The 57,671-nt window shown below is 52.4% G+C and carries 53 protein-coding genes (2 of these 53 cut by a window edge); 29 read left to right on the plus strand and 24 right to left on the minus strand.

Going from position 1 to position 57,671, the window contains the following annotated elements:
* The 12 genes in view from RHH53_RS07605 to RHH53_RS07660 are tightly spaced (at most 3 nt apart) and all read right to left on the minus strand, a layout consistent with a single transcriptional unit that may run on beyond the window.
* Positions 1-838, minus strand: partial view of an Rpn family recombination-promoting nuclease/putative transposase gene (locus tag RHH53_RS07605; protein ID WP_310743614.1) — the 5' portion only. 128 nt of this gene lie to the left of the window's left edge; the window shows 838 of its 966 coding nt (coding positions 1-838); the start codon lies at positions 836-838; the stop codon falls past the left edge of the window.
* A gap of 3 nt (positions 839-841) precedes the next feature.
* Complete coding sequence (locus RHH53_RS07610; RefSeq protein WP_310743615.1) at positions 842-1,795, minus strand: Rpn family recombination-promoting nuclease/putative transposase; 954 nt, start codon at positions 1,793-1,795, stop codon at positions 842-844.
* A gap of 3 nt (positions 1,796-1,798) precedes the next feature.
* On the minus strand, positions 1,799-2,716 hold the full coding sequence (locus RHH53_RS07615) for an Rpn family recombination-promoting nuclease/putative transposase (protein ID WP_310743616.1): 918 nt from the start codon (positions 2,714-2,716) through the stop codon (positions 1,799-1,801).
* A gap of 3 nt (positions 2,717-2,719) precedes the next feature.
* The gene (locus RHH53_RS07620; protein WP_302677960.1) at positions 2,720-3,601 is read right to left on the minus strand and encodes an Rpn family recombination-promoting nuclease/putative transposase; all 882 of its coding nucleotides are present in this window, start codon (positions 3,599-3,601) and stop codon (positions 2,720-2,722) included.
* A gap of 3 nt (positions 3,602-3,604) precedes the next feature.
* Complete coding sequence (locus RHH53_RS07625; protein ID WP_310743617.1) at positions 3,605-4,486, minus strand: Rpn family recombination-promoting nuclease/putative transposase; 882 nt, start codon at positions 4,484-4,486, stop codon at positions 3,605-3,607.
* Positions 4,487-4,489: 3 nt separating this feature from the next.
* The gene (locus RHH53_RS07630) at positions 4,490-5,395 is read right to left on the minus strand and encodes an Rpn family recombination-promoting nuclease/putative transposase (RefSeq protein WP_310743618.1); all 906 of its coding nucleotides are present in this window, start codon (positions 5,393-5,395) and stop codon (positions 4,490-4,492) included.
* Between the two features lie 3 nt (positions 5,396-5,398).
* Complete coding sequence (locus tag RHH53_RS07635; protein ID WP_310743619.1) at positions 5,399-5,995, minus strand: DUF2887 domain-containing protein; 597 nt, start codon at positions 5,993-5,995, stop codon at positions 5,399-5,401.
* Between the two features lie 3 nt (positions 5,996-5,998).
* Positions 5,999-6,916 carry an Rpn family recombination-promoting nuclease/putative transposase gene (locus tag RHH53_RS07640; protein ID WP_310743620.1) on the minus strand — a complete coding sequence of 306 codons (918 nt, stop codon included), beginning with the start codon at positions 6,914-6,916 and terminating at the stop codon, positions 5,999-6,001.
* Positions 6,917-6,919: 3 nt separating this feature from the next.
* Positions 6,920-7,873 carry an Rpn family recombination-promoting nuclease/putative transposase gene (locus RHH53_RS07645; RefSeq protein ID WP_310743621.1) on the minus strand — a complete coding sequence of 318 codons (954 nt, stop codon included), beginning with the start codon at positions 7,871-7,873 and terminating at the stop codon, positions 6,920-6,922.
* 3 nt (positions 7,874-7,876) lie between these two features.
* Positions 7,877-8,842: an Rpn family recombination-promoting nuclease/putative transposase gene (locus RHH53_RS07650; RefSeq protein ID WP_310743622.1), complete on the minus strand. Its 966-nt coding sequence runs from the start codon at positions 8,840-8,842 to the stop codon at positions 7,877-7,879.
* A 3-nt stretch (positions 8,843-8,845) separates the two neighbouring features.
* Positions 8,846-9,775: an Rpn family recombination-promoting nuclease/putative transposase gene (locus tag RHH53_RS07655; RefSeq protein ID WP_310743623.1), complete on the minus strand. Its 930-nt coding sequence runs from the start codon at positions 9,773-9,775 to the stop codon at positions 8,846-8,848.
* Between the two features lie 3 nt (positions 9,776-9,778).
* Complete coding sequence (locus RHH53_RS07660) at positions 9,779-10,189, minus strand: DUF4351 domain-containing protein (RefSeq protein ID WP_206199650.1); 411 nt, start codon at positions 10,187-10,189, stop codon at positions 9,779-9,781.
* Positions 10,190-10,448: 259 nt separating this feature from the next.
* Here RHH53_RS07660 and RHH53_RS07665 point away from each other — a divergent pair, with 259 nt between their 5' ends.
* From RHH53_RS07665 to cruF, 8 genes are all read left to right on the plus strand, one after another.
* The gene (locus RHH53_RS07665) at positions 10,449-11,282 is read left to right on the plus strand and encodes a DUF975 family protein (protein WP_310743624.1); all 834 of its coding nucleotides are present in this window, start codon (positions 10,449-10,451) and stop codon (positions 11,280-11,282) included.
* 4 nt (positions 11,283-11,286) lie between these two features.
* Entirely contained in the window at positions 11,287-12,612 is a 1,326-nt protein-coding gene (locus tag RHH53_RS07670) for an aspartate aminotransferase family protein (protein WP_302677969.1), read from the plus strand.
* A gap of 48 nt (positions 12,613-12,660) precedes the next feature.
* Positions 12,661-12,975 (plus strand): hypothetical protein, encoded by a 315-nt coding sequence (locus tag RHH53_RS07675; RefSeq protein ID WP_206199653.1) that lies wholly within the window; start codon positions 12,661-12,663, stop codon positions 12,973-12,975.
* 109 nt (positions 12,976-13,084) lie between these two features.
* A complete protein-coding gene (locus RHH53_RS07680) occupies positions 13,085-13,552 on the plus strand; it encodes a VOC family protein (RefSeq protein ID WP_310743625.1) in 468 nt (155 codons plus the stop codon).
* Positions 13,549-13,827, plus strand: a complete 279-nt coding sequence (locus RHH53_RS07685; RefSeq protein ID WP_206199655.1) for a glutaredoxin family protein — start codon at positions 13,549-13,551, stop codon at positions 13,825-13,827. Before RHH53_RS07680 ends, RHH53_RS07685 begins: the two co-directional genes overlap by 4 nt.
* Positions 13,828-13,966: 139 nt before the next feature.
* A complete protein-coding gene (locus tag RHH53_RS07690; protein WP_206199656.1) occupies positions 13,967-14,680 on the plus strand; it encodes a TrkA family potassium uptake protein in 714 nt (237 codons plus the stop codon).
* A 10-nt stretch (positions 14,681-14,690) separates the two neighbouring features.
* Entirely contained in the window at positions 14,691-15,377 is a 687-nt protein-coding gene (locus tag RHH53_RS07695; RefSeq protein ID WP_310438275.1) for an energy-coupling factor transporter transmembrane component T, read from the plus strand.
* A gap of 79 nt (positions 15,378-15,456) precedes the next feature.
* A complete protein-coding gene (gene cruF, locus RHH53_RS07700) occupies positions 15,457-16,371 on the plus strand; it encodes a gamma-carotene 1'-hydroxylase CruF (protein WP_206199658.1) in 915 nt (304 codons plus the stop codon).
* Here the strand turns inward: cruF and priA are convergent.
* On the minus strand, positions 16,327-18,753 hold the full coding sequence (gene priA, locus RHH53_RS07705) for a primosomal protein N' (protein ID WP_310743626.1): 2,427 nt from the start codon (positions 18,751-18,753) through the stop codon (positions 16,327-16,329). The two genes, cruF and priA, sit on opposite strands and share 45 nt — an antisense overlap.
* Before the next feature lie 134 nt (positions 18,754-18,887).
* Between priA and RHH53_RS07710 the strand changes: the two genes are divergently transcribed.
* From RHH53_RS07710 to RHH53_RS07720, 3 genes are all read left to right on the plus strand, one after another.
* Positions 18,888-19,067: a hypothetical protein gene (locus tag RHH53_RS07710; protein WP_206199660.1), complete on the plus strand. Its 180-nt coding sequence runs from the start codon at positions 18,888-18,890 to the stop codon at positions 19,065-19,067.
* 67 nt (positions 19,068-19,134) lie between these two features.
* Complete coding sequence (gene pruA, locus RHH53_RS07715) at positions 19,135-22,077, plus strand: L-glutamate gamma-semialdehyde dehydrogenase (protein ID WP_302677972.1); 2,943 nt, start codon at positions 19,135-19,137, stop codon at positions 22,075-22,077.
* Complete coding sequence (locus RHH53_RS07720; protein WP_310743627.1) at positions 22,077-23,231, plus strand: class I SAM-dependent methyltransferase; 1,155 nt, start codon at positions 22,077-22,079, stop codon at positions 23,229-23,231. Before pruA ends, RHH53_RS07720 begins: the two co-directional genes overlap by 1 nt.
* On the opposite strand, the gene RHH53_RS07725 is transcribed toward RHH53_RS07720, so the two are convergent.
* Entirely contained in the window at positions 23,223-28,295 is a 5,073-nt protein-coding gene (locus tag RHH53_RS07725) for a DEAD/DEAH box helicase (RefSeq protein ID WP_310743628.1), read from the minus strand. The genes RHH53_RS07720 and RHH53_RS07725 overlap by 9 nt on opposite strands.
* Positions 28,296-28,466: 171 nt before the next feature.
* Complete coding sequence (locus RHH53_RS07730) at positions 28,467-29,606, minus strand: glycosyltransferase family 1 protein (RefSeq protein WP_302677974.1); 1,140 nt, start codon at positions 29,604-29,606, stop codon at positions 28,467-28,469.
* Positions 29,607-29,711: 105 nt separating this feature from the next.
* Between RHH53_RS07730 and RHH53_RS07735 the strand changes: the two genes are divergently transcribed.
* From RHH53_RS07735 to RHH53_RS07745, 3 genes are all read left to right on the plus strand, one after another.
* Positions 29,712-30,293: a PAP/fibrillin family protein gene (locus RHH53_RS07735; protein ID WP_286649886.1), complete on the plus strand. Its 582-nt coding sequence runs from the start codon at positions 29,712-29,714 to the stop codon at positions 30,291-30,293.
* A 59-nt stretch (positions 30,294-30,352) separates the two neighbouring features.
* On the plus strand, positions 30,353-31,393 hold the full coding sequence (locus tag RHH53_RS07740) for a hypothetical protein (RefSeq protein WP_310743629.1): 1,041 nt from the start codon (positions 30,353-30,355) through the stop codon (positions 31,391-31,393).
* Positions 31,394-31,454: 61 nt separating this feature from the next.
* Complete coding sequence (locus tag RHH53_RS07745; protein ID WP_286626636.1) at positions 31,455-32,003, plus strand: NADPH-dependent FMN reductase; 549 nt, start codon at positions 31,455-31,457, stop codon at positions 32,001-32,003.
* On the opposite strand, the gene hemB is transcribed toward RHH53_RS07745, so the two are convergent.
* The 5 genes from hemB to RHH53_RS07770 all read right to left on the minus strand — a co-directional run bounded on the left by hemB (position 32,000) and on the right by RHH53_RS07770 (position 36,372).
* Positions 32,000-32,986: a porphobilinogen synthase gene (gene hemB, locus RHH53_RS07750; RefSeq protein WP_149818282.1), complete on the minus strand. Its 987-nt coding sequence runs from the start codon at positions 32,984-32,986 to the stop codon at positions 32,000-32,002. The two genes, RHH53_RS07745 and hemB, sit on opposite strands and share 4 nt — an antisense overlap.
* A 154-nt stretch (positions 32,987-33,140) precedes the next feature.
* On the minus strand, positions 33,141-33,689 hold the full coding sequence (locus RHH53_RS07755) for an NUDIX hydrolase (protein WP_149818284.1): 549 nt from the start codon (positions 33,687-33,689) through the stop codon (positions 33,141-33,143).
* Between the two features lie 5 nt (positions 33,690-33,694).
* Positions 33,695-34,519 (minus strand): type I methionyl aminopeptidase, encoded by an 825-nt coding sequence (map, locus tag RHH53_RS07760; RefSeq protein WP_206199667.1) that lies wholly within the window; start codon positions 34,517-34,519, stop codon positions 33,695-33,697.
* A gap of 72 nt (positions 34,520-34,591) precedes the next feature.
* A complete protein-coding gene (locus tag RHH53_RS07765) occupies positions 34,592-36,037 on the minus strand; it encodes a deoxyribodipyrimidine photo-lyase, 8-HDF type (RefSeq protein ID WP_315862885.1) in 1,446 nt (481 codons plus the stop codon).
* A 131-nt stretch (positions 36,038-36,168) separates the two neighbouring features.
* On the minus strand, positions 36,169-36,372 hold the full coding sequence (locus RHH53_RS07770) for a hypothetical protein (protein WP_302677977.1): 204 nt from the start codon (positions 36,370-36,372) through the stop codon (positions 36,169-36,171).
* A gap of 141 nt (positions 36,373-36,513) precedes the next feature.
* On the opposite strand from RHH53_RS07770, the gene RHH53_RS07775 reads away from it, so the two are divergent.
* The 12 genes from RHH53_RS07775 (at position 36,514) to RHH53_RS07830 (ending at position 48,818) form a co-directional block, all read left to right on the plus strand.
* Positions 36,514-36,924 carry an STAS domain-containing protein gene (locus tag RHH53_RS07775; protein ID WP_225901526.1) on the plus strand — a complete coding sequence of 137 codons (411 nt, stop codon included), beginning with the start codon at positions 36,514-36,516 and terminating at the stop codon, positions 36,922-36,924.
* 54 nt (positions 36,925-36,978) lie between these two features.
* Positions 36,979-37,434, plus strand: a complete 456-nt coding sequence (locus RHH53_RS07780) for a Mini-ribonuclease 3 (protein ID WP_206199670.1) — start codon at positions 36,979-36,981, stop codon at positions 37,432-37,434.
* Positions 37,435-37,497: 63 nt separating this feature from the next.
* Positions 37,498-37,920: an ATP synthase subunit I gene (locus RHH53_RS07785; protein WP_302676242.1), complete on the plus strand. Its 423-nt coding sequence runs from the start codon at positions 37,498-37,500 to the stop codon at positions 37,918-37,920.
* A 41-nt stretch (positions 37,921-37,961) separates the two neighbouring features.
* Positions 37,962-38,720, plus strand: a complete 759-nt coding sequence (gene atpB, locus RHH53_RS07790; RefSeq protein WP_149818298.1) for a F0F1 ATP synthase subunit A — start codon at positions 37,962-37,964, stop codon at positions 38,718-38,720.
* 73 nt (positions 38,721-38,793) lie between these two features.
* Positions 38,794-39,042, plus strand: a complete 249-nt coding sequence (gene atpE / locus RHH53_RS07795) for an ATP synthase F0 subunit C (RefSeq protein ID WP_009767951.1) — start codon at positions 38,794-38,796, stop codon at positions 39,040-39,042.
* 61 nt (positions 39,043-39,103) lie between these two features.
* Positions 39,104-39,520 (plus strand): F0F1 ATP synthase subunit B', encoded by a 417-nt coding sequence (locus RHH53_RS07800; protein WP_206199672.1) that lies wholly within the window; start codon positions 39,104-39,106, stop codon positions 39,518-39,520.
* A 2-nt stretch (positions 39,521-39,522) separates the two neighbouring features.
* Positions 39,523-40,077, plus strand: a complete 555-nt coding sequence (locus RHH53_RS07805) for a F0F1 ATP synthase subunit B (protein WP_315863512.1) — start codon at positions 39,523-39,525, stop codon at positions 40,075-40,077.
* Positions 40,074-40,631 (plus strand): ATP synthase F1 subunit delta, encoded by a 558-nt coding sequence (gene atpH, locus RHH53_RS07810; RefSeq protein WP_206199674.1) that lies wholly within the window; start codon positions 40,074-40,076, stop codon positions 40,629-40,631. The genes RHH53_RS07805 and atpH overlap by 4 nt, the downstream gene beginning before the upstream one ends.
* Positions 40,632-40,672: 41 nt before the next feature.
* Positions 40,673-42,184, plus strand: a complete 1,512-nt coding sequence (atpA, locus tag RHH53_RS07815) for a F0F1 ATP synthase subunit alpha (protein ID WP_310743631.1) — start codon at positions 40,673-40,675, stop codon at positions 42,182-42,184.
* A 175-nt stretch (positions 42,185-42,359) separates the two neighbouring features.
* Entirely contained in the window at positions 42,360-44,891 is a 2,532-nt protein-coding gene (locus RHH53_RS07820) for a mannose-1-phosphate guanyltransferase (protein ID WP_310743632.1), read from the plus strand.
* A gap of 46 nt (positions 44,892-44,937) precedes the next feature.
* A complete protein-coding gene (gene nblS, locus RHH53_RS07825; RefSeq protein ID WP_310453390.1) occupies positions 44,938-46,896 on the plus strand; it encodes a two-component system sensor histidine kinase NblS in 1,959 nt (652 codons plus the stop codon).
* Between the two features lie 197 nt (positions 46,897-47,093).
* Complete coding sequence (locus tag RHH53_RS07830) at positions 47,094-48,818, plus strand: ShlB/FhaC/HecB family hemolysin secretion/activation protein (RefSeq protein ID WP_310438270.1); 1,725 nt, start codon at positions 47,094-47,096, stop codon at positions 48,816-48,818.
* Here the strand turns inward: RHH53_RS07830 and trpA are convergent.
* Entirely contained in the window at positions 48,815-49,609 is a 795-nt protein-coding gene (trpA, locus tag RHH53_RS07835) for a tryptophan synthase subunit alpha (protein WP_315863532.1), read from the minus strand. The two genes, RHH53_RS07830 and trpA, sit on opposite strands and share 4 nt — an antisense overlap.
* A 93-nt stretch (positions 49,610-49,702) precedes the next feature.
* On the opposite strand from trpA, the gene RHH53_RS07840 reads away from it, so the two are divergent.
* Entirely contained in the window at positions 49,703-50,983 is a 1,281-nt protein-coding gene (locus RHH53_RS07840) for an FtsW/RodA/SpoVE family cell cycle protein (RefSeq protein WP_302676235.1), read from the plus strand.
* Here the strand turns inward: RHH53_RS07840 and RHH53_RS07845 are convergent.
* The 3 genes from RHH53_RS07845 to RHH53_RS07855 form a co-directional block, all read right to left on the minus strand.
* Complete coding sequence (locus RHH53_RS07845) at positions 50,980-52,866, minus strand: PhoX family phosphatase (protein WP_310743633.1); 1,887 nt, start codon at positions 52,864-52,866, stop codon at positions 50,980-50,982. The genes RHH53_RS07840 and RHH53_RS07845 overlap by 4 nt on opposite strands.
* A gap of 107 nt (positions 52,867-52,973) precedes the next feature.
* Positions 52,974-54,566 (minus strand): ABC transporter ATP-binding protein, encoded by a 1,593-nt coding sequence (locus RHH53_RS07850; RefSeq protein ID WP_310743634.1) that lies wholly within the window; start codon positions 54,564-54,566, stop codon positions 52,974-52,976.
* A 13-nt stretch (positions 54,567-54,579) separates the two neighbouring features.
* A complete protein-coding gene (locus RHH53_RS07855) occupies positions 54,580-55,398 on the minus strand; it encodes a photosystem II manganese-stabilizing polypeptide (RefSeq protein ID WP_206199681.1) in 819 nt (272 codons plus the stop codon).
* Positions 55,399-55,643: 245 nt separating this feature from the next.
* Here RHH53_RS07855 and RHH53_RS07860 point away from each other — a divergent pair, with 245 nt between their 5' ends.
* Positions 55,644-56,162, plus strand: coding sequence for a hypothetical protein (locus RHH53_RS07860; protein WP_302676232.1), 519 nt, complete (start codon positions 55,644-55,646; stop codon positions 56,160-56,162).
* A gap of 167 nt (positions 56,163-56,329) precedes the next feature.
* Positions 56,330-57,671 carry the 5' portion of a serine/threonine-protein kinase gene (locus tag RHH53_RS07865; RefSeq protein ID WP_206199683.1) on the plus strand. It continues 206 nt past the right edge of the window, so 1,342 of the gene's 1,548 nt are visible here — the first part of the coding sequence; its start codon is at positions 56,330-56,332; its stop codon lies off the right edge, out of view.

Raw genomic sequence — 57,671 nt, forward strand, 5'->3', positions numbered from 1 at the left:
CGCCAAACCGCCGCCTTAACTGCCGCAACACAACGAGGGTCTCTCCCTGCTGCAACCCTTCCTTCCGCCCTTCCTGTCGACCTTCCTGTCGACCTTCCTGTCGACCTTCCTGTCGACCTTCCTGTCGCCCTTCTTCCCGTGCCTCAGCATAGACCTCTTCCCGTACCTCAGCATAGACCTCTTCCCGTACCTCAGCATAGACGTCCCGATAAAACCGCGTCCGCTTCAGTTCCTCAGTAGTAAACCCCAGCATGTGCAGCACCTCCTCGCGACTCAGCTCCGTAAACTTGTACAACACAATGGTGGTGATTAACTCTATTATGGCTTCTGGCCTTGGAACCGCCTCTGTGCGAGTCCGCTCTGCCAGCAACCGTGCTGCTGTCGGCATCTCTGCTTCGGGTAACACTGTGAGCTGCATCAGCGCTAGGCTCAATGGCAACGCCTCAAGCGACCCGAGTTCATTCAGATAGACCCGATGCAGGCGATGACTATTCACCAACACCTCATAGGGTTCAAAGGACACTTGTTCCACTTGACGATGGGGATAAATAACCACCGCTTGCCAGTCAGAGAAGGTCTGGCGATACAGACGCAAGTAGAGAAAGATTTCTGCAAAGAAGCGTTCGTAGAAGCTGTTATCGCGCTGAAACTGCACCTCACAGAAATAGACCGTTCCTGAGGGGTCAGGGGGGAGAAAGACGCCATCCATGCGAAAGGCCGTTTGCTTCAGCTCCACGGAGTCAAAGCGATACCCCTGCGGTGTGTCTCTGCCCAAGAGGTCGAAGAGGGTCTGGGGCAGCTGGGCAAAGAGTTGATAAAAAAGGGAGTCACGGCGCATGGGCTAGGGGGAGCGCTCTAGCCATGCAAACACTTCCTCTAGGGCAGTGAAGTCCAAGAGAGCCTCTGCCAAGGCTTCAATCTCATGGGCAGGGAGCTGGCGAATGCGCTCCTCAAGGCCAGCTGGTAACTCGCCAAACCGCCGCCTTAACTGCCGCAACACAACGAGGGTCTCTCCCTGTTGCAACCCTTCCTGCCGCCCTTCCTGTCGCCCTTCCTGTCGACCTTCTTCCCGTGCCTCAGCATAGACCTCTTCCCGTACCTCAGCATAGACCTCTTCCCGTACCTCAGCATAGACCTCTTCCCGTACCTCAGCATAGACGTCCCGATAAAACCGCGTCCGCTTCAACTCTTCCGTCGTAAACCCCAGCATGCGCAGCACCTCCTCGCGACTCAGCTCCGTAAACTTGTACAGCACAATGGTGGTGATTAACTCTATTATGGCTTCTGGCCTTGGAACCGCCTCTGTGCGAGTCCGCTCTGCCAGCAACCGTGCTGCTGTCGGCATCTCTGCTTCGGGTAACACTGTGAGCTGCATCAGCGCTAGGCTCAATGGCAACGCCTCAAGCGACCCCAATTCATTCAGATAGACCCGATGCAGGCGATGACTATTCACCAACACCTCATAGGGTTCAAAGGACACTTGTTCCACTTGACGATGGGGATAAATAACCACCGCTTGCCAATCAGAGAAGGTTTGGCGATACAGACGCAAGTAGAGAAAGATTTCTGCAAAGAAGCGCTCGTAGAAGCTGTTATCGCGCTGAAACTGCACCTCACAGAAATAGACGGTTCCTGAGGGGTCAGGGGGCACGAAGACGCCATCTATGCGAAAGGCCGTTTGCTTCAGCTCCACGGACTCAAAGCGATACCCCTGCGGTGTGTCTCTGCCCAAAAGGTCGAAGAGGGTCTGGGGCAGCTGGGCAAAGAGTTGATAAAAAAGGGAGTCACGGCGCATCGGCTAGCTGGAGCGCTCTAGCCATGCAAACACTTCCTCTAGGGCAGTGAAGTCCAAGAGAGCCTCTGCCAATGCTTCGATTTGAGGGGGAGAGAGCTGGCGAATGCGCTCCTCAAGGCCAGCTGGTAACTCGCCAAACCGCCGTCTTAGGAGGCGTAAAACAACAAGGGTCTCTCCCTGTTGCAATCCCTGTTGCAATCCCTGTTGCAATCCCTGCTGTAATCCCTGCTGCAATACCTCTTCCCGTACCTCAGCATAGACCTCTTCCCGTACCTCAGCATAGACGTCCCGATAAAACCGCGTCCGCTTCAGTTCCTCAGTAGTAAACCCCAGCATGCGCAGCACCTCCTCGCGACTCAGCTCCGTAAACTTGTACAACACAATGGTGGTGATTAACTCCATTATGGCTTCTGGCCTTGGCACTGCCTCTGTGCGAGTCCGCTCTGCCAGCAACCGTGCTGCTGTCGGCATCTCTGCTTCGGGTAACACGGTGAGTTGCATCAGCGCTAGGCTCAATGGCAATGCCTCAAGTGACCCCAATTCATTCAGATACACCCGCCGCAGGCGATGACTATTCACCAACATCTCATAGGGTTCAAAGGACACTTGTTCAGCTTGGCGATGGGGATAAATGACCACCGCTTGCCAATCAGAGAAGGTCTGGCGATACAGACGCAAGTAGAGAAAGATTTCTGCAAAGAAGCGCTCGTAGAAGCTGTTATCGCGCTGAAACTGCACCTCACAGAAATAGACTATTCCTGAGGGGTCAGGGGGCACGAAGACGCCATCCATGCGAAAGGCCGTTTGCTTCAGCTCCACGGACTCAAAACGATACCCCTGAGGCGTGTCTATGCCCAAGAGGTCAAAGAGGGTCTGGGGCAGCTGGGCAAACAGTTGGTAAAAAAGGGAGTCACGGCGCATGGGCTAGCTGGAGCGCTCTAGCCACGCAAACACTTCCTCTAGGGCAGTGAAGTCCAAGAGAGCCTCTGCCAAGGCTTCAATCTCATGGGCAGGGAGCTGGCGAATGCGCTCCTCAAGGCCAGCTGGTAACTCGCCAAACCGCCGTCTTAGGAGGCGTAAAACAACAAGGGTCTCTCCCTGCTGTAATCCCTGTTGTAATCCCTGCTGCAATCCCTGTTGCAACCCTTCCTCTCGTGCCTCAGCATAGACGTCCCGATAAAACCGCGTCCGCTTCAGTTCCTCAGTAGTAAACCCCAGCATGCGCAGCACCTCCTCGCGACTCAGCTCCGTAAACTTGTACAACACAATGGTGGTGATTAACTCTATTATGGCTTCTGGCCTTGGAACCGCCTCTATGCGAGTGCGCTCTGCCAGCAACCGCGCTGCTGTCGGCATTTCTACTTCGGGTAACATGGTGAGCTGCATCAGAGCTAGGCTCAATGGCAATGCCTCAAGTGACCCAAGTTCATTCAAATAGACCCGCCGCAGGCGATGACTATTCACCAACACCTCATAGGGTTCAAAGGACACTTGTTCCACTTGACGATGGGGATAAATGACCACCGCTTGCCAATCAGAGAAGGTCTGGCGATACAGCCGCAGATAGAGAAAGATTTCCGCAAAGAAGCGCTCGTAGAAGCTGTTATCGCGCTGAAACTGCACCTCACAGAAATAGACGGTTCCTGAGGGGTCAGGGGGCACGAAGACGCCATCCATGCGAAAGGCCGTTTGCTTCAGCTCCACGGACTCAAAACGATACCCCTGAGGCGTGTCTCTGCCCAAGAGGTCAAAGAGGGTCTGGGGTAGTTGGGCAAACAGTTGGTAAAAAAGAGAGTCACGGCGCATCGGCTAGCTGGAGCGCTCTAGCCAAGCAGAGACTTGCTCAAGGGTCGTAAAGTCCAAGAGGGCTTCTGCCAGAGCTTCGATTTGAGGGGAAGAGAGCTGGCGAATGCGCTCTTCAAGACTAGTTGGTAAATCGCCAAACCGCCGTCTTAACTGCCGCAAGACAACGAGGGTCTCTCCCTGCTGTAATCCCTGCTGCAATACCTCTTCCCGTACCTCAGCATAGGCCTCTTCCCGTGCCTCAGCATAGACGTCCCGATAAAACCGCGTCCGCTTCAGTTCCTCAGTAGTAAACCCCAGCATGCGCAGCACCTCCTCGCGACTCAGCTCCGTAAACTTGTACAACACAATGGTGGTGATTAACTCCATTATGACTTCTGGCCTTGGCACTGCCTCTGTGCGAGTGCGTTCTGCCAGCAACCGTGCTGCTGTCGGCATCTCTGCTTCGGGTAACACGGTGAGTTGCATCAGCGCTAGGCTCAATGGCAATGCCTCAAGTGACCCCAATTCATTCAGATAGACCCGATGCAGGCGATGACTATTCACCAACACCTCATAGGGTTCAAAGGACACTTGTTCCACTTGGCGATTGGGATAAATAACCACCGCTTGCCAATCAGAGAAGGTCTGGCGATACAGCCGCAAGTAGAGAAAGATTTCTGCAAAGAAGCGCTCGTAGAAGCTGTTATCGCGCTGAAACTGCACCTCACAGAAATAGACGGTTCCTGAGGGGTCAGGGGGCACGAAGACGCCATCCATGCGAAAGGCCGTTTGCTTCAGCTCCACGGACTCAAAACGATACCCCTGAGGCGTGTCTATGCCCAAAAGGTCAAAGAGGGTCTGGGGTAGTTGGGCAAACAGTTGGTAAAAAAGAGAGTCACGGCGCATCGGCTAGCTGGAGCGCTCTAGCCATGCAAACACTTCCTCTAGGGCAGTGAAGTCCAAGAGAGCCTCTGCCAATGCTTCGATTTGAGGGGGAGAGAGCTGGCGAATGCGCTCCTCAAGGCCAGCTGGTAACTCGCCAAACCGCCGTCTTAGGAGGCGCAACACAACGAGGGTCTCTCCCTGCTGTAATCCCTGCTGCAATACCTCTTCCCGTACCTCAGCATAGGCCTCTTCCCGTGCCTCAGCATAAACCTCTTCCCGTGCCTCAGCATAGACGTCCCGATAAAACCGCGTCCGCTTCAGTTCCTCAGTAGTAAACCCCAGCATGCGCAGCACCTCCTCGCGACTCAGCTCCGTAAACTTGTACAACACAATGGTGGTGATTAACTCCATTATGACTTCTGGCCTTGGCACTGCCTCTGTGCGAGTCCGCTCTGCCAGCAACCGTGCTGCTGTCGGCATCTCTGCTTCGGGTAACACGGTGAGTTGCATCAGCGCTAGGCTCAATGGCAATGCCTCAAGTGACCCCAATTCATTCAGATAGACCCGATGCAGGCGATGACTATTCACCAACACCTCATAGGGTTCAAAGGACACTTGTTCCACTTGACGATGGGGATAAATGACCACCGCTTGCCAGTCAGAGAAGGTCTGGCGATACAGCCGCAGATAAAGAAAGATTTCTGCAAAGAAGCGCTCGTAGAAGCTGTTATCGCGCTGAAACTGCACCTCACAGAAATAGACGGTTCCTGAGGGGTCAGGGGGCACGAAGACGCCATCTATGCGAAAGGCCGTTTGCTTCAGCTCCACGGACTCAAAACGATACCCCTGAGGCGTGTCTATGCCCAAGAGGTCAAAGAGGGTCTGGGGCAGCTGGGCAAAGAGTTGATAAAAAAGGGAGTCACGGCGCATCGGCTAGCTGGAGCGCTCTAGCCACGCAAACACTTCCTCTAGGGCAGTGAAGTCCAAGAGAGCCTCTGCCAATGCTTCGATTTGAGGGGGAGAGAGCTGGCGAATGCGCTCCTCAAGGCCAGCTGGTAACTCGCCAAACCGCCGTCTTAGGAGGCGTAAAACAACAAGGGTCTCTCCCTGCCGTAATCCCTGTTGTAATCCCTGTTGTAATCCCTGTTGTAATCCCTGCTGCAATCCCTGTTGCAACCCTTCCTCTCGTGCCTCAGCATAGACGTCCCGATAAAACCGCGTCCGCTTCAACTCTTCCGTCGTAAACCCCAGCATGCGCAGCACCTCCTCCCGACTCAGCTCCGTAAACTTGTACAACACAATGGTGGTGATTAACTCCATTATGACTTCTGGCCTTGGCACTGCCTCTGTGCGAGTCCGCTCTGCCAGCAACCGTGCTGCTGTCGGCATCTCTGCTTCGGGTAACACGGTGAGTTGCATCAGCGCTAGGCTCAATGGCAATGCCTCAAGTGACCCCAATTCATTCAGATAGACCCGATGCAGGCGATCGCTATTCACTAACAATTGATACGGCTCAAAACACTCTCGCATCGGCTAGCTGGAGCGCTCTAGCCACGCAAACACTTCCTCTAGGGCAGTGAAGTCCAAGAGAGCCTCTGCCAAGGCTTCAATCTCATAGGCAGGGAGCTGGCGAATGCGCTCCTCAAGGCCAGCTGGTAACTCGCCAAACCGCCGTCTTAGGAGGCGCAACACAACGAGGGTCTCTCCCTGCTGTAATCCTTCCTGTCGTCCTTCTTCTAGCCCTTGTGCTCGCCCCTCTTGTAAGCCCTCTTCCCGTGCCTCAGCATAGACCTCTTCCCGTACCTCAGCATAGACCTCCCGATAAAACCGCGTCCGCTTCAGTTCCTCAGTAGTAAACCCCAGCATGTGCAGCACCTCCTCGCGACTCAGCTCCGTAAACTTGTACAACACAATGGTGGTGATTAACTCCATTATGACTTCTGGCCTTGGCACTGCCTCTGTGCGAGTGCGTTCTGCCAGCAACCGTGCTGCTGTTGGCATTTCTGCTTCGGGTAACACGGTGAGCTGCATCAGCGCTAGGCTCAATGGCAATGCCTCAAGTGACCCCAATTCATTCAGATAGACCCGATGCAGGCGATCGCTATTCACTAACAATTGATACGGCTCAAAACACTCTTGTTCTGCTTGGCGATTGGGATAAATAACCACCGCTTGCCAATCAGAGAAGGTCTGGCGATACAGACGCAAGTAGAGAAAGATTTCTGCAAAGAAGCGCTCGTAGAAGCTGTTATCGCGCTGAAACTGCACCTCACAGAAATAGACCGTTCCTGAGGGGTCAGGGGGCACGAAGACGCCATCAATGCGAAAGGCCGTTTGCTTCAGCTCCACGGAGTCAAAGCGATACCCCTGAGGCGTGTCTATGCCCAAGAGGTCAAAGAGGGTCTGGGGCAGCTGGGCAAAGAGTTGATAAAAAAGGGAGTCGCGGCGCATGGGCTAGCTGGAGCGCTCTAGCCACGCAAACACTTCCTCTAGGGCAGTGAAGTCCAAGAGAGCCTCTGCCAATGCTTCGATTTGAGGGGGAGAGAGCTGGCGAATGCGCTCCTCAAGGCCAGCTGGTAACTCGCCAAATCGCCGTCTTAGGAGGCGTAAAACAACAAGGGTCTCTCCCTGTTGTAATCCCTGTTGTAATCCCTGTTGTAATCCCTGCTGCAATCCTTCCTGCCGACCTTCTTCTCGACCTTCCTGTCGTCCTTCTTCTAGCCCTTGTGCTCGCCCCTCTTGTAACCCCTCTTCCCGTGCCTCAGCATAGACGTCCCGATAAAACCGCGTCCGCTTCAACTCTTCCGTCGTAAACCCCAGCATACGCAGCACCTCCTCCCGACTCAGCTCCGTAAACTTGTACAACACAATGGTGGTGATTAACTCCATTATGACTTCTGGCCTTGGCACTGCCTCTGTGCGAGTGCGCTCTGCCAACAACCGTGCTGCTGTGGGCATCTCTGCTTCGGGTAACACGGTGAGCTGCATCAGCGCTAGGCTCAATGGCAATGCCTCTGGTGACCCCAGTTCATTCAGATACACCCGCCGCAGGCGATGACTATTCACCAACACCTCATAGGGTTCAAAGGACACTTGTTCCACTTGACGATGGGGATAAATGACCACCGCTTGCCAATCAGAGAAGGTGTGGCGATACAGCCGCAGATAGAGAAAGATTTCCGCAAAGAAGCGTTCGTAGAAGGTAGTGTCCCGCTGAAACTGCACCTCACAGAAATAGACCGTTCCTGAGGGGTCAGGGGGCACGAAGACGCCATCAATGCGAAAGGCCGTTTGCTTCAGCTCCACGGAGTCAAAGCGATACCCCTGAGGCGTGTCTATGCCCAAGAGATCAAAGAGGGTCTGGGGCAGCTGGGCAAAGAGTTGATAAAAAAGGGAGTCGCGGCGCATGGGCTAGCTGGAGCGTTCTAGCCATGCAAAAACTTCCTCTAGGGCAGTGAAGTCCAAGAGAGCCTCTGCCAATGCTTCGATTTGATGGGCAGGGAGCTGGCGAATGCGCTCCTCAAGGCCAGCTGGTAACTCGCCAAACCGCCGTCTTAACTGCCGCAAGACAACGAGGGTCTCTCCCTGCCGTAATCCCTGTTGTAGTCCCTGCTGTAATCCCTGTTGCAATCCTTGCTGTAATCCCTGCTCCAATCCCTGTTGCAGCCCTTGTTGCAATCCCTGTTGTAATCCTTGCTGCAGTCCCTGCTGTAATACCTCTTCCCGTACCTCAGCATAGACGTCCCGATAAAACCGCGTCCGCTTCAGTTCCTCAGTAGTAAACCCCAGCATGTGCAACACCTCTTCGCGACTCAACTCCGTAAACTTGTACAACACAATGGTGGTGATTAACTCTATTATGGCTTCTGGCCTTGGCACTGCCTCTGTGCGAGTGCGCTCTGCCAGCAACCGTGCTGCTGTCGGCATTTCTGCTTCAGGTAACACGGTGAGTTGCATCAGCGCTAGGCTCAATGGCAATGTCTCAAGTGCCCCCAATTCATTCAGATAGACCCGATGCAGGCGATGACTATTCACCAACATCTCATAGGGTTCAAAGGACACTTGTTCCACTTGGCGATGGGGATAAATGACCACCGCTTGCCAGTCAGAGAAGGTCTGGCGATACAGCCGCAGATAGAGAAAGATTTCCGCAAAGAAGCGTTCGTAGAAGGTAGTGTCCCGCTGAAACTGCACCTCACAGAAATAGACGGTTCCTGAGGGGTCAGGGGGCACGAAGACGCCATCAATGCGAAAGGCCGTTTGCTTCAGCTCCACGGAGTCAAAGCGATACCCCTGAGGCGTGTCTATGCCCAAGAGGTCGAAGAGGGTTTGGGGCAGCTGGGCAAAGAGTTGATAAAAAAGGGAATCGCGGCGCATCGGCTAGCTGGAGCGCTCTAGCCACGCAAACACTTCCTCTAGGGCAGTGAAGTCCAAGAGAGCCTCTGCCAATGCTTCGATTTGAGGGGGAGAGAGCTGGCGAATGCGCTCCTCAAGGCCAGCTGGTAACTCGCCAAACCGCCGTCTTAACTGCCGCAAGACAACGAGGGTCTCTCCCTGCTGCAATCCCTGCTGCAATCCCTGCTGCAACCCTTCCTGCCGACCTTCCTGTCGTCCTTCTTCTAGCCCTTGTGCTCGCCCCTCTTGTAACCCCTCTTCCCGTGCCTCAGCATAGACGTCCCGATAAAACCGCGTCCGCTTCAACTCTTCCGTGGTAAACCCCAACATGCGCAGCACCTCCTCCCGACTCAGCTCCGTAAACTTGTACAGCACAATGGTGGTGATCAACTCCATTATGACTTCTGGCCTTGGCACTGCCTCTGTGCGAGTGCGCTCTGCCAACAACCGTGCTGCTGTCGGCATCTCTGCTTCAGGTAACACGGTGAGTTGCATCAGCGCTAGGCTCAATGGCAATGCCTCTGGTGACCCCAGTTCATTCAGATACACCCGCCGCAGGCGATGACTATTCACCAACACCTCATAGGGTTCAAAGGACACTTGTTCCACTTGACGATGGGGATAAATGACCACCGCTTGCCAGTGAGAGAAGGTGTGGCGATACAGCCGCAGATAGAGAAAGATTTCCGCAAAGAAGCGTTCGTAGAAGGTAGTGTCCCGCTGAAACTGCACCTCACAGAAATAGACCGTTCCTGAGGGGTCAGGGGGCACGAAGACGCCATCAATGCGAAAGGCCGTTTGCTTCAGCTCCACAGAGTCAAAGCGATACCCCTGAGGCGTGTCTATGCCCAAGAGATCAAAGAGGGTCTGGGGCAGCTGGGCAAAGAGTTGATAAAAAAGGGAGTCGCGGCGCATGGGCTAGCTGGAGCGTTCTAGCCATGCAAACACTTCCTCTAGGGCAGTGAAGTCCAAGAGAGCCTCTGCCAATGCTTCGATTTGATGGGCAGGGAGCTGGCGAATGCGCTCCTCAAGGCCAGCTGGTAACTCGCCAAACCGCCGTCTTAGGATGATGCGGGCGGCTCCGGGGGGCGTCTTGACTGCCAATAACTGCTGGAGTCCTCGTTGGCGATAAGCGTTCAGCCAGCGAGTAATAGTGGACTCGTTGCAATGGAGCAATTGGGCAATTTGTGGGCGGCTGTGGACAAGTCCTTGCTTCAGCCAGTAGAGCATCTGCAAGCGTTCCTGCTGTCGGGCATCGGTTTCATGTTGTAGGCGTCGCTGCAGTTCTTCAGAGCTTTCTGTAATTGTGAGGACAAGCAGGCGAGCCATGAAGGTCTCCTACTGAGATGACTTCAGTTTTAGGATAGACAATTCCCTCGTTTAAGACCTATTTATTAAGCTCAATGTTACAAAGAGCTGGTATTAAATACAAGTCTTGTCCCATGGATTGAACACACTCAACATTTTGAAAATGATTACAGGAAAGACTTATATCCGAGGTTTTAGAAAGGTGAAGAAGTGACACATTGACAATTGGTGCAGCCCCAAGCGATCGCTAGGCTAGAGGCAACCCCTTGGAACCGCCATTATGTACAGTGAGTCAGAACATACTCCCCAGGCGATCGCCAACCGCCCCTATCAAGTACGGATTGGTCAATACCTCAATGAGGGCTGGCAAATTTTCAGCACTCAACCCGCTGCCTACATTGGTTTTCTCATTCTGGCAATGATTATCAATGGTGTGCTCAACAACATTCCGGGGGCTGGCCCGATTGTTAGCACGATTTTGGCAGGCCTCTTCGCCGCAGGCTACTACTTTTTCAGCTTTCGCATTGCCCGCAACCAAAGACCCGAATTTAGCGACTTTTTTAATGCGTTCAAAAACAACTACTTTTTGCCAATTTTTCTGACGAACTTGATCATCGGTTTGATTACGAATGTGTTTGTGATTAGTGCCAGCATTCTATTCATGATTGCGGGGTTGCCCTTCTGGCAAAGCATATTAAGGCGGGCGGCGGCTGAAGCAGCGGAACCCGATGCCGACTTAGAACAACTGCTAGCGTTACTGGAGCAGCTTCCCGCTGTGCCGGATGCCCTGACCCCCGTTTTCATCTTGGTGGGTGCCATCCTGCTGCTGCCGGGGGTTTACTTTGGGGTAGCCTATATGTTTGCTGTGCCTTTGGTGGTGGAACACCGGTTTGATATGTGGCCGGCACTAGAAACCAGCCGCCGCTTAGTTTCCCGCGATTGGTGGAGCTTCTTTTTTCTCAGCGTGTCAATCATTTTCTTCAATATCTTGGGCTTTTGCCTCTGCTGTGTGGGGATGCTGGTGACTATTCCTTGGAGTAGTTGTGTCATTGTGGCGGCCTACCGCGATATTATTGGCCTCATGCCCACGACGGATAATACGAACCAGTTTTAGTCTGATGACGCTGCCCACCCTTGCGGATCTCAACCTCGACCCCTTCTGGATGCCCTTTACGGCCAACCGCCAGTTCAAGCAAAGCCCTCGGCTCCTTGTTTCGGCAGCCGGGATGTACTACAGGAGCATTGATGGCCGTGAGATTCTCGATGGCACCGCCGGGTTGTGGTGTGTCAATGCCGGCCACTGCCGTCCAGAAATTGTGAGCGCGATCGCCCAACAGGCAGCAACACTGGATTTTGCCCCCACATTTCAGATGGGACATCCGGGGCCATTTCAGGTGGCCGATCGCCTGCGTGCCATTACCCCTGATCCCCTTAACCATGTCTTTTTTGCCAACTCTGGCTCTGAGGCCGTGGATACAGCCTTGAAAATTGCTCTTGCCTACCATCGGCTGCGGGGAGAGGGGACACGACAACGGCTCATTGGGCGTGAGCGGGGCTATCACGGGGTCGGCTTTGGTGGAATTTCAGTGGGAGGAATTGCGCCCAATCGCAAGTTCTTTGGTTCTCTCTTGGCAGGAGTGGATCATCTGCCCCACACCCACAACCTTGAGCACAATGCCTTCAGCAAGGGGCAACCCGCTTGGGGAGCACATTTAGCCGATGAGCTAGAACGCTTGGTGGCGCTGCATGATGCCTCGACGATTGCGGCAGTGATTGTTGAACCCCTCGCTGGCTCTACGGGGGTATTGATTCCGCCCCAAGGATACTTGGAACGCCTGCGTGCCATTTGCGATCGCCACGGCATTTTGCTGATCTTTGATGAAGTGATCACGGGTTTTGGCCGTCTCGGTGCCCCCTTTGCCAGTCAGTACTTTGGTGTGACTCCAGACCTCATCACGGTTGCCAAGGGTCTAACCAATGCCGCTGTACCCATGGGAGCGGTGATTGTCCGCGATGAGATTTACGACACCTTCATGCAAGGCCCCGCGGGGCAAATTGAGTTTTTCCATGGCTACACCTATTCGGGACATCCCCTTGCCTGTGCGGCCGCCTTGGCAACCCTAGAGATCTACGAGAAAGAAGCCCTATTTGAGCGGGCGGCTTCCCTGGCGCCCTATTGGCAGGAGGCCATCCACAGCCTACGGGGTCTGCCCCATGTCATTGATATTCGCAACTTGGGCTTGGTGGCAGGGATTGAATTGGCGCCACGGGAGGGGCAAGGAGGGGCACGGGGCTATGATGCCCTCTGTCGTGCCTTTGAAGCGGGACTACTGATTCGTGTCACGGGGGATATTATTGCCCTCTCACCACCGCTGATTGTGGAGCGATCGCACATTGATCAAATGGTGGATATTTTGAGTCGTGTTCTACGGGAACTTCCCTAGGCACCGCCGCGTCAGAATCAGCGGATCACTCTCTCCTTGGAGGCATCTATGTTACGCTTCCTGCCGTTGGCCATCAGTAGCTTAGCTACGCTGGTGGCGATCGCTCCCCCCAGTCGTGCCGCCTATCCCCTCTTTCCTAATCAGCCGGGGGTTGATGTCTTTTTCCCAGGGCTAGAGTCCTTTGGGCGGCCACGGACACCGCAGTACAGTCCCTACAATCCCGTCATTTACCGTCCGCCGCAGCAATCTCAAACCTACATTATTGTGCCAGTGCCCTATCCGCCTCGCCCCGTAATTTACCCGCCCCCCTATTCACCCGTTTATTACCCCTATTACCCCTGTTATCCATTCCGTTGCCGATAAACAACAATACTGGGGATTGATACTTGACTCGACTTGGGAAGCAGACCGAGAGCCGGTTCTCCTGCTAAAATAGCGGCTAATTTAGCCATTTTCAGTTCGAGAGAAATCTATGGCTCAGTTGGCGATCGCTCCCGTTTTATTTCACCTTGCCTTTCCTGTCAGTAATTTGGCAGACACCAAGGCCTACTACATTGATGGGTTGGGCTGTGAACCGGGGCGCGAAAATCCCCACTGCCTGATCATGAAGCTCTATGGCCATCAACTGGTGGCTCACGTCACGGATGAACCCTTAACCCCACCCAAGAGCATTTATCCGCGCCACTTTGGCTTGATTTTCTTGGCACAGGCCGACTGGCAAAACCTCTGCGATCGCGTGATCAAGAAGGGACTTGACTTTTACCAGCCACCGCGTACCCGCTTTGCCAATACCCCCCTAGAGCACCAAACGTTCTTTCTCGCAGACCCCTTCCACAACCTGATTGAAATGAAGCACTACCGCCATGTAGAAGCCATTTTTGGCCTGCGGGATCACCGTCATATTGGCGATACCCCCCTCGTTTCTGCGCCGCAACCGTGACCCATCTGATTCTCTATAGCAAGCCCGGCTGTCACCTCTGTGAAGGACTACAAGAGAAGCTGGCCACTCTGAAGGAATTTACCCTTGAGGTACGCGACATCACCAGCCGCGAGGATTGGTGGCAAGCCTATCAATACGAGATTCCTGTTCTCTACCTAGTGATTGGAACGCAAGTGCTTCCCGTACCGCGCTTTTCTCCCCGTGCCAGTGCTGCACACATTCGTCAGCGACTCCAAGAACTGACCCATTCAGGCGGCTCAGCGTCCACTCCTTAAGGGCATGATCAATTACAGCCCTTTTCACAGCAATCGAATACGGCCAAAAATTTAATTGCTAGATTGCATCCCCCCTATGTATCCCATATGTTAGAAAAGGGTCGTCATCGGCATCGCAAAGCCAATAGGAAACTCAGGAATGGTGGATTTTGGAGCAATGCTCTTTCGCGGGCGGGGGGTCAAGATCTCGCAGCAGTATGCGGTGATTGGCCTAGGGCGGTTTGGCCGGGGGGTGTGCGAGACCCTGCACGGCATGGGCTATGAGGTGCTCGGCAGTGATAACCAAGAGCGATTGGTGAATCAAGTGCTTCAGGATCACATTGTGGATCATGCGATTCAACTGGATTCCACGGATCCCCAAGCCCTGAAGGAGGCGGGTCTGTTTGAGTTTGAAACGGTAATTGTGGCCATTGGCAACCATCTCGACGCCAGTATTATCACGACATTGAACCTAAAGGAGGCAGGCGTGCCCAATGTCATTGCCAAGGCTTCCTCAGAGATTCATAAAAAACTCCTAGAGCGAGTGGGGGCAGATCGGGTGGTCTTTCCAGAGTATGAGGCGGGTTGTGAACTGGCGCGATCGCTCACCCGCCCAGCGATTCTCGATTGGTTTGACCTTGACCCCGAAAAAAGTATTGTCGAAGTCAAAGTGCCTGAGGCATTTCACAATCGCACAGTTGCCGAGGTGGAACTCCGTAGTCGCTATGGCCTCAACCTCATTGCCCTGCGCTTTGATGATAAGTTTGAGATCAATCCCAGTCCCAACCAAAAGCTCAATAAAGGGGACATTATGGTGGTGATTGGTGCCAATAACGATATTGATCGCTTTTTGCGTAGTCAACACATTAATTAGGGCATAACCCTTGAGCTTTCGCTACTGGTCGCCGCCGGCACGGGTGATGGCGATTCTCCTGTGGATTTTTTGCATTAGTAGTTTGCGGCGGTTAGACAGTCTGGCGATCGCGACCTTGCTTGTGGCGCTCCTCTATCTCCTGAGCCATGTCCCTTGGCAGCGCTTGGGCAAACGTCTGCAGCAGATGGGGCTCTTTTTTCTGGGACTGTGGTTACTGTTGGCGGTTACGGCGTGGCCGATCGCACTGCTCCTCACATGGCGCTTGGTCTTGTGTCTTGCCCTTGGCGTGGTGTTGCTAGAAAGCTTGACGTTTAGTGAATGGGTGCGGGTCTGTCGCTGGTGGGGGCTCCCCCCCCTGTTGGTGGATACGCTGGCTTTGACCTATCGCTATCTCTTTGAGCTAGAGAGTCAGTTGACACAAATGCAGCAGGCACTCTTTCTGCGGGGATTTCGCTTGAGTTGGCGCCGCCTTCGCCCGTGGGCACAGGTGATTGGTATCTTTCTCATTCGCGCCGAGGAACGGGCACAGCAGATCTATCTGGCAATGCGGCTGCGGGGCTATGGGCAAGTGCTTCAGCGTCGTCCGCAATTTTCTGAAGGGGCGCCTTGGAGTTGGGGGCTAACGCTGAGTGCTAGCTTGGGGGCAGGATTGTTGGCAATCTATGATGCCCTTGGCGAAATCCAACTGCCTTTTTGAGGTGGATAGACGACAGTGGGAACAGTGGTACATTAACATATTAACATTTGTAAACGATTGCCCCTTTGAGATTGCCCCTATGAAACCCAAGAACGCGCTTTTCGTTGCGGAGCAGGTGTGCCTAGTTGGTCATATTGTGGCGATGGCCTTTGGCTTAGCGGGGTTGCTCCTCGTCGTTCCCCATCCCGAGTTTATTCTGGCGTTGCCCGCCTGGGGTCAGCAGCTTTTTCAATGGAGTATGGGGAGTGGGGGTGTCGTTTATATTGTCCTCGGCGCACTGGCGATCGCCCTTCACACCTATCGCAACTTTGGCCTTGGCAAACTGCTTGGCTTTTTGCTGCCAGCGGTGGGCATTTCCCTTACCAGTGAACTGTTGGGGACGAGTACCGGCTTTCCCTTTGGCCATTATGGTTACCTCAGTGGTTTGGGGCACAAAATTGCTGGACTGGTGCCCTTCACCATTCCCCTCTCTTGGTTTTATATGGGGCTAGTCACGTTTCTTTTGGCCTACAGTGGCTTCATCAGTCGTCCGCTGCGGGAAGGCAAGGGCGTGGGCTTGGGGGCAGCCCTGATCACCGTGGGCTTGGGAGCAATCTTTTTAACCGCTTGGGATTTTGTCCTTGATCCGGCCATGAGTCAAACTGCCATTCCTTTTTGGCAATTTCAGGATGTCGGTGAATTCTTTGGGATGCCTTACCGCAACATTCTGGGATGGACGGGCACAGGGGCCGTATTTATGGGGCTGGCGATGATCACTTGGTGGCCAAAGCCAATGATGGTGAACCGTGGGCAACTCATTACCCCCTTGGTGGTGTATCTGGTGAATTTTGCCTTTGGGGCGATGATTACCCTCACGTCCTTGGATCAACGTTTTTGGATTCCGGCAACGCTGGGATTTGTTTTGGGGGTCGTGCCGGTCACAGCACTGTGGTGGTTTACTGAAGCCCCCCTAGAGAAAGTTCAGGGGGTCAACATCAATACTGAGGCGGGTTGAGCGGGGACACTGCTCCTTGAGGTGCATGAGGGCTGGGCTGAGGTTAGAAACTCGTTCTAGTTTGCCCTTGAGTAAAATTTGCCAGCGGTAGCGGCCAGCAATTTTGGCGATCGCGGCCGGGGCGGGGCCAAGTACTTCCCATTCTCCCTGAGAAACTGGGGCTAACGTTTGGAGCTGTTGGGCGATCGCCTGAGCCGTTGCGGCCACCTCCTCAGCATCGGGACTACTCAAGCGCAGAAGGATTAGTTGGGCATAGGGGGGATAGCCCAAGGGGGCACGGCTACTTAGCTCCTGGGTAGCAAAGGTGTCCCAGTCATAGGCTTTGACCGCTGTAATCACTGGATGCTGCGGCACATAGGTTTGGAGAATGACTTTACCGGGGTGTGTCCCCCGGCCCGATCGCCCCGCCACTTGGGTGAGGATTTGAAACGTGCGTTCTGCCGCCTGATAATCAGGCAAGTGCAGGAGACTATCGGCAGCCAAAATTCCCACGAGGGCGACCTGCGGCAGATCAATGCCCTTCGTCAGCATTTGTGTCCCCACCATCACATCAGCTTCGCCGGCGGCAAACTGAGCCAGTAACCGGCGATGGGCACCCTTGCGTTGGGTCGTATCACTGTCAAAGCGCAGAACTCGCAACTGCGGCAAGAGGCGATTCAGTTCACTCACCACCCGCTGCGTCCCGCCACCAAAGGGCTTGAGATAGGGGGAGGCACAACTGGGACAACGCTGCGGTACGGCTTGGCTATAGTTGCAATAGTGACAGCGCAGCACTTCCATCTCCTCGCCAAAGAGGTGTCCAGTGAGAGAGACGCTGCAATGGGGACAGTAGATCACTGTGCCACAACTGCGACAGGAGACAAAGGTACTGTGACCCCGCCGCGGTACAAAGAGAATTGCCTGCTGTCCCTGAAGATTCCCTAGAGCGTCTTGCAGCGGACGACTGAGCATGGAACGGTTGCCACGGTGCAATTCTTGGCGCATATCCACGACGGTGATGGGGGGCAGGGGGGTGGCGTGGATACGCTGGGGAAGGGAAAGGATCTGAATCTGGCCGGTTTGGACAGCCTGCCAAGTGCTGAGGGCAGGGGTAGCGGTTCCTAAAATCAGGGGACACTGTTGCTGGCGCGATCGCCACTGGGCAACGGTACGGGCATGGTAACAAGGCTGAGGTTGATCCTGTTTGTAGCCGCTGTCGTGCTCTTCATCCAGAATGATCAAACCCAAGCCCACCAAGGGCAGCAGAACCGCCGATCGCGTGCCAATGATTACCCGTGGCTGCGGCATCAGCGTCAACCGCCAAGTATCGTAGCGCTCCCCCTCACTGAGACCACTGTGATAGACCAACAGGCGTTCACCAAAGCGAGCACGCACGCGATCCGTCAGTTGAGGCGTCAAGCCAATCTCCGGCACTAGCAGCAAGGCCGATCGCCCTCGCCCTAGGCACTCAGCTATGGCTTGCAGATAGACTTCCGTTTTGCCCGACCCCGTCACCCCGTGCAGGAGAAAGGTTTGGGCACAGTCTAGGTGTGCTGAAATGGCTTGCAGGGCAGTGGCTTGGGCAGGGGTGAGGGCTTTTGGCCGATCCGGTGTCACCGCTACCCCCTGTTCAATGCGGCAGTGCTGCTGCTCGACAATGGCAATGTATCCTTTGGCGGCAAGGCGATGGAGCGTTTGGGCGGTGGTGCCGGTGGCCTTGACCACCTCTTGTAGCCAGCAATCGCGACCCTGCTGCTGCAAATAGCGGAGGATTTGGCGCTGCCGCTGCGTTAAGGTCTCGCCTTCACTATTGAGGAGGATCACTGCCTGCTGCTGTTTTGGCTGTTGACTAGCGGGTGCCGCTAAGTAGGTTTCCACCAAGCCAAGGCGTTCGAGTTCTGCGAGGGCACGCTCAACCTTGGGAAGCTGTTGCTGGAGGTAGCGCACACTGTAGTCCCCATTACCCTTGGTCTGGAGAAAGCGCAGCAGATGTTGCCCCTGTTCTGACAGGGGGGGAATCCCCTGTTGGCGCCGCAGGCGCACCCGCCGTTGCGATCGCCCCAAGACCCCCGGCGGCAGAGCAGTGCGCACCACTTGAATTAAAGGCGTGCAGTAGTACGTGGCAATTTGTTCTAACAACGCCCAATAGTCCTTGGGAAAAAGCTGCTGGTCAACCACTTCAAGGAGCGATCGCAAGCGCTGTGGATCGACGGATGGGGCTACAGTTTCTAGTACCTCGAGGACAATCCCCCGCACCACTTGGGAGCCAAAGGGTACTTCCACCACCTCGCCCCCTTGGAGACACCAACCCGCAGGAACTTGGTAAGTGTAAGCCTCGCTTGCCGCCGGACAGTCCACAAGCACACTGGTGTAGAGAGAGGGTTGTTGAGGTGCTAAGGCCATCAGATGGTTTGATTGGTTTTCACTCAGACAGGCAGATAAACAACGTCCCCAACCACTGTACATACTTCTCTATTTCTTTAGATTTTCGCTATTCCACAACGCAGATTTGCTCCCTAGGCTGGGAGCTGGCGATTATGCGCTGGCCGGTGGTGCACCGCTTTCCCACAGGCACTGTTTTAAGAGCCAATATCACACCCGCAGGCTTTGCCACGATTACCGATAGTCGAGGATTGCCTTGGTTCAAGGTGTCCATTGGTGAAGAGAATCACATTTGCTTGGTGCGAGCTAACCACCGATTGATTCGTCCCTGCTAAGAATTTGGTTGTTTGCTTTAGAGGACATGGGAAAATAGGAAAGGCTGCTCCTCACCCAAGATTCTCCGTGACTGGTCTTTACGAAGCACAAACGATCGCGATCGCCCGTCAACTGTGGGCGGCTAGTCAAGAGTCCCGCAACTTTTTCAGTCAACTGCGGGAGCAAATGCGCATTGAAGATAAACTCCTCGGCTGGGCGATGGAACATCCGGGGCTACGGGTGCAACTCTTTCGCCTCATTGACTGCCTGCCGAGTCTGCGCAGTAAAGCCGAGGTGGCACGCCACTTGCAGGAGTACCTCAGTGACCCCAGTGTGGAGTTGCCGGAAGGCCTAAAAAAACTCTTGAACTTTGCTCAGCCGGATTCCCTGCCCGCCCAAGCAGCGGCAACCACCTTCACAACAGCGGTTCAAGCCCTTGCCCACAAGTACATTGCTGGTGAAACCACCGAGCAGGTGCTGAAAACCATTGGCCGCCTACGCAAGCAGGGCATGCTGGTGACGATGGATATTCTTGGGGAAGCGGTGATTACGGAGGCAGAGGCGCAGCAGTATTGCGATCGCTACCTTGACTTGATGCAGCAACTCAGCCCCTTGGGTCAGCGGGAAGGGGTGAATCCAGTCCAAGTCTCCGTGAAGCTGACGGCCTTCTACTCGCAGTTTGATCCTTTGGATGTGTCTGGCTGCCGTGCCAAGGTGGGGGAACCGATTCGGCGGCTGTTGCATCGTGCCCAAGAATTGGGGGTAGCGGTGCACTTTGACATGGAGCAGTATGCCTACAAAGACATTACCCTTGCAATCCTCAAGGACATTTTGCTAGAGCCAGAGTTTCGCGATCGCGCTGATGTCGGGCTGACCCTGCAAGCCTATTTGCGGGATAGTTACCAAGATGCCCAAGACCTGATTACTTGGGTGCAACAGCGGGGGACACCAATCACCGTGCGGGTGGTCAAGGGCGCCTACTGGGATCAAGAACTGATTAAGGCGGTACAAAATGACTGGCCATTGCCCGTCTATCAACACAAGCAAGATACCGACGCCAACTTTGAGCGGGTGATTGAACTGCTCCTGAGTCACCACACGCTTTTGCGCACAGCAGTTGCGAGTCATAATGTGCGTTCCCAAGCGCGGGCGATCGCGATCGCCCAACATCAGCACATTCCGCCCACGGCCATGGAATGCCAAGTTCTCTATGGTATGGCCGATAAACTTGCCAAGGCTCTTGTGGAAGCGGGGCAGACGGTGCGGGTCTATTGTCCCTACGGTGAGCTGATTCCGGGGATGGCCTACCTGATTCGGCGGCTCTTGGAAAATACGGCCAATAGTTCCTTTTTGCGCCAACAATTGGGAGCGGTAAATATTGACGCACTCTTGGCACCGCCAGAACCAACGGCAGACTTTAGGGCAGTGAACGTTCATCTGACCACCGGCAAGACCTCAACCTTTGTCAATGCCGCCAATAGCGACTATGCCCGCGCCAGCCAGCGGGAAGCGATTCAAGCGGCCTTAATTCATGTCCATCGCCAACTAGGGCAAACCTATACCCCCATCATCAATGGCGATCGCGTCAATACCCTCGAATACAGTGAGTCCCTCAACCCCTCACAGCCAGAGGAAATCGTGGGTCGCGTTGGCTTGGCCACCATTGAGGATGCCGATCATGCAATCCGGGCTGCCAAAGCCGCTCAAGCGCAGTGGCAACAGACTCCCGTAGCCGAACGGGCCATCCTGCTACGGCGGGCAGCGGATCTCCTCGAGGCACAACGCCATGAACTGGTAGCTTGGATGTGCTATGAAGTGGGCAAGGTGGTGGCGGAAGGGGATGCCGAAGTCTCCGAAGCCGTTGATTTTTGCCGCTACTACGCCGATGAAATGGAACGCCTCAGCAGCGGCTATGACCGCAACTTTCCCGGTGAAACCAACCATTACCACTACCAAGGTCGCGGCATTGCAGTCGTCATTTCCCCTTGGAACTTTCCCCTAGCGATTCCCACCGGTATGACCGTGGCCGCCTTAGTCACAGGCAACTGTACCATCCTCAAGCCCGCGGATCCGGCGGCTGTGGTTGCAGCGAAGCTGGCTGAAATTCTCATTGCCGCTGGTTTTCCCCGCGGGGTATTTCAGTTTCTGCCGGGGCGAGGATCGGTGATTGGCCCCTATTTGACAAAACACCCCGATGTGCATCTCATTGCCTTTACTGGCTCCCAAGAGGTGGGCTGCCGCATTATTGCTGAGGCAGCGGTGTTGCAGCGGGGACAAACCCACATCAAACGGGTGATTGCCGAGATGGGGGGCAAAAACGCCATTATCATTGACGAAAGTGCCGACTTAGATCAGGCAGTGGCGGGGGTGGTGCAATCGGCCTTTGGCTACAGCGGCCAAAAATGCTCCGCCTGTTCGCGGGTGATTGTCCTCGAGTCCATCTATCAACCCTTTGTGCAGCGCTTAGTGGAGGCCACCAAGTCCCTCAATATTGGGCCTGCCCATTTGCCCAGTACCCGTGTTGGACCGGTGGTGACCGCAGCCGCCCGCGATCGCATTCAGGAATACATTGCCAAGGGACAGCGGGAAGCGGAACTGACCTTGAGTGTACCGGTACCGGAGGTGGGGTATTTTGTCTCCCCTACCATCTTTACCAACGTCCCCCCCACCGCCACGCTCGCCCAAGAGGAAATTTTTGGCCCGGTGCTAGCGGTACTGCGGGCAGAAACCTTCAGCCAAGCCCTTGAAATTGCCAATGCCACGGCCTATGCCCTGACGGGGGGGCTGTATTCGCGGACGCCGTCCCATATTCAGCAGGCCAAAGCCCAATTTGCCGTAGGGAACCTGTACATCAACCGTGGGATTACGGGGGCGATCGTGGATCGGCAGCCCTTTGGTGGCTTTAAGCTCTCAGGGATCGGTTCCAAAGCGGGTGGCCGCGATTACCTACTGCAATTTCTGGAACCGCGTGTCATTACCGAGAATGTGCAGCGCCAAGGGTTTGCCCCCATTGCCGGAGTGGATGATTGATGCCAAAGGGCACTCAGCTATTGGCCGACCTTCAGGAGCGCATCAGGGCAGCGGGCGCCATTTCCTTCTGTGAGTTTATGGCCTTGGCTCTCTATGCACCGCAGTGGGGCTACTACAACCGTCCCCAAATACAGATTGGTCGGCGCGGCGACTTTATCACGTCCAGTAGTCTGACGAGGGATTTTGCTGAACTGCTCACTGAGGCTTTTGTGCAGATGTGGCACGCCTTGGATCGGCCACAGAAGTTTACCCTGTTGGAGATGGGGGCGGGTGAAGGCCAATTTGCGGCTGGGGTCTTGGGCTATAGCCAAGCGACCTACCCCGATTTCTTTACCGCCCTGGAGTACCAGATTCAAGAGCAGTCCCCCACTTTACGGGAACGCCAACGGCAACGCTTGGCTCCTTGGGGCGATCGCCTGCACTGGCTGGATTCTAGCACAGCGGCTGAACCCATCGTTGGCTGTATTTTTAGCAATGAACTCGTGGATGCATTCCCAGTGCATCGGCTGCAATGGCAGGGGAGCAATTGGCAGGAAATTTACGTCAGCCTCAATGCCCAAGGGGAGTTTCAAGAGGTTTTGCGTCCCTTGAGTGGCGATCGCATTCACAAGTACTTTGCCACCGTTGGCATTAATCCGCAGCAGCAGGGCTACAGCGACGGCTACCGTACCGAGGTTAATTTGAACCTCATCCCCTGGCTCAAGGATCTGAGTCAGCACCTAGAGCGGGGCTTTGTTCTCACCATTGACTATGGTTATCCCGCCCAGCAATACTATCATCCTGCCCGCTGTGAGGGTACCTTGCAGTGCTACTATCAACACCGCTACCACGACAATCCCTACTGCTTTGTGGGCCAGCAGGACATTACGGCTCATGTGGATGTGACCGCCTTGACGCGCTATGGGGAGCACTTTGGCCTTGAAACCCTCTATGTCACCCGCCAGAGTTTATTTCTCATGGCCTTGGGTTTGGGCGATCGCCTACTAGCACAACAACAGAGGAATGGCAATCTCCTCCAAGCTCTCAACCGCCATCAATCACTGCACCAACTCATTGACCCCCTTGGCCTCGGTGGCTTTTACGTCGTTCTCCAAGGCAAGCAAGCCACCCTCGATCTGCCGCTATTAGGCGAACTAGATACAGCACTAAGTTAACGGTTTTTCGTGAATTTGAACATCAATTGCTGAATCATCACTACGGACTTCATATTTATGCTCTGACTGACGGTATACATTGACTGTTTGATGGGTTGTTGAAAAAGTGTTCTCTTCTAGATATTGAGGGTTACCCCAGATTATCTCTTCAATGGTGCTAGAGGTATACTCAGTGAATCCACTACCTGAGTCTTTCACAAGTTGTTCAATTTCACGAATCTTCTGTAAGTAATTTATGCCTTCTGTATCATCATCTGGCATCACAATAAAGAGATAGTCTCGCGCTCGGCTGATAGCCACATTGAGAATATTTTGGTTGTTAAGGAACATCTGAGAACTTGAAGAGAGTTTTGGTGGTGGATTGAAAAGAGTAACAATAATATCGCACTCATCACCTTGGAAACCATGGATGGTACCGACTTCAATCTCAATAGTACTCGGCTTAGGAGACCATGAGTCAGTTAACCTATTCAATAGGCTAGCTTGGGCACGATAGGGAGCAATGATTCCGATGTGTAACTTCGAACTTAAATGGACTTGGCTTGCAAGCCAGCGAACGAATTCAAAAGTGAACAACGCTGAGTAGATATGGTAAGGCGTTCCACTTTCCAGTCGCTTAGGTCGGTAAATACTTTCATATTGTTTAACGGGAAACTTAATAAGATTGATTGGCTGAATGGTAAGGCTACCAAAATTTAATGGAGGCTGCATTTCATTTGTTCGATGGTGCCGTAAAATACCGTCATAAGTAAATCGACTGAAAACTTCGCCAATAGCAGGAATACTCCGATATTGTGTTTCTAGATTTATTACTCGGTACCGATGTGGCTCTGTAGTAGGACTTGCAAAAGAGCCTACTTTACTGAGGCCAACCAGTGTATAGATATTTTCACTTTTCCAATCTTCAACTTCAGAAATCGGTTCAATTTGGAAGGGATCTCCCGCAATAATAAATTTGCAAGACCGGTGGCTGTATAGTGGATAAATAATGTTGACAAGTGGAATCATTGAAGCTTCATCAATCACTATTGCATCCCACTCTATTTCACGTAACTTCTGCCTACCAGATTTGGTAGAAAATCCATCATAGACAAAACGGGCAATCGTCGTGACTGTTATGAAATGACTTAACTGGCTAATATCAAAGGAGCGATCGCGACACACACCTGCTTTTTCAATATACTCATCACTAGAGCTTCCAAAACGAATAAGCCAGTTCTGATAGGAAATATTTGTGTCCATTTTCTCTATAATACGAGCTACTAGAACATCGGCTGCTTTATTAGTAGGTGTAAGAACAAGTACCTTGGCTGGATTATCACCTTGCATCATTGGAATCAGCACTTTCTCTGCAAGGTAAGTAGTCTTACCTGTACCAGGTGGACCGAATACAAACTCAATATGAGGCGTTAGGTTCGCCTTCATATCAAACTGATTGTCCAACCCTAGTTCACGAAAGCGCTTCATTAGTTCATTTAAGACAAAAGATGGATTTTGTATTTCAATACAAGCTTCTAGTACCTTACTTAGATCAAGACCCTTCAGGTCATCCTCAGAAGTAAGCTTACCAAGAAGTATAAATTCTTTTGCCGTAAATGATTCAATATGCAGTTTTTCCTTTCGCCCATCAGCAAAACACAAATCTAGACGTACATCCGAAAAATCTTCAATCGAGGGTGGAATAAAACGATTCGGCTCCCTTAGAACAATAGTCCTAGATGACTGATTGTCCAAGTCTACTTTACTAAATCGAATAGAAATAGCCTTGCTATTTGAAAATTTTTCAAGATTTTGCATGCACTCTAGTTCAAGTAGTGAAATAAACCAGCCATAGCTGTACCGAGGCAATTTTTTAGCTTTCCGATATAGAGCTTCTTCACGTTCTATGCGATCAAGTTCACTAGCGTAGCGATCTTTGGCACGATCTAGCTTTTTGTCATAGTTAACTGATTGTGGAGCATAGTCATCTACATCTTGAATACTGTCATCCTCCTTATTAGGATCCTTAACCGAAGAGCGACGCTTTTCAATTTCTTGAATTAGAGAAGACTGACAACTTCTATCCTCTAATTGAGTACTTTTTCTGCGAACAGCCTTTTTGAGAATATCTATTGCTTCAGTTTCGGAAATTTCCAGTTCTTCTAGTACTTTATTGATTCTATCAGCTTGCTCAATTTTCCGAGATTCTTCCTCACTTAAATAAGAAGTTTTTATTCCCAAAAATTCGATAAAATTTGCGTCACGTTGATTATATTCATCTGAAAGTTCTTGAATTGTAATAGCATCAGGAGAAACCAGATCACCCGACTTGTTTAGGAGCCACTTACTTTTGCGTAGCCTCTCACTAACACTTGTGTCATATTCGTATTCTCCTTTGTAACCTCCACGTGGTCCAAAATGCCTTCGAGATACCGTCATAGCACTTTTATAACTACTCCACCAATAGCGAGTAAGAATATTCCAAAGGAGAATAGATTTTTCATGATTCACTTTCTCTAATAATTCCTCTAAACCATCAATTTTTTTGTCATCACATGTCACTCCTATGCCAAACCAATTATAGTGAACTTCATAGCTAGGGACGTCAATTATTTTTGGAATAAAATTAACACCAAGCTCACGTAGAAATGTTTTGAGATTTTCTTCATCTTTTTCATCTATAAACTTCTTGTATTCATCTTCTAGTAAAAACCTTGTATCTGGTTTAGTTTCAAACCATTTCCTTAATTTAGTAGTCGGGAAATATATTATTTCGTTCGGTTTACTCCAGTGAATTTCTGAATTATTACTTTTATTTTGTGTAAAGCAAGCAAGAAAGGGAATTTTTTTAATGTCATTCAAAAAAATCTTGGTCTCATATTGGGGAAGAGACATAAAATAATCAAAAAAAGTTTTTAAATGAGTAAGTCGCTCATTGATACTAAGCTTCTGTAGAGATTCATCATCTTCATATTGAGGTAGGATAATTTCATATATCTCATCACGTTTAGATGGTTCTTGACTATTGACGCCTAATAAACCTAAAAATTTTTTTAAGATTTCATGATCAGATTCAGGATATTTCTCAGCAAGATATTCCCAATCTAGGAACTTGGTGTCCAGCTTGGATTTATAAAAAGCAACTAGAGCATCAGTTGGAAAATACAGTGCTGTTCCCCGAGAATATCCCCTTTGACCATTTTTTGCTTGATAAGGCAGGAAGTCTATCTTCTTAATTCTTGAAATAAAGTGATCCATTTCATTATGCGGGCACTCATTTTTGAAGTATTTGAATGACTTAGCCAAGAAATTATCTGGTGAGATCTGTCCTCTAGCTATCTTATTAATATCAGCCTCAATTTCATCCTTGACGGTGTATTCTCTGATGCCGAAGCGAGCAAAAAACTCCCTAGCACTTTTTTTATTACCATTGCCTATAATTCGTTGGATAGCCATAAATAGCTTGTATGATAAGGCTTTATAGTCGTCATGATCACTATTGGGAAGAAATAGAGCTAGCTTACCTTCTTGATCGTATACTGAAGTAACATTTCCATCATTATCAATAAATATATTTCTATTTTTTGCTATATCCATCCTTTTTTTGGATTCAGATATCCACTCATAGAATCTATACAACCATTTATAGTTTTGTTTTTTGTTTTGTTTTTTTATGAAAGCACTAAATGTATCCTCAAAATTATTCAGAATGTCATCTTCATCTAACCAATCAGATATAATTTCATCGATATAATTCACGAGTTGCTTATTTTTTCGATAACATTCATCTCGACCAAATGAAGTAAATACCCAGCAGGCATCTTGATTACCTGTTAGAAATGCCAACTGCTCGTTAGAAATGATCTGTGTAATTCTAGGAATAGATGCCCAATAGGCATTGTCTGATTTTGCAAATCGGTTTTTGCTAGAAGGAAGTAATGCTTCTTCCTTAAACTTAGACTTGATGGCTGTATAAAATGGCCTGAATGAAATTCTACTACTATTATCTTGATTATCAAACATTAATTCATCATAGGGAATAATATCAATGATACTATCATCTATGAGTTTTTCATCTCGTAGTACAGGAAGGCTATCAGCAGCAAGTTGTGCTAAGTCCTCAATAAGCTTTTGGTTATGTTCCTCTCCAGCTTTGATACCTTCTCGACTGTCCGTCAGCAGAAATGGTGCATGCAAAATAAAGTTGAGATTTGTTTCTTCTCTAGTTGGAAAGAAACAAAATGCAGGACGATGAATGGGGCGTAGTGCTTTATTTTCTTCTAAAGCGTAGCCAATAGAATAAGTATGACCTTTATCATTGGTTCTGCTAAACATTAATAAGTATTCGATATTCTTTCTTTCATTTGTAACTAATGACAGCTTTAGATGTTGAACTCTGATATCTTGTTGCTGAGTCTCATCTCTAACTTCTTTAATATACTGACCATTAACATTACCCGCTTCAAAAGAAATGAATTTTAGGTTAGAGAGAAATAGAGTAGGAAATTCTAAAGACTTTAATTTTTTAAGAATCTCGTCATAACTCTCTTGAGCTTGTTTTTCTGTGTGGTCAAAAGGAAAGAAAAAAACTGTTTCTGATGACTCTCGCCAATCAAGATCAGCATCTAGCATACGTGGCACGATAAAGCGTTCAATTTTGAACTGAAATTGTGGATCATAGATGTGTGGTGTTTGGGTGTACTGAAAAACTGCCTTAAAGCCAATTCCAAATTTACCAATTGAAGCTTGAGTTTTGTTTGAGTTTCCAATTGAAGTAATTGCGTTAATATGGCCTAAAGTGCCATTTTCTCTATCCTCTTTTTCTCTGTCGGGATCAGAAATAGTAAACCAAATAGAACCATTGTGTATAAAGTACAGTCCATCTTTTTTAAGTCTGAACTTGGCAATAGTTGCCTTAGCATCATCAGCATTTTGCAGTAATTCATAAATGAAGTGTGCTTGGTCAGAGTATTTGTCCACAACACTACGCTGGAGACCACGCATGAAAGGCTGCTCAAGCATATCAGCAGCTTGGGCGCGAACTTGGGTAAGCTTATCGAACCACTCTTTCTCTTTTCTTCCCATTATTTTTGTTAATAATTTAGCTTTATTACGCTATAGCATACTAAATTTCAAGGAATAATATGCATAAATTTTAGAAATCTTTACTTGCGATCATCAAGTGTACTGCATGGCTTAGGGACTGTGATCGCCCCCTATAAAGGAAATTAGCTATGCCAGCAATATTTACCGCATTTAGCAAGTTAAAACTGTATCCTGATGTTTGGTTGGCAAAACTGACTGGTAGTACTGCTCTAGTTGCTGGGTGGCCGCCGCCCAACTCCAGCGTTCAGCTTCTTGGCGGGCATTTTGGCGTAGGGTCTCGCGATCGCTCGGAGAGTCAAAGAGGCGCTGACAAGCCGTAATCGCTCCTGTAGAATCCGCTGGGTCAAACAAAAACCCATTCACCCCATCAGTGACAATATCCGGAATCCCCCCACTGTTGGCAGCCACCACAGGACAGCCTGCGGCCATCGCTTCTAAAAGAACCAAGCCAAGGGTTTCCGTGCGCGAGGGAAAGACAAAGACATCCGCCGAGGCAAAAGCTGCTGCCAAGCGTTCACCGCGCAGATAGCCCACAAAATGCGTGGGGGTACCGGCAAAGTGTTTTTCAAGTGCCTCCCGATGCGGACCATTGCCCACGAGTGCCAGTCGCGCCTGAGGAATCTGCTCCAGAATGGGCTTAATCTGCTCAATTTCCTTTTCCGCGGAGAGGCGGCCAACGTAGAGCAATAGGGGGGCTTCTGGATACCCTTGGCTGAGAAAGGAGCGCATTTCTTGACTTTGGCGCTGCGGATGAAACAACTCCACATCTACCCCCCGCTGCCAGAGATCCAGATGGCGAATGCCGTGCGCTTTCAGTTCTGCCACCATTGCCGTTGAGGTACACAAGTTGAGTTGAGCACGGTTATGGGCCAACCGCAGCAGCGACCAGAGCACCTCTTCAAGAAACCCCAAGCCATAGTACTTCAGGTATTGCGGCAAATGGGTGTGGTAGGAAGCGACCAAAGGCAAGTGGAATTTCTGCGCATAGTACAGACCCGCTACCCCCAAGACCGCTGGGTTCGCCACATGGATCAGATCGGGTGCAAAGGCCTCTAGGGCTTGACCAATGGCGGGTCGTGGCAGGGCGAGTTTGAGTTCAGGATACAATGGGAGGGGAAAACCGGAGACACCGTAGATCTGCGCGCCTTCGTAATAATCCAGCCCGCCCTCGGGAGCCACCACCAACACCTGATGGCCATTCCGTTGCAGATGTCGGACGGTTTGACACAAACGGGTCACAATGCCATCAATCTTGGGAAGAAAGGTCTCGGTAAATAGCGCGATCCGCATTTCGCTAACCTGAATGGGAGGGAGGTTTTTCCCATTCTCGAATTAGGGGGGTCTTGACGCAACCCATAGGGGCAAAAAAGTTGCTTGTACTAGGAGGGGTGAACTGTGGCAAAGACAGAGTTACTGATGGCGATCGCTGGCCTGAATCGAGGCATTCTAGCCACACCGCGCGATCGCAAACAGGTGGCCGCCCTTGCCGCTTCCCTTGAAACCATGAATCCCACCCCCGATCCCCTCAATGCCCTCGAAAAACTTGCCGGGGATTGGCGACTCATCTACACCAGTAGTCAGGCGCTGCTTGCTCTAGATCGCTCCCCAATTGTCAAGCTTGGGCAAATTTATCAGTGCATTCGTCCGCAGCAGCAGCGCATCTACAATATCGCTGAACTCTACGGCTTGCCCTTCCTAGAGGGGATTATCAGTGTCTTGGCGCGGTTTGAACCCTTGACCCAACAGCGGGTACAGGTGTACTTTGAACGCTCCATTGTTGGGTTGCGTCAGTGGCTCAATTACTATTCTCCCTCCCAGTTCATTCCCCAACTCCACAGCCGTCAGCCGCTGATTGCCCTAGATGTCCCCCTCAACAGCAATGATCAACAGGGCTGGCTCGATATCACTTACCTTGATGAGGATTTGCGAATTGCCCGCGGCAATGAGGGGAGCCTTTTTGTCTTGAGCCGGGTTTAGGGACAATTCCCTGTACCGTTAAACTAGGGAAGAGTGGCACGATTCTCACCCCTGCTGCAATGGAAGCACAGCTGCCCCAGCAACTCAGTTTTCCATGGAATCCGATGCCTTCTGAACCGCTGGCTGAAGGTTCCCTAGCGGCTACTCCTGTTGCAGGGAGTGACAGTAGCCAAGAGCGCATCCGTTATTTAGAGCAGGCCATTGACCAATGCGAACACTATATTAACGAGCTGAAGCAGCAACTGCGCAATCAGGCCTTTTTGGAAGACTTACTTGCTCGTACGGAAGAAACGGCTCAGATTCAACAACAGGCAATCGTTGCCCTCCAAGAACAATTGCGCTCCCAAGCCACCTGTGCCCACGAGTTGGCCGAAATGAGCCACCATCGCCAATCCTTGGAAACGATTCTTCAGCAATCGCAAACGGAAATTGAGCACCTGCATCAGGAGGTGGATCGGCTCCTCAAGGCTCAAGATGCCCTCGAGGCTAAATTGGTGAATAGCCATCGCCTCCTGCGGCAACGGGAACAGGAATATCAACTCCTTGAATCCCAACTGCGCCAAGTCCAAGAGGAAAAAGCGCTGCTGCAAACTCGCCTTGAACAAGCCCGCTCAGAATTGAGCGATCGCCAAACCCAACTGGATGATCTCAACCGTCGCCTCACCCAAGCCAACCATTTAATTGAAACCCAAGAACGGATCATCACTGCGCTGCAACAGGCGCAAGGATCAGAGGTCAGCAAAAACAATGTTATTCAGGGACTGAGTAAAACCCTCCTAAAAACCCAAACCAAGCTCCAAGAACTGGAGCGGGAGTATCAGCAACAGCGCCTGCAATATATGACCACCCAGCACTACAACCAAGAGCTGGAGGCGCGCACTAGTCAACAACAGGAACGCCTACAACACCTAGAAGCCCAAATTGCCGAACTCCAAGAGCAAATTCTCCATCAGGCACAGCAGGCACGGGAGCAGGAAACCGCTGTTCAACACTGGAAGGATCGCTACACCGAGGCCGAGCGATCGCTAGCGCAGTTACAACGCGTCATTGCCCAAATGGCCACGGGTGGATCCATTTCCCTGAGTGAGGTTCCTTCTTAGGGAGGATGTTTGAACAAATCTCAATTTTGTATAATAAGCCATAGTCATTACGAGTTTGTTTATGCTCAAATTCATTGGTTGGGCAGGGAGTCTGCGGGATGGCTCCTACTCTCAAAGCGCCCTAGATGTTGCCATTGCCAAAGCAGCCGCCCAAGGGGTTACCGTTGAACGTCTGGATTTACGGCAAATGACGCTCCCCTTTTGTACCGGTGCTGAGAGCTACCCCGACTACCCCGATGTCGCCATCTTTCAAACCAAGGTCAAGGAAGCCGATGGTATTTTGCTGGTGACCCCGGAGTACCACGGCAGCGTTAGCGGTGTGCTCAAGAACTCCCTTGATCTCCTCAGCTTTGAACACCTCAGCGGCAAAGTGGTCGCCATGATGAGTGTCCTCGGTGGCCAAACCAACAGCAATGCCCTCAATGATCTGCGGGTGATCTTGCGCTGGGTACATGCGTGGGTGATTCCAGAACAGGTGGCCATTGGTCAGGCGTGGCAAGCCTTCACACCCGAGGGACAATTGAGGGATCCCAAGCTCGATGAGCGAGTGGACAAAATGATTGCCAGTTGGATTCAGACCACCCGTCAACTACGAGAAGCAAGCGCCTAATTCAATCCCTCTTGCAGCCACTGCGCCACCTGCTTGGCATGGTAGGTGAGAATGACATCAGCACCTGCCCGCTTAAAGCCAAGAAGGGTTTCCAGCACCACTTTTTTCTCATCAATCCAGCCATTGCGGGCGGCGGCTTTCACCATTGCGTATTCTCCGGAAACGTTGTAGGCGGCCACGGGAACATCGCTCACCTGCTTGAGTTGGGCAATGACATCCATGTAGGCAAGGGCAGGTTTCACCATCACCAGATCGGCGCCCTCCTCAATATCCAAGCTGACCTCCCGCACTGCTTCGCGGACATTGGCTGGATCCATTTGGTAGGTTTTTTTATCACCAAACTTCGGTGCCGAATCTAAAGCATCGCGAAAAGGGCCATAGTAGGCGGAGGCGTATTTCGCAGAGTAGGCGAGAATCCCCACGTGGGTGTAGCCTGCGGCATCTAGACCCGCCCGAATGGCACCGACACGGCCATCCATCATATCTGACGGAGCAACAAAATCAGCCCCGGCAGCCGCTTGACTCACTGCCTGTTTCACCAGCACCTCTACGGTTTCGTCATTGAGAATTTCGCCATCTTTGACAATGCCATCGTGGCCTTCGCTGCTGTAGGGATCAAGGGCGACATCGGTAAAGATCAGCAGGTCGGGTAAGACAGCCTTAATGGCACGTACCGATCGCTGGACAAGACCCTCAGGATTGTAGCTTTCAGTACCTGCATTGTCCTTGAGGTGCTCAGGCACAAGGGGAAATAGCGCGATCGCCCCAATTCCCAAGGCATAGACCTCCTTCAGCTCTAAAATCAGGCGATCCAGCGTATAGCGATAGCAGTCGGGCATTGAGGGGACTTCCTGCACCTGATCTTCCCCCTCCATGACAAAGACCGGATAGATCAAATCCCCTGTGGTTAGGGTATGCTCGCGCACCAAGCGACGAATTTGAGCCGTGCGGCGTAAACGGCGAGGCCGATGGGTTAGCTCCATAATTCAACAATCAAAAACTCAGTAATGTCCCAGTTCAAACGGCTGTGAGTCAGCACGTACAACCTTTGGATTATTTCCGCATTATCTCACCTTGAGGGATCAAGACTGTGGGCGGTGCAGGATGCTTACAAACGTTTACGAACAACTTCAGTGTTCAAGCGGGTTGCAGATAGGGCAAGGCCAGATAGAAACTGGTGACGGTCTTGGCATCTTTCACTTGACCACTATGAATCGCAGCGGCCAAGTCAGCTAGAGAAAACTCCACAATTTCAATGTGCTCGTCGGTGTCCTGAGGCGGGGGTGTCTCTAGTTTTTCCAGCTCAGTGGCCAAGTAGGCGTAGATCACTTCATCAGAATAGCCGGGGGCAATGTAAAACTCTCCCAGTTTTTGCCAATGGTGGGCGCGGTAGCCCGTTTCCTCTTCAATCTCGCGCTCAATGGTGGCAAAAGGCTTTTCGTGATCCTCAACGGTGCCCGCTGGGAACTCCAGCAGATATTCCTCAGTGGCAAAGCGGTATTGTTTGACAAGGATCAGGTTGCCCTCTGGGGTCACCGGCACAGCTAATGCCCCCCCTGGATGCCGCACAGTTCCCAAGATCGAGACAGACCCATGGGGCAAGCGATATTGATTGACCTCAAAGGTAAACTTACGACTGCGGCAAAAGCAGTGGCGTTCGAGGACTTCGGGGGGGATTTTCGTCATAGGGGTTAGACAAGGGTGCGATCGGTGAGAATTTCGTAGCCCGTTTTGGTGACCAAGACCGTGTGCTCAAATTGGGCAGAGAGGGAATTATCAACCGTAACCGCTGTCCAGCGATCGCGCAAAATCCGCACCTGTTTTGAACCCGCATTCACAATGGGTTCAATGGCCAAGGTCATCCCCGCCCGTAGCCGCACATTCTTAAGTTCATTGGTGCGGAAGTTAAATACCGAAGGTTCTTCGTGGAGATTGCGCCCCACGCCGTGGCCAGTAAAGTCCTCGACCACAACAAAGCCATTGGCTTCGACATAATCTTGAATAGCACCCGCCAAATCCATGAGGTAGTTGCCTTCTTTAACCTGCTCAATGCCGCGGTAGAGGGCTTCTTCAGCCACTTTTACCAGCTTGGCCGCTTCCTCGGAGATTTCCCCCACTGGAATCGTAATGCAAGAGTCGCCATGGAAGCCATTGTAGTAGGCACCGGTATCAATCTTAACGATGTCGCCATTGCGAATCACTTTGCGGGGGCTGGGAATGCCATGAACCACCTCGTTGTTGATGCAAGCGCAAATGGAGGCCGGAAAGCCCTGATAGCCTTTGAAGCTCGGTGTTGCCCCCATTTCGCGGATGCGTTTCTCGGCATAGGCATCGAGATCCGCCGTCGTCATGCCCGGCTCGATCATCTGGGAAATTTCCTTGAGCACCGTCGCCACAATGCGCGAGGCCTGCCGCATAATCTCAATTTCTCGCTTGGACTTAATTTCAATGCCACGGCGGGGACGGGTTTGAATGGGGGTGGTGGGGGGAGTGAGCAGACTACCAAGGATATTCATGGGCGCGATGCAACCGCAAAAATCGTTCTTTTTCAGGATAACGCTGTTGCGCTGATCAGGGGAATGTCAATTTTATCCTTGAGGGATGGGTGAACGAACATGCGCTTGATAGAGCTGCTTAAATCGCCGCTGTTGCTGGCCGTGATCCACAATTGGCAAGGGATAACCGCAGCGATGCCGCTCTAGGGGAGAAATAGTTCCCGTCACCAAATCTGCCGTATCGAGGGATTTCAACTCCGGCAGCCAACGGCGAATATACTCCGCCTCAGGATCAAATTTTTGCGCTTGACTGGCTGGGTTAAAAATCCGCAGCGGCTTTGGATCCATCCCACTAGAGGCACTCCACTGCCAACCGCCATTATTGGCTGCCAAGTCGCCATCAATCAGTTTTTGCATAAAGTACCGCTCACCCCATTGGGGATTGATGATCAAGTCCTTAGTGAGGAAACTGGCCACAATCATGCGGCAGCGGTTATGCATCCAACCCGTTTCATTGAGTTGGCGCATGGCGGCATCCACAATTGGGTAACCGGTGCGACCCTCACACCAAGCCGCAAAGTGTTCTGCGTGATTCAGCCAAGGAAAAGTGGCAAATCGTTCACGATGGGGACGCTCCGCCAAGTGGGGAAACCAATAGAGGGCGTGCTGATAAAACTCCCGCCACGCCAATTCCTGCTGCCACGTGCGAATACTCGTTTTTGCCTCTTCACTGCGGGCTGCGGCCATAGCGGCCTGACTGGCTGCCCAGACACGACGAATACCAATGACACCGAACTTGAGGGCAGGGCTTAAGAGGGAGGTTCCAGGTTGCGCTGGATAGTTGCGCTGCTCACCATAGTCTTGAATGTGCTGGCCAATAAATGTCTCCAGTTGTGCTTGGGCGGCGGCTTCACCGGGAGCAAGGATCAGTTCTCCTGACCAATGAAATCCCAAATCCTTGGCAGTGGGGAGAGAAATCGCCCCCAAGGTTCGTGCAGTTGCTTGTTCTATTGCGGTGAGGGGTTCGAGGTGGCTGGGGCTGGGGACAGGCTCTGGTTTAGCTAGGCTTGACCAGTTGCGCCAAAAGGGGGAATAGACGGTGTAGGGCTGCCCCTGTTTTGTTTGTACGGCCTCTGGGGGATGCAGGAGTTGATCCCAAGCAGTTTCCACAGCAATTCCCTTTTCCTTGAGGGCAGCAGCCACAGCGCGATCGCGATCGCGACCGTAGGGTTCCACATCCTCATGCCAATGCACCGCCACCGCCCCTAAGCCACTGGCCACTTGGGGCAGAATTTGACGCGGGTCACCATGAAAAATTAAAAAGCTCCCCCCAAGTCGCTGATAGGCTTCTTGCAAGGCCTGTAGGCAACCCACGAGGTATGTCACCCGCACCGCCGCAATGTCCGAGGCACTGAGAATCGCCGGGTCAAAGCAAAAAATGCCAACCACTTTGGGAGTTTGGGTGTAGGCAGCCGCCAACCCCACACTGTCACTCAGGCGCAGATCGCGACGATGCCAAAAGAGGCGCAGGCTCATCACCCGTCCATCCTAGGCGCACTAGAAAATAGCGCCAATACATTCATTGATTGCGGCTTTAACTTCCGGGGGTTCATTGTCGGCAGTCATTTTCTGAAATTCCTCATAGCTCATTTTTTCTTGGAGGCGGTTTATCAGGCAAGTGCAATAGCGATGCCGCGATCGCCAAAGCCGGGAGGCGCTTGCGCCGCAAATTTGGTTTGACACTCCTGCATAAAGACCGCGATCGCCTCTGGGGGATAAGTCGCCGCTGGCGTTTCTTGGGCGAAAATAGATAAACTCAGCAATCCCAGACCGCTACTGCTGAGAAGGCTCATCACGAGTTTGGAGAATTTCATTGGGGCGACTCCTAGGGGCAATACCTGATGCGGTTCTGGCAAAGAGCTTCCTGCGGTTGCTGCACTTCCAAACTTTTGTTGAGTTAGCGATCAAGTCATAGACAAGGATGCCACGTTTATCTATACTTGTCTTCTATCGTTTTGTGTGTGCAGTTATCGGCAAAGGAGGCTCTCATTTCTGAACCACTTGCCCTCACCCAAAGCCTAAGAGGTACCCGTGAGATTCGCGATAACTATCAAGTGTTTCGCCTGACGGGTCTCATTGATGCGTTCTCCGAGTCGGCCTTTCGCAAGGTCATTAGTAAGTGTTTTGACGATGGGCCTGCCAACGTCATCTTAGACCTTTCAAAAATTGAGTTTATTGACAGCTCTGGCCTCGGCATTTTGGTACAACTGGCCAAAAAAGCCCAAGAGCATCAGGGTCAACTGCAAATTGTCACCAATCCCCGCGTCACCCAAACGGTCAAACTCGTGCGTTTAGAGAACTTTTTGCCCCTTCAGCCGGATCTGGCGACGGCGATCGCCCAAATTACTGGCGAAACCCATTCCTAAACATTCTGTTCCTGTGGCAGTAAAACTAAGGGGGGTCTTTTTAGCTGAAACGTCATGCTGGACTCTGCTGGATTATTGCCCCTTGTTCCCCCCAAAATTCCCGCCCATCAACTGCCACCGGCGGCTTTGGCCTACGTTGGCGACGCCGTTTATGAACTCTTTATCCGCTGGCTTTTTCTAACCCCCCCCCAACGTATTAATACCTACCACCGCCAAGTGGTGGCGCATGTGCGTGCCGAAAGTCAAGCCCGTTATATGGACTTCCTCTGGCAGCATTGCACCGAAACCGAACGCTCGATTTTTCGTCAGGGTCGCAATGCGGCTGCCGATGGCCCAAAGCGAGTTGCCGCAAAAATTTACCGTCAAGCTACTGGCTTTGAAGCCCTACTGGGATACCTCTACCTCACCAATCCGCAACGCCTACAGGAGATTTTTCAACTACTTGAGCGGCACATTCGCAATGAAATGAACAGCAATATCGACGAAGCAGAATCCCGTAATGAAATGTAACCACTGCGTGATAGGATGCTTAGTGGCCAGTTCAAGGCATCCTCGGATGCTCCCTATTCTGCTGTGACCGTTCCCGATTCTGCTTCAGCACCCTCTGTGCCATCAACCATTGCCAATTCCCCAAAGAAGGGCGGCTCGATGGCCGAGTTTTATCAACTCTGTCGCGAATTATTCACGACAAGCCTTGTGCTGATGGCGATCGCCTTTGGAGCGGTTTGGCTGATTTACGGCCTGAACACAGCGTTGAATTACCTTTTGGGGGCAAGTGCGAGCCTAATTTATCTGCGGCTCCTCGCCCGCAGTGTGGAGCGCCTAGGAAACGACCAGAAAAAGCTGGGGAAAACGCAGCTCCTTGTCGTCGTGGTTGTGATTATTTTGGCAGCCCGTTGGCAAGAGCTACATATTATTCCAGTGTTCTTGGGGTTCTTAACCTACAAAGCCGCCATTCTGGTCTATATGTTTCGTACGGTTTTGCCGTCCCCTTAACGCTGGCTCACTGTAGTGCTTAGACAACCGAGCGCGGAGGCATGATGCCTTTGATACACCTTTGGACAGCTCTTCCCCTTGCCAAGTTGGAGGTGGGGCACCATTTCTACTGGCATATTGGCAACCTAAAAGTTCACGGTCAAGTCTTCATCACCACTTGGTTTGTGATGGCCATTCTGATTGCGGCGGCCTTTGCCGCCTCGCGGAATATCCAACGGGTGCCCAGTGGTATTCAAAACTTGATGGAATACGCGCTGGAATTCATCCGCGATTTGACCAAGAGCCAAATGGGTGAGCACGAGTACCGAGCTTGGGTTCCCTTTGTGGGGACACTGTTCCTGTTCATTTTTGTTTGTAACTGGTCAGGCGCACTGGTACCGTGGAAACTCATCGAACTGCCAGAAGGGGAGCTAGCAGCACCCACCAATGACATCAATACCACCGTGGCCTTGGCTTTGCTGGTCTCCTTGGCCTATTTCTACGCCGGGCTACGCAAGCGGGGGCTGAAGTATTTCACCAAGTACATCGAGCCAACGCCCGTCTTACTTCCCATTGCCATCTTGGAAGATTTTACAAAACCGCTTTCCCTGAGCTTCCGTCTTTTTGGCAACATCTTGGCGGATGAATTGGTGGTGGGGGTCTTGGTGTTGCTGGTGCCCTTGTTTGTGCCCTTGCCCGTGATGGCCTTGGGACTCTTTACCAGTGCCATTCAAGCCCTTGTGTTTGCCACCCTTGCAGCCACCTATATTGGGGAGGCCATGGAGGGACATGGCGGCGAGCACGAAGAGGCGCACTCCTAAAAGGGGTACATACCCTGCTATTGTTATCTCTGGAAATTTTGTTTCGTCCTACTACGTCTCGAGGAAATCAACTATGGATCCGTTAGTCGCTTCTGCTTCTGTTTTGGCTGCTGCTCTGGCAATTGGTTTGGCATCGCTTGGGCCTGGGATTGGTCAAGGGAATGCCTCTGGTCAAGCCGTGGAAGGGATTGCGCGGCAACCGGAAGCGGAAGGTAAAATTCGGGGTACACTGCTGCTGACCTTGGCATTCATGGAGTCGCTGACCATCTACGGTCTGGTGATTGCGCTGGTGCTCCTGTTTGCCAACCCCTTTGCATCCTAATTAACCCCAGTGGGGGAGGCTTGGATGAGCTTTCCCCCGATCCCCCATTCTGGAGAGGCTGATGTTTGATTTTGATGCCACCCTACCCCTGATGGCTGTGCAATTCTTAATCTTGACCGTCATTTTGAATGCGCTGCTGTACAAGCCCTTGGGTCAGGCGCTGGACAATCGGGATGAATATATCCGAACCAACTTGCAGCAGGCCAAGGAGCGGTTGCAACAGGCCACTGAACTGGCTCAGCAGTATGAGCAGGAATTGGCCAGTACCCGTCGCCAAGCCCAAGCCTTGATTGAAGAGGCCAGAGCCGAGGCACAAAAAATTGCCACCGCCGAAATTGCCGAAGCACAGCAGGCCGTGCAGGCAGAGTTACTCAAGATTCAAGCAGAGATTGATCAGCAAAAGCAGGCGACACTGCAAGCGCTTGAGGGTCAAGTTGCCAGCTTGAGTGAACAGTTATTAGCGAAGTTACTGGCCTAGGAGTGTGGGTCATGGACGCAGTATTTTTATTGGCAACATTTTTATTGGCAACGGAAGAAGCGGGGCATTTTGGCATTAACACCAATTTGCTCGAAACCAATGTGATCAACCTTGCCATCATTATTGGGGTATTGGTGTATTTTGGGCGGGGCGTACTTGGCAAAACCTTGGGCGATCGCCAGCAACAAATTGCCACAGCCATTGCGGAAGCCGAAGAACGCCAGAAAGTGGCCGCTGCCCGCCTTACCGAAGAGCAGCAAAAACTGGCTCAGGCCAAGCAGGAGGCACAACGCATTCGCGAAGACGCCCTTGCCCGTGCCAAGGCTGCAAAGGAAGAACTCATTGCCCAAGCCAAGCGGGAAATTGAGCGCTTGAAGGAAACCGCTTCCCAAGATACGAGTGCCGCCACTGAGCGGGCGATCGCCGAAATTCGTGAGCGGATTGCCGCTAGGGCACTTGCCGAGGCCGAAAACCAACTCAAAGCGCGTTTGAGCCAAAATCCAGACCTTCAGCGTACCCTTGTTGATCGCAGTATTGCCCTACTAGGAGGCAAATGATGCAGACCACTGTCCGTGGTGAACTGGTTGAACCCTATGCCGAGGCGCTGCTGTCGTTAGCGCAAACCCACAACCTCATTGATCAGTTTCAGCAGGACACGCAGTTAATTCTGGAACTCCTTGCCAGCTCCAGTGAACTGCAACAGTTTCTCGCCAATCCCCTGATCAAGCCTGAGGCCAAAAAGAACGTGCTGCGGCAGTTGACCGTGGAGAAGGTGCATGGCTACTTCCTCAACTTCTTAATGTTGCTCGTGGATCGGCGGCGAATTAACTTTCTTGGCTCTATTTGTGAGCAGTATCGTGCCCTTGTGCGCAAACTCCGCAATGTGATCTTGGCGGAAGTCACCAGTGCCGTCGAACTCAACGACGATCAACGCCGTGCCGTGGTTGAAAAGGTCAAAGCCATGACCGGTGCTGCCGATGTAGAGCTGGTTACTGCCTGCGATCCCGAACTAATTGGTGGTGTGGTGATTAAAGTTGGCTCCCAAATCTTTGATGCCAGCCTGCGGGGTCAACTCCGCCGCCTCAGTCTCACCTTGGCGCAAGCCGCCTAACGTCCCCTTTGTAAACTGTTCAACCCTTGAGAGCGACTTCTATGGTAAGTATCCGACCCGACGAAATCAGTAGCATTATTCGCCAGCAAATCGAGCAGTACGAACAGTCGATCAAAGTCGATAATGTCGGTACTGTCTTGCAGGTGGGCGATGGCATTGCCCGTGTCTATGGCCTCGACAAAGTGATGGCCTCAGAATTGGTGGAATTTGAAGACGGCACCGTGGGAATTGCCCTTAACCTCGAAGAGGATAACGTGGGGGTGGTGCTGATGGGCGATGGCCTCGGTATTGAAGAAGGCAGTACGGTGCGGGCCACTGGCAAAATTGCTTCCGTGCCTGTAGGTGAAGCGGTCATTGGTCGGGTGGTGGATGCCCTAGTGCGCCCCATTGATGGCAAAGGGGAGATCCACACAACAGCAACCCGCCTGATTGAATCCCCCGCACCCGGTATTGTCCAGCGCAAATCGGTGTGTGAGCCGTTGCAAACGGGGATTACGGCTATTGACGCCATGATTCCCATTGGTCGTGGTCAGCGAGAACTGATCATTGGCGATCGCCAGACCGGAAAAACGGCCGTTGCCATTGACACAATTCTGAACCAAAAAGGCCAAGATGTGATTTGCGTCTATGTGGCCATTGGTCAAAAAGCGTCCAGTGTCGCTCAAGTGGTGAACGTGCTGCGGGAGCGGGGTGCACTCGATTACACGATTGTGATTGCCGCTAACGCCAGTGATCCAGCCGCTTTGCAGTATCTCGCCCCCTACACCGGTGCCACGATTGCTGAGTACTTCATGTACCAAGGCAAGCACACCCTCGTCATCTATGACGACCTCTCCAAACAAGCGCAAGCCTATCGGCAAATGTCGCTGCTGCTGCGCCGTCCTCCCGGTCGTGAAGCCTACCCTGGGGATGTGTTTTATCTCCACTCCCGCCTGCTGGAGCGTGCCGCCAAACTCAACGATGCCCTCGGCGGTGGCAGCATGACGGCGCTTCCTGTGGTTGAAACCCAAGCCGGTGACGTGTCTGCCTACATTCCCACCAACGTCATTTCCATTACCGACGGTCAAATCTTCCTCTCCTCTGACCTCTTCAACGCTGGCTTGCGTCCTGCCATCAACGCGGGGATTTCCGTGTCACGGGTGGGTTCTGCTGCTCAAATCAAAGCCATGAAGCAGGTGGCTGGCAAACTGAAGCTGGAATTGGCGCAATTTGATGAACTGCAAGCCTTTGCCCAGTTTGCCTCTGACTTGGATAAAGCCACCCAAAACCAACTGGCACGAGGCCAACGCCTGCGGGAAATTCTCAAGCAGCCCCAGTACTCACCCATTCCGGTGGAATACCAAGTGGCAACCATTTACGCCGGTACCAATGGCTACCTTGACGACATCCCCGTTGAGGCAGTGGCCAAGTTTGTTGCCGGTCTGCGGGACTACCTACACACAAGCAAGCCCGAATACAGCGAAATCATCCGCACCACCCAAAAACTGGATGAAAAAGCTGAAGCCTTGCTGAAAGAGGCGATCGCCGAATACAAAGCTGGCTTTACTGCCTAGGCGCGATCGCGTTATATCATGCTCTGAACCTGCCCTCTACCCAGGGTAGGTTTTTTTATGCCTAGGCTACTCTCAAGTGTCAAAAATCATTGCAGTTTCCTGAAGCCATCCCCCTGAGCCTGCCGTCCTCTCCTACACTGGGATCCTAGGGCGAGGTTTGACAAAGGAGAAAACAGTGCGTGTCGTCCTCATGGCCGGGGGAAGTGGTACTCGGTTGCGTCCCCTCACCTGTGATCTACCTAAGCCAATGGTGCCGGTGGTCAATCGTCCCATTGCTGAGCATATTCTCAATCTCCTACGCCGCCATAGCCTTGATGATGTGGTCATGACATTGCACTATCTCCCCGATGTCGTGCGCGACTATTTTGGCGATGGGAATGAGTTTGGGGTGCACCTAAGCTATGTCGTTGAGGAAGAGCAGCCCCTTGGCACAGCAGGTTCAGTCAAAAACATTGCCAATTTGCTAACGGATCCTTTTTTGGTGGTCAGTGGCGATAGCATTACCGATATCGATTTAACCGATGCCCTCCGTTTTCACCAGCAGCACGGTGCTCCCGTAACCCTGATCCTTGCCCGTGTACCTCAACCGAAGGAGTTTGGCATTGTCTTTACTGATAGCGATGGTCGCGTGCGGCGGTTTCTCGAGAAGCCCTCAGCGGGGGAAGTCTTTACGGATACGGTGAATACAGGCATCTACATCCTCAGCCCTGCTGTCATGGACTATCTCAATAGCGGCATCGAGCGGGATTTTTCGCGGGATTTATTCCCGTTGCTATTGCAGGCGGATGTGCCGATGTATGGTTATATCACCGATGCCTACTGGTGCGATGTCGGTAGTCTGCAAACCTATCAACAGGTGCAACAGGATGCCCTCTATGGCCGCGTGCACTTGGAAATTCAGGGGCACGAAGTTCAGCCGCAAATTTGGGTAGGGCACAACACCACATTGCCGCAAACAGTTCAGCTACAGGCGCCGCTAGTCTTGGGCAATAACTGCCGCTTTGGTGCGGGGGTCACCCTTGGGGCAGGGACGATCTTGGGAGATAACGTGATTGTTGGTAATGGCAGTCGGTTGCGCTCAGTGGTGGCTTGGAGTGGCTGTTTTATTGGGGATGACAGTGAATTAGAGCACTGCATTTTGGCTCGCCATGTCCATGTCGATCGCCATGTGAGGGTGCACGAAGGGGTAATTATTGGCAGTCGCTGTGTGGTCGGGGAGGAAGCTAGCCTCAGTCAGGGGGTGCGGCTTTGGCCGGGCAAACGCATTGAAGCGGGTGCAATTGTCAATGAAAGCCTGATCTGGGGCACAACGGGGCAACGCTATCTCTTTGGCCAGCGGGGGGTAGCCGGTGTGGCCAATGTGGACATTACACCGGAGTTTGCTGTGCGGCTGGCGGCCGCCTATGCTTCAATCCTTGAGCCCGGAACTAGTGTGCTGGTGTCGCGAGATCAGCGCAATGTGTCGCGGATGGTGTCCCATGCTCTGATGTCGGGTTTGATGTCGGTGGGGATTCATGTCCTCAATTTGGAGGCGATCGCCCTACCGATTGCCCGCTTTGCTGCCCAAACCCTTTCAGTCAGCGGCGGAATTCATGTGCGTGCCCATCCCGATCGCGCCGATCAACTGTTGATTGAGTTTTTTGACCATAAGGGCATCAACCTGAGCAAAGCCAAAGAGCGGCAAATTGAAACCGCCTACTTCCGCGAAGATATTCGCCGCGCCCTACTTACGGATGTCGGTGTCATGACCCATCCCAACAACTGCGTGGCCGCCTATGCCCAGGGCTTTGAAAAGTGGCTAAATACCCAACTGTTTTATGGTAGCGCCGCCAAAATTGTCATTGACTATGCCTATGCCGTTTCTGGGGTTGTCTTGCCACAAATCCTCAGTAAGTTTGGCTGTGATGCCGTTGTTCTCAATGCCACCCTGCACCCAACCCCCCTCAATATTCTCGAGCGACAGCGACTCCTGCGGGAACTGGGACAGGTGGTGACAGCGCTATCTGCCAGTTTGGGGGTGCAAGTCTCCGCCAATGGTGAACGGTTGACCTTAGTGGACAATGCCGGTCAGGTGTTCAGTGATCAAGAACTCACAGCGTTGATGACCTACTTGATCCTCTTGACCCATCCGGGGGGCACTGTCGTGGTGCCGGTCACAACTTCTAGTGCGGTGGAGGCGATCGCCCGCCAGCAGGGAGGACAAATTATCCGCAGTCGCACCAACCCCACTGATCTCATGGAAGCCTGCCAACACCACAGTGCCGTTGTCCTAGGGGGATCTGCAGAAACCGGTTTTATCTTCCCGCAACTGCATCCGGGGTTTGATGCCATGTTTACGATCGCCACCCTGATCGAACTGCTGGCACTGATTGGCAAACCCCTCACCGTCATGCGCCAAGAACTGCCCCGCGTCCACTACTATCATCGCCCGATTCGCTGTCCTTGGATTGCCAAAGGGTCATTGATGCGCCACTTGGTGGAAACCCATCCCCGCAATCACTTGAGTCTCATTGATGGCGTCAAAATTGGTGAACCCAATACTGACCACTGGGTACTGATTCTGCCCGATGCCAGTGAGCCATTGGTACACCTCTACGTCAATAGTCCCGATGCCACTTGGAGTGAGCAGATGCTGCAACGCTATAGCCGCCGCATTGAAGAGTTTGCCCGCTTGGAACCCCTCTCAGATGCCACAATAAAAATGTGAGCAAAATCCCGTAGAATCAGGGAAAATTTTTCGTACGTTAGGCGCAATGGTGGTGTTGAAAACCGAGAAAACCCAAGGGGACTTGAGCGATAAATTGCGGGGCATTGCCCGTTGGTGGTCGGAATTCAAAATTCAAACCCGCCTCATGGCCACAGCAACCCTCGTGGTCTCGATCATCATGAGTGGTTTCACCTTTTGGGCGGTGAATACCATTCAAACCAATGCCCACCTCAATGACACCCGCTATGGCCGCGATTTGGGGTTGCTCTTAGCTGCCGATGTGGCGCCCCTCGTGGCCAAGGGGGATACCGCCGCTGTTGCCGAATTTTCCCGTAAGTTCTATGAGCGCAGTGCCAGTATTCGCTACATCCTTTATGCCGATCCCGATGGCGAAATTTACTATGGCCTCCCCTACTCTGCCCCCCAAGTGGAAAGTGCGCTGACCCTGCGCCGCCGTATTCAACTGCCGGACACCTACCGTGCCAGCCAAGAACCCCTTGTGCGCCAACACCAAACCCCCGACGGCCTTGTGGCCGATGTCTTTGTGCCATTGATATTTAATGATGAAAATCTAGGAGTTGTGGCTTTGGGCATTAATCCCAACCAAACGCTTATTGCCTCTGCCAATCTCACCCGTGATCTGACCATTGCCGTGTTTGTCTCCCTCTGGATCATGGTGATCTTGGGCGGAGTGTTCAATGCCCTGACCATTACCCAACCCATCAAAGAGTTGGTACAGGGGGTGAAAAACATTGCCGCAGGAAATTTTAAGCAACGCATTAACCTGCCCTTTGGTGGTGAACTGGGGGAGTTGATTGCTAGCTTTAATGACATGGCAGAGCGGCTTGCTTCCTACGAAGCGCAAAACATTGAAGAACTGCAAGCGGAAAAAGCCAAGCTGGATACCTTGGTTTCCACCATTGCCGATGGGGCAATCCTGTTGGACACTGACATGCGGATTATTTTGGTCAACCCCACGGCTCAACGTCTCTTTAATTGGGAGGGGATGAATGTCATTGGTCAAAATGCCCTGAACTGTTTTCCGGCGCCGGTGTGTGAAAAACTCACCTGTCCTCTCTACAAAGCCTCCAAGGGCGAATCGGAAGGGGGAGAATTTCGCGTCACGCTCCAAGAACCCAGCTCGCGATCGGTACGCATTTTGCTGACAACGGTGATGGATGTGCAACGGGAAAAACCCAAGGGCATTGCGATTACGATTCAGGACATCACCCGCGAGGTGGAACTCAACGAAGCCAAAGCGCAATTGATTAGCAATGTTTCCCACGAATTGCGCACACCTCTATTCAATATCAAATCGATCATCGAAACCATTCAAGAGTACGGCAGCAGTCTTAGTGAAAAAGAGCAGCAGGAGTTTCTGGAAACCGCGAATCACGAGACCGATCGCCTGACTCGTCTTGTGAATGATTTCCTCGATATTTCTCGCCTCGAATCGGGTCGCCCCTATCAATTTGGCTCGGTACAGATGGCGCAGGTGATTGATCAGATCATGCGCACCTACCAACTCAATGCTGCCAATAAGTCCATTACCCTCACTGCCGAAGTGGAAAACCCCTTGCCACCGGTTTGGGGCAACTACGATCTACTCATTGGTGCCCTCACTAACTTGGTGGGGAATGCTTTGAAGTTTACCCCCGAAAATGGACGGGTAACCATTCGTGCCTATGTCTGGCATCCCCCCAGCGATCCAGAGCAGGAACGGGTGCGCATTGAAGTCGCCGACACGGGTATGGGCATTGCCCCAGAGGATCAACCCCGCGTCTTTGAACGGTTTTTCCGCGTTGAGAATCGCGTGCATACCCTAGAGGGGACAGGGCTGGGGTTGGCCATTGTCCAAGATATTATCCACAAGCACAATACACAAATTCATTTAATTAGTGAATTGGGGGTCGGCAGTACCTTTTGGTTTGATTTGGCCATTGATGAATCCTCCCTCGTTAATAACCCTGATGGCACTGCTGAAACGGCACTTCCCCCCGCTTGAAACAGGTTCGGAGTCAGTGTTGATGGGGGCGATCGTTGCCAACAACCACAAATGATCCGCTAAAATCTGAAGGCAAGAATCAATAACTCCTCACGCCGATGGTTCCTTGGGCTTGACCCTCAGGAAAAGAGACAAATTTTTGTATTGATTTTGCTGCCCTATCTAAAACCAAATAACTAAGCATTGGGGTTGAGGACGTGAAAACAAACTTATTTGCACCCGTTGCCCTTCTCTCTGTTCTCGGCAGTACGGGAGCGGTGTTACCTGCTTTAGCGATTCCAGTTATCACCCCCACCCAACAGGATATTCAGCCCCCCCTACCGGAACCACCCCCTCTACCCTCCCCTTCGCCACCCGCTCTTGAACCGCCCCCTTCACCCCCTAGCCCAACCCCCGAGTCAGAAAATGTTTTAATACCTGTACAAAAAATTGTTGTTGAAGGCAGTACTATCTTTGGGCCTGCGGAATTTGATCCGATTATTAAGCCCTTGGAAGGGCGTCAGGTGACGCTTGCGGAGCTACAAGGCGCTGCCGATGCGATTACAAAACTCTATCTTGAGGGGGGCTATTTGACCTCTCGCGCCGTTTTAGGCGAGCAGGTGGCACGGGATGGGGTAATCACGATTCAAGTGCTTGAAGGCCGCCTAGAGGACATTCGTATTGAAGGGAATAAAGGAATTATCCAACGCTATATTCGCAGTCGTATTGCCCTCGGTGCCGGCGTGCCCCTCAACTCCAATCGTCTGGAAGAGCAGTTGCGCCTGCTGCGAACGGATCCTCTCTTTGCCAATCTTTCTGCCAGTCTGCGACCCGGCACGACGCCCCAGGACAGTATTTTGGTGGTACGGGTGGTACCTGCCCGCTGGTTTAATGCTGCTTTTGGTTTGGATAACAATACGCCGCCAGCGATCGCCCCGGATCGGGCCACGGCCTTTTTGGGATACAACAACCTCAGTGGTCGCGGCGATAGCGTCTACGGTTCCTACGCCATCGGTAATAACCTAGGCACGTTTGACTGGGGAGCGTCCAACACTGTGGAGTTTGGCTACAGTCTGCCCCTCAATGCCATGAATGGCACACTCACCATTCGCACCGTACAAGCAGACAGCGAAATTACCCGCCCCCCCGCCCTTGCTGGCTTGAATATTCGCAGTGAGTCTTCTATTTACGAAGCCAGTTTTCGCCAACCGGTGATTCGCAATATCCGTGAGGAACTAGCCTTTGGCATTGGCTTCCTGATGCAGTCGGCACAGACTTTTGTTTTGGGAGTGCCAACCCCCATTTCCATTGGTTCTGATTCATCGGGCTATAGTGCCACCCGAGTGCTGGAAGTGAGCCAAGAATATATCCGCCGTGATCCCCAAGGGGCATGGGTCTTTCGTTCGCAGTTCAACTTTGGCCTGCCGATCTTTGGCGCCACCGAAAACCCCAGTCCAACCCCTGATGGTACTTTCTTTAGCTGGCTGGGACAGGGACAGCGGCTGCAACGCCTCTGGGCAGATAACTTCTTGATTTTGCGTACGGATGTGCAACTGAGTCCCAATAGCCTGCTCCCCTTTCACCAATTTGTCATTGGTGGCCCCCTGTCGGTGCGGGGTTACTCAACCAATGCCCTCTCTGGGGATAATGGCCTGCGGTTCTCTGGGGAAGCCCGTTTTCCCGTACTGCGCACTGCCAATCGTCGCCCAATTATTTCCATTGGGCCCCTGTTTGATCTGGGGGTGGTCTGGAACAATAGCCGTAATCCTGCGGGTGCAGTGCCTAACAATGTGATTGCCGGTTTAGGCATGGGACTCTTGGTGCAACCAACACCCAACTTAGACATTCAGTTCCAGTACGCGGCACCATTGATTGATCTGCCCGGTCAAACCCGCAGTTTGCAGTCCGATGGCATTTACTTTACGTTGACGGTGCGTCCCTAGGGCGTATCGAGGGCTGTGCGGAGTGACTGACAAAACTCGGCGACAGCGGCAACTCCCTGCTCTGGTTCTGCCAGCCGTTTGACAAAGGCACTGCCAACAATGGCAGCATCGGCGCCCCAATCGCGCACTTGACGGGCATGCTCTGGACTGGCAATGCCAAACCCGACACCAATGGGCTTGGGGGTAATTTGCCGCAGTGTGCCCAATAGTTCCTGAACGCGACTGGCCATTTTTTGGCGCATCCCTGTGACGCCCGTGGTGCTGACAAGGTAGATAAAACCTTGGGAGGCGGTGGCGATCGCCTGCATCCGTTCGGGCGATGTGGTGGGCGCAATCAGTAGTGTCAATTCCAAGCCTAGATGCGCTGTTTCTGCAAGAACGGGTTCTGCTTCCTCAAGGGGCAAATCCGGAATCACTAAGCCCTTGATCCCGGCTTGGGCAACGGCTTTCAGAAATGAAGAGACCCCTCGATGGTAGATGGGATTGTAGTAGGTAAATAAAATGAGTGGTGCCCTCAGTTGGCGGTGTAAGTCCGTTGTCATTTCTAAGACTGCTTCGAGGCGAGTTCCCCGTTGCAGGGCGCGGGTAGCGGCTGCCTGAATCACAGGACCATCGGCCAAGGGATCGGAATAGGGCATTCCCAGTTCAATCAGATCTGCACCATGGGCATCTAAGGCCTTGAGGGCAGCAACCGTCGTTTCTAAATCAGGGTCACCGGCGGTCAAAAAGGGAATCAGGGCACAGCGTTGGCGGGCACGACATTGCTCAAAGCGTTCAGAAATTGTAGGCACAGTCACAGGCAGTCGCTCTAAAAGATGCATAATAATTGTGCCAGATTAGATACTGTTCCTATAGTGGCCGATGCCAGTGAGGGTCATCTAAGCGTGAGTTGGTGGCGTTTTCTCCCCTTTGGCGATCGCCTGCGGCGCAGCGAAGCGGTTGGCGACCTGCGGCAGTGGACTCTAGAAGCACGATTGCTCCACTGGTTGACCCTAGTGTGGATTGGTCTTGGCTTGGTCGTCCTCTTTTCCGCTAGTTTTCCCGTGGGTTTGGCCGAAACAGGGGATGGGCTGTACTACTTTACGCGCCAGTTGCTGTGGCTTGCCCTTGGCTGGGCAGGGTTTCAATTGTTTCTACGGCTACCCCTGCGGCGATCGCTCCAGATGGCCATTCCAGGGTTCTTTTTGTTTCTGCTGCTGATCTGGGCAACACGCCTACCGGGGGTCGGGACAACGGTGATGGGCGCCACCCGCTGGATTAGTCTTGGTCCTTTTCAACTCCAGCCCTCGGAAATGATGAAGCCTTTTTTAGTCCTGCAAGCGGCTTGGGTGTTTAGTTCGTGGCGGCGGCTGCATCTCAAGGCACGCTGTTTTTGGTTAACGGCCTTTGCCGTGACGCTGCTAGGAATTTTAATCCAACCGAACCTCAGTACCACCGCCCTCTGCGGCATGACATTGTGGCTGATGGCCTTTGGGGCAGGTTTACCCTTGGCGCCCCTGCTGTTAACAGCCATGAGTGGCTTGGGCTTGGCAGTCCTCAGCATGAGCATTAACGAGTATCAACGGCGGCGGGTGATGTCCTTCCTCAACCCTTGGGCGGATGCGATGGGGGATGGCTACCAACTGGTGCAGAGTCTCTTGGCGGTTGCTTCGGGGGGCGTTTTGGGCACGGGCTATGGCTTTTCACAGCAAAAGCTCTCCTATTTGCCCATCCAGCACACGGATTTTATTTTTGCGGTCTATGCCGAGGAAATGGGGCTATTGGGGTGCCTCTTGCTCCTAGGACTGCTGGCGGCCTACGGTTGGCTGGGAATGCGGGTGGTGAATCAGGCGCGGGATCCCCTGATCCAGCTCATTGCCTTGGGGGCAACGGTGATCATGCTCCTACAGGCCTTGATTAATATAGGTGTCGCCATTGGTATCCTACCGACAACAGGATTACCCTTTCCCCTCTTTAGCTATGGCGGTAGCTCAATTATGGCCAGTATGGCGATCGCTGGCCTGTTGATTCGCTGTGCCCGTGAAGGACAGCAGGCAGAGGTGATTGCCTTCCCCGCTGCCACAAACACTCGCGCCAAAACGTCTAGAACCCACCGCCGCCGGGCTGCTCCCGTAGTTCCCCTGCGTCCTGAAGGGATCAATCGCTATTCTTCCCGCAAACCCTAGGCTGACACTTCCCGGCCATCTGAGCGCCACACGGCAATCACGGCAGGCCGAGGCACGACCACTTCTTCCCCATAGGGCCAGCGTGTTGACAGATCAGCCGTGGATTTTGCCCCTTCCCCCGGATGCTGGATCGCGCAGAAAAAGGTGCGGTAGTCACTACTAAACTCTGGCCCACAAATTTCACAGCCGGGCACGCCAGAGAGGAACATCTTCAGTTCGCGGCGCTGTGGATTGAGGACATAAACGCCGTCATTTTTGCCAAGGCGGCTTGATCCTGGGTTCCCGTCGGTGGCAATCCAGACATTGCCGGCGCGATCGAAGGTCAAGTTATCCGGTGCTGAGATTGGCGGTACCTCTGCGTTGGTGGGTTCACCATACAGCACTAACTGGCGGTTCTTCTCTGGGGCGGAGGGATCTCCACAAAGCAAAGGTAAACGCCACTGAAACTGCAAGGCGGTTGGGTTATTGCCCTGCTCAATCATTTCAATCACATGCCCCATCACATTTTCAGGACGCGGGTTGGCGCCATCCGTGGCCTTAGCCTTCCGTTTCTCGTTGTAGGTCAGCGCCAGCCAAACACTTTTGGTGACCGGATTCCACTCAAAGTCCTCGGGTCGATCCATTTTTGTTGCCCCTAGGGCATCGGCGGCGGCGCGGGTGTAAATAAAACACAGGGCAGGATCCTGTTGGAAGGCTGTGGGCAGATTGGGGTTGGGGCTAATTGTACTGCCCTCAACGCGGGCGATCGCTCGCCATTCACCCGTTAGATCGTCATTAAAGCGAGCAACGTACAGTTCCCCTTCATCCAACAGATTCAAATTGGCGGCGCGATCGTTGGCTTGGTACTTGCCCTTGGTAATGAATTTGTAGGCATACTCAAAGCGTTCATCATCACCCATATACACCACAACTCGACCATCGGGGGCAATCACCGTTGTCGCCGCCTCATGGCGAAACCGTCCTAGGGCTGTGCGTTTAATGGGGGCGCGATCCGGAGAAAGAGGATCCACTTCCACAACCCAGCCAAAGCGAAAGGCCTCTTGGGGTTCCTTCGCGATGTTGAAGCGATCTTCATAGAGATAAAAGCCATAGCGATCGGCTCGCTCATTGGGAATGTCATAGCGCTTATGTAGCTCCTTCACCATGCCCGTCAGGTTGCTATCACTGCCGCCAAAATAGCTATGGAAGTTTTCCTCGCAGGTGAGTACCGTGCCCCAAGGGGTTTTGCCCGCTGCGCAGTTATTGAGGGTGCCATTCACCCGTGTCCCCGTGGGATCCCCAGCCGTCTTCAAAAGGGCATGGCCTTTGGCAGGGCCAGAAATTTCGCAGGGCGTTGAACCTGTGATTCGGCGGTTGTAGGGCGAGGCTTTCACATATTGCCAGCCACCATTGGCGTTTTTGGCAATCTCGACAATGGAGAGGCCATGGGCTTCCCGCTGGAGTGCGGCTTGCCATTGATTGGGGCGATCGCCCACCGTTTGAAACATGAGTTCAGGATTGGTGTATTCATGATTCACAACGAGCAAATGCTTGCCATCGGGTGTGGTCTGGTAGCCAACAAAATCACAGTTGTAGCCAAAGCACTGCTGCTGCCGCTGGACATCAGCTGCGGTGACTGTTTGGTGAATGCGATTCCAATTCAAGTTTTCACCACCATCGAGGGCATCGCCCCAGCGAATCACGACGCCATGCTCAAAGCCCTCAGGCAGCGTAATTTTATCGTCGGTGTTGGGGTAAATCGTTGGAAAGCCTAAAGCCGGTGCAGTGGCACACCCTTTGGTCAGGGTTGCAAGGGTTAAACCCGCCGCGCCAAAAAGAGCAGTTTTTAGTACGGTGCGTCGGCTTAGGACACGGGGTAACAGATCACCAAAATATTCAGCCATGAAGCGTATCTCGTTCCAAATTCATCCACTGTGGGCAGCCAGTTTATAACTTAGGGAAGTTGGGTTAGGGTTTGCCTAAGAAATGGGGGAAAAGTGGTTAAGACCAGCTACAGAGCAGCGGCCAGCAATTTTTGCGTGTAGGGATGTTGCGGCTGGGCAAACAATTGGGCGGTGGGCGCCAGTTCAACAATCTTGCCAGCGTACATGACGGCAATGCGATCGCAAAAATAGCGGGCGACCCCCAGATCGTGGGTAATAAAGAGATACGTGAGTTGGAATTGCTCTTTTAACTGCTGCATCAGCGCCAGCACCTGGCGTTGAATATGGGCATCGAGCATGCTCACCGGCTCATCACAGACCACCAGTTGGGGATGGGTAATCAGGGCACGGGCGATCGCCACCCGTTGGCGTTGTCCCCCCGATAGGGCATAGGGATAGCGATGAACATAGGCTTCAGGGGGGGTCAATTCCACCTGTGCCAGCATCTCGCGTACCCGTTCTTGGGCAGCCTCTTTGGCCATCAGCCGATGAATTAGCAGTGGCTCCAGCAAGTTTTGCTCCACGGTCATTTTGGGATTAAGGCAGGCATGGGGGTCTTGGAAAATCATTTGCAGATCGCGGCGGACTGGGCGCAGTTGTGCCGCGGGTAATTGAGTTAAATTGCGCCCCAAAAAGACCACTTCACCGGCGTTGGCGGGAATCAGTTGCAGAATCAAGCGCGAGAGCGTACTTTTACCACAGCCAGATTCGCCCACAAGGCCAAGGGTTTCTCCCCGGCGCAACGTCAGATCGATGCCATCTACCGCTCGAATCGTGGTTTGCGGTTGTAGCCATCCCCCCAAGCGGTAGTGCCGCTGTAAATTGTGAACCCGCAGCAGTTCTGGGGCAGTGTCCAAGGGTGGGGTTTCTTTAGCGGTGAGTTGGGTGGCCGCAAGTAGGGACTGGGTATAGGGGTGTTGGGGCTGTTGCAGCACTTGACGAGCCGCTCCCCGTTCAACAATCTTGCCTTGGTGCATGACCGCAAGGCGATCGCAATACTTGGCCATCAATGCCAGATCGTGGGAAATCAGCAGCAGTCCTCGCTGCTCCTCTTGGCACAGGCGCGTGAGTTCATCGAGAATTTCCGCCGCGACAGTCACATCTAGCGCCGTTGTTGGTTCATCGGCAATGATCAGGGGTGGGTTCAAGAGCAACGCAAGGGCGATCGCCACCCGTTGACGCATCCCGCCACTCAACTCATGGGGATACTGATGCAGGCGATTGGCCGAAATTTTCACCCGATCCAACACCTCAACAATGCGCTGCCGCCGTTGGGAGCGACTCCAAGCAGAGCAATGACTCCGCAATAGCTCATCGCAGTGGTCATAGACGCTCATGAGGGGATTGAGGCGCGTCATCGGATCTTGAAAGACCAAACCAATTTGCTCGCCCCGCAGTCGCCGCAATTGGGAAGTGGTCAGCCCCAAAAGGGATTGCCCCTGAAGGGCGATCGCCCCAGCAACCTGTGACCCAGTCGGCAATAATTGCAAAATGGCCTTACCAATCGTGGATTTGCCACAACCTGACTCCCCCACTAAGCCAAACCGCTCCCCAGCGGCCACACAAAAAGAAACACCATCCACTACGAATGTTGCAGCAGATGATGTCTCCGTTGTAGGGTAGGCGACCCGCAGTTCCCTGAGTTCTAAAAGAGTCGCCATGGACTGGTCGATCCTAGGCAGGTTCGATGCGGGCGTAAAAGACCCCTTGAATTTTCACTTCGTGAGGTTCGTGGGCACCCATATCATCATCGGAGAGTTGCTCACTTTCAAAGGTGCCAGCAATTTCACCCGTGCGGCCATCCACTTTCGCCACATTCAGAGAAATTTCACCCTTGGTCAAGGAGAAGCGTTTGACGTTGGCACGAGCCAGCTCTTCTTCTTTACCTTGGGGAATGGCGATCGCCGAATCATAACCAGAGGCCAAGCCCCGTCCTTTGGGATCGAGGAAGTTGGCAGTGCGGTAGGAAGGAACGGTGAATTCCCCTTTGAAATCCGTTGAAGTGGTGATGCTAGTAATGTTGGGCTGAGTGCTCGCCACCAAGTTTTTCACCGTAAACAGCAGTGGGATACGCTCGCCACCGGGCATTTGCACGGTCACTGGTTGGAAATCAATCCCATCCTCTTCTATGAACGTGAGGCTGCCATCGCTGTTGACCTTGAGTTCCCCTTGAATTTGATCCAAGCTCGTGGTTTCGCGGGTCACCAGTTTTGTGGGGACAAATTCGGCCTCTTGGCGTTTGTTCTTAGGCTCTTCCTTGACCAAAAATGTCGTGGGCTGTAAGCACAGTTGGGCAATGCGATAGGTTTGGGAGCTATCAATGGGGTAGGCACCGCGTGCCGTATCATCAAGCGTGGGGCACTTGTTGGCCAGACCAGTGCCGACAATATCGTCATAGGTTAAAGTCTGTTTTGCGGCAAAGGCGGGGGCGCTCAAGGAAAAAATCCCTAAACATACCGCCAGCAGCGTCGCCATTAAAATGCGATATTTCATGGTTAACCTCAGAAGTCAAAGCATCTCAAAGCAGTCAGAGTGTGGGAGATACCCCTGCGTAAGAGTCCAGTGAAGGCAGCCATGCAACTACCTTATCAATCCATGATTATACGGAGCTTTGCGATCGCCTCAGAAAGGAAATTTTCGCAGATATTTTAATTTCACAAGAGCAAAAACAATGACCGACCTCTCTCCGACTGGAGCGGCAAAGTAAACTATAAAAAAGCAGGAGCGGGAGGGAGTTCATGGATGACAGCGAGTTGTTTGCTGTTTTTGTTGCCGATGTTGTCAATGGGGCTGAGAGCCTTGCCTCAAATCCCAACTATCGCATTGAATCGGTTTTAGGGACTTGGCAACTGGTGGACAACAAAGCGGGCGTCATTGCCACGGGCAAAAGTGAGAATGGTCAACCGCAGATCATGGTCAAGCGCTACTGCGATGCGTGGGAATCTTTGCGACAAGCATTGACCCATGGATCATTCTTCCCTGATCTCGCTCAAAATAAGGCACAACTGGTGCCCTTTACCCGTGCCGCCATTCCCGAAGGCTATCAACTCTATGATTGTGCTGCCAGTGAGATGTGGCGCAGTTGGCGACGGGGCGCAGTTAATTATGTCCATATCTATACCGCGAATCAGTGGCGATCGGTGGGGGAAATTTCCTGTAGTGGCGGTGTGGTCTTTATTCCCGTTCCCGATCTCGATAAAGAGATTCAGATTACCAGTTCGTCATTGATGTCTTGGTTAGGCGTTCCTAATGCTTAGAACCCTAAAAAGGCTTAAGAAACTATGGATTAGGGGAGAGCGATCGCCCCAATGGATCAAACAGAACCTAAAGACTCTAGAGATAATAGACGTATAACCATAGCGACCTAGCAACACAATGCTTCCCTGTTTGCGACCTCGCCAGCCGATTTCCCCTTGAGGCAACTATGTCAGAACCGCACCGCGATACCAACATTGGCCAAATTCTGATGAATCGGTACCAGCTGACGGAGCTGATTGGCAAAGGCTCAATGGGGCGGGTGTATCGGGCAGAGGACATTCTCCTTGGCGGCGTTCCGGTTGCCGTTAAATTCCTGTCGCAAACCCTGCTCAACGATCGCATGAAAACCCGCTTTGCCCAAGAAGCGCGCGCGGGTGCTCTCCTCGGTCAGAAAAGTATGCACGTGGTGCGGGTGCTCGACTACGGCATGAACAACGAGGAAATTCCCTTCTACGTCATGGAATTTTTGGAAGGCGAAAACCTCAGTGATTTGCTCCTAGAAGAACCCCTGCCCTTAAGCCGATTTCTGCGAATTGCACGCCATATGTGCCTTGGTCTGCAGGTAGCCCATGAGGGAATTATCATCGAAGGCCAAAAATGCCCCATTATTCACCGTGACATTAAACCTAGCAACGTCCTTGTGATTCAGGATGGCACGATGGGGGAACTTGCGAAGCTATTGGATTTTGGGATTGCCAAATTTTTGGGGGATGTCTCTGAAAAAAGGCAAACCTCGTCGTTTATGGGCACTTTGGCCTACTGTTCCCCAGAGCAAATTGAAGGGCGAGAGTTGGATCACCGCTCGGATATCTACAGTCTTGGCATCACCATGTATGAGCTACTCACCGGCAAGATGCCCATTCAGGCGGACACCCACTCCATTGGCAGTTGGTTTAAGGCACACCACTTCCAAAAGCCAGTGCCCTTCAATGTGGCCAGTCCAGGGTTGTATCTTCCTCCTGTCCTTGAGGAACTGATCATGGCCTGCATGGCCAAGTCCCCCAGCGATCGCCCCCAAAACGTCGGTGAAATTATCAAGGTCTTAACAGCCCTTGAGGAACAGTTTGGGAGTAGTCGAGTCACCCAGCCGGGGGTAGAGGTCGCTGCAAAAGTCTCTCAACCCTCAGAACGCCAGTCTCAACCGCCTGTTGCCCTTGCAACGGTTGAAGAAGTCTGCTGGCAAAGTGTTTGGCCTGCCGATAAACCCGTAGCGGAAATTGTCTTTCCGATGCCTTTGTATGCACAGCGGGAATCAGCCGCCTCGCTGTGGGTGATGCTGCCTCGCCCAGAAATTGATCGGCGCATGCTCAATATTCGCTACAACCAGTTTCTCTTTACCACCAGTCCCCACCCGATGATCCTCTGGATTACTGCCATCTACGATCCCAAGCAAGGGCCCCGCTGGTTGCCCTGTTATTTGGATATGAAACTGCCACGCAACCAAGAACTCTGCGTTTTGCTCTCGGAGACCGGCTACTATCCGCTGCTCTTTTTCTCCCTTGAGGATC

Source organism: Thermosynechococcus sp. PKX82 (genome assembly GCF_031583255.1).
Lineage (GTDB): Bacteria > Cyanobacteriota > Cyanobacteriia > Thermosynechococcales > Thermosynechococcaceae > Thermosynechococcus.

Bases quoted from the DNA above. Each gene is read 5' to 3' on its own strand.
- atpE (WP_009767951.1), top strand. From the start codon at position 38,794: ATGGATCCGTTAGTCGCTTCTGCTTCTGTTTTGGCTGCTGCTCTGGCA.
- RHH53_RS07860 (WP_302676232.1), top strand. From the start codon at position 55,644: ATGGATGACAGCGAGTTGTTTGCTGTTTTTGTTGCCGATGTTGTCAAT.
- cruF (WP_206199658.1), top strand. From the start codon at position 15,457: ATGAAACCCAAGAACGCGCTTTTCGTTGCGGAGCAGGTGTGCCTAGTT.
- RHH53_RS07665 (WP_310743624.1), top strand. From the start codon at position 10,449: ATGTACAGTGAGTCAGAACATACTCCCCAGGCGATCGCCAACCGCCCC.
- RHH53_RS07610 (WP_310743615.1), bottom strand. From the start codon at position 1,795: ATGCGCCGTGACTCCCTTTTTTATCAACTCTTTGCCCAGCTGCCCCAG.
- RHH53_RS07625 (WP_310743617.1), bottom strand. From the start codon at position 4,486: ATGCGCCGTGACTCTCTTTTTTACCAACTGTTTGCCCAACTACCCCAG.
- RHH53_RS07845 (WP_310743633.1), bottom strand. From the start codon at position 52,866: ATGGCTGAATATTTTGGTGATCTGTTACCCCGTGTCCTAAGCCGACGC.
- RHH53_RS07710 (WP_206199660.1), top strand. From the start codon at position 18,888: ATGCGCTGGCCGGTGGTGCACCGCTTTCCCACAGGCACTGTTTTAAGA.
- RHH53_RS07640 (WP_310743620.1), bottom strand. From the start codon at position 6,916: ATGCGCCGCGACTCCCTTTTTTATCAACTCTTTGCCCAGCTGCCCCAG.
- RHH53_RS07655 (WP_310743623.1), bottom strand. From the start codon at position 9,775: ATGCGCCGCGACTCCCTTTTTTATCAACTCTTTGCCCAGCTGCCCCAG.
- RHH53_RS07720 (WP_310743627.1), top strand. From the start codon at position 22,077: ATGCCAAAGGGCACTCAGCTATTGGCCGACCTTCAGGAGCGCATCAGG.
- RHH53_RS07800 (WP_206199672.1), top strand. From the start codon at position 39,104: ATGTTTGATTTTGATGCCACCCTACCCCTGATGGCTGTGCAATTCTTA.
- RHH53_RS07650 (WP_310743622.1), bottom strand. From the start codon at position 8,842: ATGCGCCGCGATTCCCTTTTTTATCAACTCTTTGCCCAGCTGCCCCAA.
- RHH53_RS07690 (WP_206199656.1), top strand. From the start codon at position 13,967: ATGGTGGATTTTGGAGCAATGCTCTTTCGCGGGCGGGGGGTCAAGATC.
- RHH53_RS07755 (WP_149818284.1), bottom strand. From the start codon at position 33,689: ATGACGAAAATCCCCCCCGAAGTCCTCGAACGCCACTGCTTTTGCCGC.
- hemB (WP_149818282.1), bottom strand. From the start codon at position 32,986: ATGGAGCTAACCCATCGGCCTCGCCGTTTACGCCGCACGGCTCAAATT.
- RHH53_RS07675 (WP_206199653.1), top strand. From the start codon at position 12,661: ATGTTACGCTTCCTGCCGTTGGCCATCAGTAGCTTAGCTACGCTGGTG.
- RHH53_RS07620 (WP_302677960.1), bottom strand. From the start codon at position 3,601: ATGCGCCGTGACTCTCTTTTTTACCAACTGTTTGCCCAACTACCCCAG.
- RHH53_RS07670 (WP_302677969.1), top strand. From the start codon at position 11,287: ATGACGCTGCCCACCCTTGCGGATCTCAACCTCGACCCCTTCTGGATG.
- RHH53_RS07635 (WP_310743619.1), bottom strand. From the start codon at position 5,995: ATGCGAGAGTGTTTTGAGCCGTATCAATTGTTAGTGAATAGCGATCGC.
- RHH53_RS07850 (WP_310743634.1), bottom strand. From the start codon at position 54,566: ATGGCGACTCTTTTAGAACTCAGGGAACTGCGGGTCGCCTACCCTACA.
- atpA (WP_310743631.1), top strand. From the start codon at position 40,673: ATGGTAAGTATCCGACCCGACGAAATCAGTAGCATTATTCGCCAGCAA.
- RHH53_RS07780 (WP_206199670.1), top strand. From the start codon at position 36,979: ATGCTGGACTCTGCTGGATTATTGCCCCTTGTTCCCCCCAAAATTCCC.
- nblS (WP_310453390.1), top strand. From the start codon at position 44,938: ATGGTGGTGTTGAAAACCGAGAAAACCCAAGGGGACTTGAGCGATAAA.
- RHH53_RS07740 (WP_310743629.1), top strand. From the start codon at position 30,353: ATGGAAGCACAGCTGCCCCAGCAACTCAGTTTTCCATGGAATCCGATG.
- RHH53_RS07615 (WP_310743616.1), bottom strand. From the start codon at position 2,716: ATGCGCCGTGACTCCCTTTTTTACCAACTGTTTGCCCAGCTGCCCCAG.
- RHH53_RS07645 (WP_310743621.1), bottom strand. From the start codon at position 7,873: ATGCGCCGCGACTCCCTTTTTTATCAACTCTTTGCCCAGCTGCCCCAG.
- RHH53_RS07745 (WP_286626636.1), top strand. From the start codon at position 31,455: ATGCTCAAATTCATTGGTTGGGCAGGGAGTCTGCGGGATGGCTCCTAC.
- RHH53_RS07725 (WP_310743628.1), bottom strand. From the start codon at position 28,295: ATGGGAAGAAAAGAGAAAGAGTGGTTCGATAAGCTTACCCAAGTTCGC.
- RHH53_RS07630 (WP_310743618.1), bottom strand. From the start codon at position 5,395: ATGCGCCGTGACTCCCTTTTTTATCAACTCTTTGCCCAGCTGCCCCAG.
- priA (WP_310743626.1), bottom strand. From the start codon at position 18,753: ATGGCCTTAGCACCTCAACAACCCTCTCTCTACACCAGTGTGCTTGTG.
- RHH53_RS07730 (WP_302677974.1), bottom strand. From the start codon at position 29,606: ATGCGGATCGCGCTATTTACCGAGACCTTTCTTCCCAAGATTGATGGC.
- RHH53_RS07680 (WP_310743625.1), top strand. From the start codon at position 13,085: ATGGCTCAGTTGGCGATCGCTCCCGTTTTATTTCACCTTGCCTTTCCT.
- RHH53_RS07660 (WP_206199650.1), bottom strand. From the start codon at position 10,189: ATGGCTCGCCTGCTTGTCCTCACAATTACAGAAAGCTCTGAAGAACTG.
- atpH (WP_206199674.1), top strand. From the start codon at position 40,074: ATGATGCAGACCACTGTCCGTGGTGAACTGGTTGAACCCTATGCCGAG.
- map (WP_206199667.1), bottom strand. From the start codon at position 34,519: ATGAATATCCTTGGTAGTCTGCTCACTCCCCCCACCACCCCCATTCAA.
- atpB (WP_149818298.1), top strand. From the start codon at position 37,962: ATGATGCCTTTGATACACCTTTGGACAGCTCTTCCCCTTGCCAAGTTG.
- RHH53_RS07770 (WP_302677977.1), bottom strand. From the start codon at position 36,372: ATGAAATTCTCCAAACTCGTGATGAGCCTTCTCAGCAGTAGCGGTCTG.
- RHH53_RS07855 (WP_206199681.1), bottom strand. From the start codon at position 55,398: ATGAAATATCGCATTTTAATGGCGACGCTGCTGGCGGTATGTTTAGGG.